Origin of the sequence: Actinoplanes sp. NPDC051861, from assembly GCF_040681145.1 — a bacterium.
Classification (GTDB): domain Bacteria; phylum Actinomycetota; class Actinomycetes; order Mycobacteriales; family Micromonosporaceae; genus Actinoplanes.
Genome location: NZ_JBFAYE010000016.1, coordinates 166,910 through 214,783 on the forward strand (window position 1 = coordinate 166,910; position 47,874 = coordinate 214,783).

The following is a 47,874-nucleotide window of genomic DNA, read 5'->3' on the forward strand; positions in this document are numbered from 1 at the left end:
CCTCGGCGGCGGTACCGGCGATCTTCTTCAGCGAGCCGCCCATCGAGGACGTGCTCTCCGCGACCGTACGCATGTCCGCCGCCACCTCGTCCGCCGCGAGCGCCACCTCGCCCGACTGCCGCGACGTCGCCTTGGCATCCACCATGATCTCGATCGCGGTGGTGGTGAGCGTCTCGCTGGCGTGCGCGACGGTCGACGCCGACTCGCTGATCTCGCGCACGGCGCCGGCGATCTTCTCGACGAACAGGTTGAAGGAGCGGCTGACGTCGGTGAACTGGTCGTGGCCGGTGGTCTCCAGCCGCAGGGTCAGGTCGCCCTCGCCCTCGGCGATGTCCGCGAGCCGTTCCTGCAGCGCGCCCAGCGGCCGGATGATCGAGAGCGCGAGCAGGACCGCGAGCACGATCGCGACGATCAGCGCGAGGCTGCCGACCACGTTGGCGACGCGGCTGGTCCGGTCGGCGGTGTCGTCGGCCAGCCGGTGCGCGACCGCCTCGCGCTGGCGTGCGCTCTCCAGCAGGCGGTCGACGCCGCCGGCGATCACCGCGTACAGCTCCAGGCCCGGCCCGGCCACCAGGTCGTTCGCCTTGTCGGCCTGCGCCCGGGCGCCCGCTCGGTAGGCGGCGATGACCTCGTCGTCCATCTCCTGGAACTGCTGGAACGCGGTGCGGATCGTCGCCACGTCGGCCTTCTCCGGCCCGGTCAGCGCCAGCGCCGCCATCGCGTCCAGCTCGGTGACGAAGCTGGCCGTCGCGGCGAGGAACGCGGCCCGCTCGGGCGCCGTGTCCTCGGTGGCACCCGGGGCGCCCCGCACGATGTTGAACGCGTATCCGGCCTGCCAGCCGCTGACGTCGGTCACCCGGTACTTGAGTTGCTGTGCGGCGTCCAGCTGTGCCTGCGAGCGGGCCAGGGCCTGAGCGGTGTCGCGGGTGCTGTCGGCCGACCAGACGGCGGCCATCCAGATCGCGACCACGCACAGCGCCAGAAGGAGGAATCCGGCCACCAGGCGCGTGGTCACCCGCAATTGCCGAAGCAGTTTCACGTAGACCCCTCCGCAGCCATGTTATCCAGGAACTTTGGGCAGCGCGGCGAGGTCCTGGCGACTTACCCGTACCCGTACGCTTCAAGCGCCCGCAACCGACGTCCTGGCCGGCGGCAGATCCTCGGCCTGGCGCTGCTCCTCGGCCGGGGCCTCGTCGCCGGTCGGCTCGGTCCCCGGAGGCTGACGGTTCGGCGTCGGCTCACCCTGCGGATGATCGATCAGGTAGCGGATCGCGGTGTTGAGAACGGCCAGCAGCGGCACCGCGATCAGGCCGCCGACGATGCCCGCCAGGACGATGCCGGCCGCGATCGCCAGGATCACGGCGAGCGGATGCAGCGCCACCGCCCGGCCCATGATCAGCGGCTGCAGGACGTGCCCCTCGAGCTGCTGGACGCCGATCACGATCGCCAGCACGATCAGCGCGCTCACCGGCCCGTTCGCGACCAGCGCCACCAGCACGGCGGCCGCCCCGGCGACGGTGGCGCCGATAACCGGGATGAACGCGCCCAGGAACACCAGCGCGGCCAGCGGCAGCACGAGCGGCACGCCGACGATCATCAGCCCGATGCCGATGCCGAGCGCGTCCACGAACGCGACCAGCACCGTGGCGTGCACATAGGAGACGAGCGTGTGCCACGAGTAGTGGCCGGCGCGCGCCGTCGGCAGCCGGGCGTCGCGGGGCAGCAGGCGGCACAGGAACGACCAGATCTGGCCGCCGTCGCGCAGGAAGAAGAAGAGCGTGAACAGCACCAGGAAGAACCCGGTCACCACCTCACCGACGGTGGCCGCGGTGCTGAGCGCGCCGGAGGTCAGCGAACCCTGGTTCTCGGTGATCGCCGCCCGCGCCTGGTCGAGGTACTGGTCGAGCTGCCGGTCGGTGACGTGCAGCGGGCTGCGCGCGAGCCACGTCTGTATCTCCCGGATGCCGTCGCTGACCTGTGTCGACAGGTCGCCGAGCTGCGCGATGAAGGTCCGGACGATCAGCCCGAGCCCGCCGAAGACCAGCACCAGCGCGGCGAACAGGACCAGACCGGCCGAGAACGAGCGGTTCACACCGCGCCGGACGAGCGCCGCGCTGGCCGGCTGGAAGAGAGCGGCCAGCAGAATCGCCACCACCACCGGGATGATCACTACGCGGAGCAGGGCGACGACCCGGAGAAAAAGGTACGCGGCAAGCACGAACAGGATGAACCGCCAGGCCCAGGCGCCGGCCGTACGCACCGCGCGCGGCAGCACCTCGCTGTCCGACTTGTGGCCCACCACCACGACCGGCGGGGGAGTGTCGCCGCCCATGTCCGGCCCCGCGACGAACGGCGGTGGCGCGTTCCGGCTCTGCGCCTCGGAGATCCTGGCCCGGGCGCGCTCCCGAACCGTCCGTGTCCATGCCATGCCGCCGGGATGCCCTGCGCGGCGCCGGTTCAATCCCACCCGCCTCAGGGGGCGGTCAGCTCGTTGTAGGCGGCCACCCCGTCACTGTCGGCATAGGCGCCCGGGGGCAGCGCCGAGGTGCCCAGGTACCAGTTGTCGTGCTGCCAGTAGCTGATGATCGTGAACCCGTGTGTCGCCAGCCAGGTGCGGGAGGCGCGGATCGCCGGGCCGCGCGACGCGCGTACTCCCTGATCGTCGTCGATGCCCCACTCGGCGAGCGCGAGCGGGCGGCCCAGCGCACCGAAGGCGTTGTGCCACCGGATCATCCGAGGATCAAGACCGATACTGTACGGGTCGTCAGGCTCGCTGCCACGCGTGCTCGCCTGCCAGTACAGGTCGAAGCCGTAGGCGTCCGCGTACGCCACCGGCACGATCCAGTCCTGGATCTCCCGGTCGCCGCCGGTGCCGTTGTTCGTGACCTTCGTCGAGCCGGAGCGCCACTGGTACGACATGTGCACCGGCACCACGCTGATCCCGGCGTTGGCCAGTTTGGCCTTCTGGTACACCCGGGTGAACGCCGCGACGAACTGAACGCCCGTCATGTCGTCCTCGGGCTCGTGGTAGTACGTGAGGTACCCACCCGCGGGCATCGCCGTCGCGATCGCCTGGATCTCGGCGTCGCACAGCCCGGCCGCGACGCCGGCCGGTGTGCACGTCGTCTTGAACGAGTACCAGAGCTTGCCGCCCTGCACCACATGACAGTTGACGGCGTCCGCGTTCGGCGGTGAGCCGTTCGCGGTGAACACCCGGCGGATGGCGAGCGGCCCGAGGTGGGTCCGCTCGTCGAGGAAGCCGGCACACGTGTTCCCGCTGCCGACGGTGTCGCCGGCCGACGTGGTGGCCCCCACGACGAACGGCGCCACGGCGGCGGCCGGGCCGGGCACCACCACGGCCAGGCCGCAGAGGAGGAGAATCGCGGCTAGTCTGCGTCCACCCATGACATCGACGCTACGACCGATGTCGATGGAAACCGCGTGCGATGAGGTGAGTGAACTGGAAGCCCTGGAGCGGCGGTGGGCGCGCTGCTGGGCGCCCGGCGAGGTCGCGCGGCGGCTGGCCGGTGCCGAGGTGCCCTGGTACGTCGCGGCGGGATGGGCTCTGGATCTGTTCCGGGGCGGGCAGAGCCGCACGCACCACGACATCGAGGTCGGTGTGCCGGCCGGCCGGTTCGCCGAGATCCGGTCCCGCTTTCCGGGCCTGGTCTTCGACGCGGTCGGCGACGGCCGGATCCGGGAGGCGGCGTCCGCGGAGGACCTGGCCGAGACACATCAGACCTGGCTGCGCGACCCCGCGACCGGCGACTACCTGCTCGACGTCTTCCGCGAACCCCACGACGGCCCGACGTGGATCTGCCGCCGGGACCCGTCGCTCCGGCTGCCGTACGCCTCGATCATCCACCACACCCCGGACGGGATCCCGTATCTGATCCCGGAACTCGTGCTGCTCTTCAAGGCCAAGGCCACCCGCCCCAAGGACCAGGCCGACTTCGAGGGTGTCCTGCCGCTGCTGTCCGCAGCCCAGCGCTCGGCACTGGCCGGCTGGCTGACCCGCGTCCATCCCGCCCACGCCTGGCTGGCCGCGCTGGATTCCTAGGCCCATTACGCGTTCACCTGCGTCAATGCGTCGGCCTAAAAATGGGCGCGCTCCCATCTTAAGGAAACCTTTACTTTCATCGATGAGGGTCATAGATTCGTCGCATCCGACGGAACTTTTGACTTTTCCGAGAAAAGTCTCGTTCACGCATGAGATTCCGCCTGCACCGCATCCCAGGCCGGAGGACGCGCATGGAAGACAACGTTGTCAACGGGGATCCGGTACGCCGGAGATCGCTGCTCGCCGCCGCGGGAGCGCTCGGGCTGACCGGTGGCGCGGTCGCGCTGACCAGGGGTGAACCGGCGCGGGCCGCGGCGGGGGCCACCAAGAAGGTCACCATCTACGCCGAGGCGCTGCCGGGCGGCCTGATCGGTTACGGGCTGAGCCGCGGCGGCGCCACCGTGCCGGGGCCGGTGCTGGAGATGTACGAGGGGGACACGCTCGAGATCACGCTGGTCAACACGACCACGCAGCGGCTCTCCATCCATCCGCACGGCGTCGACTACAGCACCGACTCGGACGGCTCGCCCTTCAACGACAGCTTCAACCAGCCCGGCGAGACGCGTACGTACGTCTGGCGCTCGCACGAGATGACGGCGGCCGCCGGGCGCCGGTTCATGCCGGGCAGCGCCGGCTACTGGCACTACCACGACCACGCCCTCGGAACCGAACACGGCTCGGGCGGGCTCGCGAAAGGACTGTACGGCGCGCTGATCGTCCGGCGGCGCGGCGACATCCTGCCGGACAGACAGTTCACGGTCGTGTTCAACGACATGCTCGTCAACAACCGGAGCGCGCCGGACACGCCGATGTTCGAGGCGAATCTCGGCCAGCGGGTGGAATGGATCGCCATCGGGCACGGCAGCCTGTTCCACACCTTTCACCTGCACGCGCACCGGTGGGCCGACAACCGCACCGGAATGCTCGAGGGGCCGTCCGACCCCAGCCAGGTGATCGACAACAAGGACCTCAATCCGGGCAGCTCGTTCGGGTTCCAGGTGCTTGCCGGTGAGGGGGTCGGGGCGGGGGCGTGGATGTACCACTGCCACGTCCAGATGCACTCGGACACCGGTATGGCCGGGATCTTTCTGGTGCGCAACGCCGACGGGAGCATGCCGGTGGGTGCTCAGGAGGCGATCGACCGGTTCCACGGCCACCAGCACCGGGCGGCTGCGGCGCGGGAGACGGCGGCGGCTGCGGCTGCGGCGGCGGCGGCGCGGGAGACGGCACAACCGCACGTACACGGAGGGAATGGATCATGAGGCTCCGAGGTCCCGGCGTTGTCCACAGTCGCTCGTCGTCCACAGGGCGTGCTCCGAAGATCCGCAATTCCGGCCACAATGATCGGCGGGGGTTCCCCCTGGGAAGGGCGGGGTCGGCGGTTTTGGCGGCGATCTTGGCGGTTGGTGTCGTGCCGCCCGGGGAGGCCACGGCGGCCCCCGGCAACCAGCCCGGCATCCTCGTCTTCTCCGGCACCGCCACCGCCCAACAGGACCCGGTGACCCGAGCCGCCGCCACCATCAAAGACCTCGCCACCGCCCAGGGCCTCACCACAACCACCACCACCGACCCCTCCGTCTTCACCCCGAGCAGCCTGGCCCCGTACCGATCAATCGTCTTTCTCTCCGCCGACGGCGTCACCCTGACCTCAACCCAGGAATCCGCCCTCAAATCACACCTCAACGCCGGCAACGGCTTCCTCGGCATCGGCGACGCCGCCCGCGCCCAACTCGACTCCGCCTGGTTCACCGGCCTGATCGGCACCCGCCCGGCCGGCGCGATCCCGCCCGCGCAGCCGGTCGCCACGGTAACCGCGAGCGGCGAGAACCCTCCGAATGAGACGCGCGCCAAGCTCACCGACGGCGACGCCAACACCAAGTGGCTGGTGCGCACGCCGACCGCATGGATCGGCTACGAGCTGGCGACAAACATAAAGATCACGGGGTACGCGCTGACGTCAGCCAACGACTCGCCCGGCCGTGACCCGAAGGACTGGACGCTGCAGGGGTCGGCGGACGGCCAGACGTGGTCCGACCTGGACCGCCGCACCGCGCAGACGTTCCCGGACCGGTTCCAGCTGCGCCGCTTCACCGTGGCGGCTCCGGCGGACGTCAAGTTCTACCGGCTGTCCATCACGGCGAACGCCGGTGAGCCGCTGACCCAGCTGGCCGACCTGCGCCTGTACACCGGCACCACCGAGACGCCCGCGCCGCCCGCCGTGAAACAGGGTGTGGTCGACATTCTCGACCGGCAGCACCCGGCCACGAAGGGTCTGCCGCTGACTGTCGCGCGGGAGGACCGCTGGTACGGCTGGGATCCGAGCCCGATCGGCACGGTGCACACGCTCGCGCAGGTCGAGGGCCAGGCGAGCCCGTTCCACCCGGTCTCCTGGTGCCGCGACTACGACGGCGGCCGCTCCTTCTACACCGGGATGGGGCACACCGAGGCAGGGTACGAGGAGGAGGCGTTCCGGAAGCACCTGACCGGCGCGATCGGCTGGACGAGCGGCATCGTGCGCGGCGACTGCCAGGCCACGATCGCCGCCAACTACAGGGTGGAGCGGCTGACCGCGGCGAACAAGACCGGTGAGCTGGACCAGATCGGTGAGCCGCACGGCCTGACGATCGCGCCCGACGGCACGGTTTTCTACGTCGGCAAGGCTGCCTGCCCGACCGGGCCGGTGGTCAGCTGGGACGACCCGAACGTCGGCCTGGGCTGCGGCACGATCCACGCCTGGGATCCGGGCAGCAGGACGGTCAAGCTGCTCACCACGCTGCCGGTGATGGGCAACCGGGGCAGCGGCACCGAGCTCGTGAAGAACGAGGAGGGCCTGCTCGGCATCGTCCCGGACCCGGGGTTCGCCACCAACGGGTGGCTCTACGTCTACTGGATGCCGCACGCCTCGATCGATCGGGAGAAGCGCATCGGTCAGCGTACGATCTCGCGATTCACGTACGACCGGACGGCGCGCACGATCGACCAGAGCACCCGCAAGGACCTGCTGCAGTGGCCGGTGCAGATCCACAGCTGCTGCCACGCGGGCGGTGGCATGACGTTCGACGACGACGGCAACCTGTACGTCGGCTCGGGTGACAGCAACTCGTCGCAGGGTTCGAGTGGGTACTCCGGCAACAACTGGACCGCGGAGTACGCGGGTACCTCGTTCCAGGACGCGCGGCGCACCGCGGGGAACACGAACGACCTCAACGGCAAGATCATCCGCATTCATCCGGAGGCGGACGGCACGTACACGGTCCCGCCGGGCAACCTGTTCCCGCCGGGTACCGCGAAGACACGGCCGGAGATCTACGTGATGGGCGTGCGCAACATCTCCCGCCTGCAGATCGACCCGAAGACGCAGTGGCTGACCGCGGCCTGGGTGGGCCCGGACGCGGCGGCGCCGAGCCCGGAGCTGGGACCGGCCAAGTACGAGACCGCCACGATCATCACCGAGGCCGGCAACCACGGCTGGCCGTACTGCATGGGCAACCGGCAGCCGTACCGCGACCGCAGTACGACCGACGCCACGGTGCTCACCGGCTGGTACGACTGCGACAACCCGAAGAACGAGTCGCCGCGCAACACCGGCCTGGTCGACCTGCCGCCGATCAGGGACAACATGATCTGGTACTCGCCGGACGGCGGTGGCCCGGTCTTCCCCAAGCGGCCGGACAGCAACATCCCGACCTACAAGGCCGCCGACGCCACGTACACCCAGCCGTATCTGCGTGGCGGTGGGCAGGCCGTGATGTCCGGGCCGACCTACCACCGCGATCTGGCCGACCCGGCGAGCACGGTGGCGTGGCCGTCGTACTGGAACGACAAATGGTTCATCGGCGACCAGTCGAACGCGGCGAACCGGGTCGCGGTCACGGTCGACCAGCCGGGCCGGCCGCCGGCCTTCGCCGAGTCGCTGCGCACGATCATCCCGGCGGGCGGCGGCGCCACCCAGCTGCAGTCCTGGATGGACGCCAAGTTCGGGCCGGACGGCGCGCTCTACCTGCTCGACTACGGCGGCGGCTTCTTCACCCTGCACGCGAACCAGAAGCTGATCCGGATCACCTACCAGGGCGGGGCGCCGACACCGGCTCCGGCCGCGCGGGCGGTGGCGGTTCAGGACAAACCGTTGACGTACGCCTTCAACGGTTCCCGCTCCGGCGGCGTGTCGTGGCAGTGGAATTTCGGCGACGGCGCGACGTCGACCGAGGCGGATCCGCGTCACACCTATGCCAAGGTGGGCAGCTACAACGCCACGCTGACGGTGACCTATGCCGACGGGACGACCACGGTCACCCGCACGACGGTCACGGCAGGCTGCGTCGTGGCTGATCCGGCGAATACCGTACGCCTGGACGCGTCCGAGACCGGCGTGGCCAACCGGGTCGTGGGGCACGGGTGCACCGTCGACGACCTGATCGACGACGAGAGCACGTGGGACACCCACGACGCGTTCGTCCGGCACGTCGACCTCGTGGCGGGCCGGCTGCGGGCCGACGGCGTGCTCAGCGGCCGGGAGGCGGGGACGCTGACCCGTGCCGCCGCGTCCTCGCCGATCGGGCGGCCCGGCCACACCGGATACGAGTCGCTGTTCAACGGCACCCCCGAGTCGCTGCTCGGCTGGGCGCAGGCGCCGAGCGGGCAGTTCACGATCCAGCCGGACGGGTCACTGCGGCCCAGCGGGGGACTGGGCATGCTCTACCACACCAAGCCGGTCAGGGACTTCTCGCTGACACTCCAGTTCCGCGACGTCGCGCCGGGCACCACGCGGGGCAACAGCGGGGTCTTCACCCGCTTCCCCGATCCGCGGATCCCGCTCGACCAGCGGCCCGAGGGGTGCAGCACGACCGGCTCGGCCCGCACCTCGCAGGCCTGGGTGGCGATCTACTGCGGGCACGAGATCCAGATCTACGACGGTGAGACCGGCGAGCCGCAGAAGACCGGATCGATCTACAACTTCGACCCCAACCCGCTGAGCGCGGCCCGCGTCACGGACAAGAACGTCTGGAACACGTACGAGATCAGGGTCGTCGGCCAGCACTACACGATCATCCGCAACGGCACGGTCATCAACGAGTTCGACAACACCCCCGGCAAACAGTCCTCCCGCGCCGGGGACCCGCCCACCGACCTGCGGCAGTTCGCCGAGGGCCTGATCGGCCTGCAGAACCACGGCGACGCCGACCTGGTCGAGTTCCGCGACATCAGGGTGCGTGCACTATGAGGAAACTACTGCTGCTCCTGGCCGTACTGGTGCTGCTCACGCCGGCGGCACCGGCGAACGCGGCACAGACTCTCACCTGGACCGCCGACGGTGATGTGACCCGCTACAGGTCGGCGCCGGCCACGGCAGTCGCCGGTGTCACCACGATCGTGTTCGAGAACAGCGAGGCGACCGGCAACACCACCGGCATGCCGCACACGCTGACGTTCGACACGTCGGCCGAGGGGTACAACCACGACGTCACGCTGAACATCCTGGCCAACCCGTTCGACACCAGCGGCGGCCGGCACGAGGCCACGGTCACCCTCACCCCGGGCAGGTACCGCTACTTCTGCGCCATCCCGGGCCACGGCACGATGGTCGGCGAGCTCGTCGTCACCGGTGGCGGCGGGGAGGACACCACCCCGCCCACCGTCACCGCCGCGGTGACCGGCGACGGCACGGCCACGGCGACGGTCACGGTGACGTCGTCCGAGGCCGGGGTCATCGAGTACGCGCTGGACGACGGCGCCTTCGCTGCCTACTCCGCGCCGGTCGTGGTGACGGCCGTCGGTGAGCACACGGTCCGCTATCGGGCTACCGACAACGCCGGCAACACCTCCACGGTGGGCTCGGTGGCCTTCGAGGTGGTCGACTCCGGGCCGCCGGAGGACACCACGCCGCCGACGGTGCAGGTCCAGCTCGCCGGGACGCGGAACAGCGAGGGGGCGTACGTCGGGACGGTCACCGCCACCCTCACCGCCGGCGACACCGGGTCCGGAGTGGCGCGTACCGAGTATCAGCTCGACGGTGGAGCCTGGTCCGCGTACACAAGTCCGGTTTTGATCGAAAGCCCCGGCGCGCACATGCTGCACTATCGGGCGACCGACAACGCGGGCAACACCTCCGCCGAGCAGATGTCGCACTTCACCGTGGTCGCGCGGGACACCTCGCCGCCCGTCACCGCCGCATCGGTCACCGGTTCGGACACCGCCACGGCGACGGTCACGGTGACCTCCTCGGAGCCCGGCGTCATCGAGTACGCCCTGGACGGTGGCGGCTGGATCCGCTACACCGCACCCGTCGTGGTGACCGCCGCCGGTGCGCACACGCTCAGGTACCGGGCGGCCGACGCCGCCGGAAACGTCGCGCCGGAGAAGTCGGTGTCGTTCACGGTGGCCGGCTCCGGAGAGGACGCCTGCCCCGGGTCGGACCTCCGCGAGACGGTGGTCGTCGACGGCTACGACACCGGTGTCCCCAACGAGGACACCGGCGACGGCTGCACCGTCAACGACCTGGTGGCCGAGAACGGCGAATACGCCGACCACGCCGCGTTCGTCCGGCACGTCGAGTCCGTCACCGCCGCGCTCGTCGCCCGCGGGTTGCTCACCAAACGGCAGCAGGGCGCGATCGTCCGCGCGGCCGCCCGATCGTCACTTTAGGGAGTACCGCCATGCTCAACCGAACCGCGATTCTGGCCACCCTCTCCCTCGCCGGCCTGTTCGTCGCGGCCCCGGCCGCCAGCGCCGCGCTCGTCACCCATTGCGTCGGCACCGGCGGCGCGGTGACCGTGCCCAACGACCTCTACGTCCCGGCGGGCGAGTCGTGCGAGCTCACCGGCACCATCGTCACCGGCAACGTCAGCGTCGCGGCCGGCGGCAACCTGGTCGTCACCGGCGGCACGTTCTCCGGCGACGTCCGGATCGCCGGCAACGGATACTTCGACGCCTCGAACACCGACATCACCGGCCCGGTCGTGCTGGCCGCCGGGGGATACGGCGTGTTCCTGTCGGACGCCACGAGCGGCGCGCTGACGGTACGCCCCAAGGGCACCACGACGATCGACAGTTTCCTGTACACCGAGGACAGCACGATCACCGGCACGGTCAACGTCCAGGCCGGCGAGGTGCAGGTCGACCGCACGTCGATCGAGGGCAACCTGAGCAGCACCGGCACGTACTACACCGACGTGCACGACTCCTTCGTCGACGGCACACTGTCGGTGCTCAACAGCGCCACCGGCAGCGTCGTCTGCGGCAGCTCGGTACACGGCAAGGCCACCTTCGCCGGCAACGTGGGCGGCATCCAACTCGGCCCGAACGGCGCCCTCGACTCCTGCGCGTCCGGCGGCTTCTGGGGCCGCGACCTCAGCGTCACCAGCACCACCGGCGCCGTCACCATCGACGACAACATCGTCGACGGCGTCCTGACCGCCACCGGCAACTCCCCGGCCGCCCAGATCGCCCCCAACAACCGAGTCCGCCGAGGCATCGTCACCGACCCGGCCCCGGCCAACGCCCGCGCTGCGACCGCCGCCCGCGCCGCGGCGCCCGCCAGCCGCGAGGAGAACACTGCCAAGGCCGGCGCCCGTCGCACCGAGGCAGTGCAGGAGGCCAGGGTCGCCGGTCCCGCCGACCTCTGACCTCCGCGCACCCGGCCCGCCGTTCCCGCGGCGGGCCGGGTGTCATTCCTGGCCCGGCCCGGGTTGAAAGGCGTTGCTCTGCCCGTTGTGATTGCCGATCTGAACGCCCCGCGCGTTGATGAACGTCACGTGGTACCGGTCCATTGCCACCTCGATGCGGCCGTCACCACCCGGCTTCGGAATCCCCGGATCCGCGCCGTGAAGAAGAAAATCGGCGACCCATTGACCTGCCTCACGGGTGCCGAGTTGCACGAGAAACGCTCCGAGCCGGTAGGCCATCTCGTCGTCGCTGAACATCAACTCCATGACCAGAGCCTCCGCGACGGCCTGGACGGTGTTGAGATGGCGCGGCAGGCCGGGCACCTGGGCGCGCAACCCGGCAAGGTAGCGACCGGCGAATTCCGGCGCCGGGGAGGACGCGCGCAACGCCGAACGCAGTGCGGTGTAAGCGTACGGGTCGAACGGGCCCAGAGAGATCAGCCGGTCCAGCCCGGGGACGTGCCGGGCCAATTCGGGGACCGGCACCATCATTCCGATCCGGTGGTCCCGCGCAGCTGCCTTGATCATACCGATGACCCGGCCGGTGCTCACGTGGACGGCGGCGGCACCGGCGAAGCCCTGCTGCAGCCACACCCCGACGTTGTCCTTGGCGTCCACCTGAACGTTGCGCCCCAGCATGCGCACCGGGCTCGCGGTGAACGTGGCGCTGACGCCGATCTGTTCGAAGCCCGGCGGGAATCCGTATGCGGTCAGCTCCTGTCCCGCATAGAGATCCACCGACGAGTACGGCCCGAAACGCGCGGGCTCGACGGTCACCGGCTCGGCCAGTTCGAGGACGGCGACGTCGGCTGCGTCCGCTGTGCTCGTCCACCATGGGCCGCTCGTCAGCAGACGAGCCTGGCGCGGGGTCGGTGTGTCACCCAGGAACACCATGGCAAAGGGGTCGTGATGGACCACGTGGGCGCAGGTCAGCACGTGACGGTCGCTCACCAGGGTGCCGCTGCCCCGCCGCCCTGACCCCGGGACCTCGACGCGAGCATGCCAGAGGCCGTTCCTCATCGTTCGAGTAGAGCAGAACCGTCTCGACGTCGGTAGCCGCCTCTCCGGTGCGCTGAATTCGTATGCGTGCACGGCGTTCGCGCGGTGCTACGCTCGCTGCGATGCCGACTTCCGCGCGGGGTGACCGAGCAGAGCCACCGGGCGGACCTCAGCGTCCGGCCGGGCGTTCGGTCGTCACGATGCGGGACATCGCGGCGGCGTCGGGGGTTTCGCAGAGCACGGTTTCGCGGGTGCTCAACAACGCGCCGACGCGGGTGCCGATCGCTCCGGAGACCCGGGAGCGGGTGATCCAGGCGGCCCGTGACCTCGGTTACCGGCCCAATCCGCTGGCGCGTGGACTGCGCGGTGCGTCGACCAACCTGATCGGGGCGGTTGTTCGGGACTTCAGCGACGTCTTCTACGCCGGTGTCATCGAGGCGCTGGTGCTGGAGTCGATGGCGCACGGATACAACGTCGTGCTCGGGCACGTGCACGGGCGGCTGGCCGAGGGGACGCCGCTCACCACGGTGCTGGAGACGCGGCACACCGACGCGATCATCCTGCTCGGCGACATGATGGCCTATCCGGAGCTGCTCGCTGACCTGCGCGGATCGACCGTGCCGGTGGTGGGGCTGTGGCAGGGTGTGAGCCCGGTGGAGTTCCCGACGGCCAACCCCGACGACCGCGCGGGCATCCAGGCGGGGCTCGAACATCTGGCCGCGCTCGGGCACCGCCGGATCGGGTTCCTGAGCGCCGAGCTGCCGAATGAGTATCGGATTCGCGAGGAGGCCTACGCCGACTTCATGCGGGACCGGTTCGACGGGGTGCCCGCCGGATATCTGCGGCGGTGTGCCGGCACTCTGGACGGTGGTGCCGCGGCGCTGGCCGATCTGATGAGCCTGCCGGAGCCGCCGACAGCGGTCGCGGCGTCCACCGACCTGGTCGGGGTGGGCGCGCTGCACGCCGCGCACGGGCTCGGCATCCCGGTGCCCGGCCGGCTCTCGGTGGTCGGCTTCGACGACATCCTCATCGCCTCGCACACCGTGCCCGCGCTCACCACGCTGCGGATGCCGATCGGCGAGATCGTCAGCTTCGGTGTCGCCCAGGCGGTGTCGCTGGCCCGCGACCCGTCGGAGGCCCGCGAGCCCGGCGTCACCGTTTTCAAACTGCCACTGATCGTGCGGGACTCCACCGCCCCGCCGCCGTGAACAACGGAGATCAGAGCGGGATCCACACGCGCATGCCGCCAACGCCGCGGTTGGCCCACGCGAAGTACGGAACGGCCCCGGCGGTCAGCCCGCCCCTCATCGGCACGTCCACACCGACGAGCGACTCGGCGACGTCGGGCCGCGTCACCACGGTCAGGTGCCGGTCCGGATCCCAGCGGAGCTCCTCGATCTCGACGCGCTCCGGTGCGTCCGCCGCCTCGATGCAGTAGACGAGTGGCCCCCTCTCCACCGCTGCACACCCGCGGACCGCGTCGACGCGCGGATCCGGTTCGGTGATCCGGACCGGCAGGTCCAGGTTCAGTTCGACCAGGTCGCCGGGATGCCAGCGCTGGTGTCTTTTGACCACGCCGGCGCCCGACGACAGGGTCTCCGTGCCGCCCGGCCCGGTCACGGCGGCCGAGCGGCACCAGCGTGGCACCCGCAACGACAGCGTCCACGGCCGTGGCGGTGTCGCGACGAAGTGGACGGCGATGCGGCCCTGCCACGGATAGCCGGTCTCGACCCGCAGCTGGACCGGGCCCGCCGGCAGCTCGGTGGCGATCTCCGCCGAGGCGTACTGGTGCAGCTGGACACCGCCGTCGTCCCAGGTGGCCAGGTACTGCTGCCAGGAGCCGAGCATGCGCATCAGGTTCGGCGGGCAGCACGCGCACGGGTACCACGGTTGCCGCTGCCCGGTGCTGCCCGGCGCCCGGTGGGTGCGGCGCTGCAGCGGGTTGGTGTAGAAGAACTCGGTGCCGGACAGCGATAGGCCGGGCAGTACACCGTTGTACATGGTCCGCTCGATCGCGTCGGCGTACCCGGGTTCGCCGGTGGCCAGCAGCAGGCGCCAGGCGAGCATCACACCTGCGATGGCCGCGCAGGTCTCGGCGTACGCGCGGTCGGGCGGCAGCTCGTACGGATCCCCGAACGCCTCGTCCCGGTGCCGGCTGCCCATCCCGCCCGTGAGGTAGGTGCGGGTACGCATCAGGTCGTCCCACCGGCGCCGCACCGCACCGAGCAGCCGGTCGTCGCCGAGTTCCACGGCCACGTCCACGGCCCCGCAGTCGAGGTAGAGCTGCCGTACGGCGTGGCCGGCGACGGAGCTCGCGTCGCGTACGCTCTCATGGTCCTGCCAGTAGGCCGCGCCGAAACGGTCCGCACCGGGCAACGTGCCGTGCCCCCGCATCTCCAGCATGGCGGCCGCCATCGTCAGATGGCGCCGCTCGCCGGTGACCCGCGCGAGTTCGACGAGCGCCATCTCGATGTTGGGATGACCGTCGAGAAGCGGGCCGGGCAGATGATCGGCGGCCCGGACCGCCACCTCCAGCAGCCGGTCGTCGTCACGCGCCCGATGCCAGGCCACGGCGGCCTGGATGAGGTGGCCGAGACAGTACAGCTCGTGGCCCCAGGACAGGTCGCGGTAGGGCTGGCCGGCCCGGACGAAGCTGTTCAGGTAGCCGTCGGGGCGCTGCGCCTCGGCGACCAGGCGGATCACGTCGTCCGCTGAGGAGGCGCCCAGAGCGGACGTGGACCAGCCGACCGCTTCCAGCCACTTGTACACATCGGAGTCCAGGAACGGCAGCTCGGAGTTGTAGGTGCCGGTGGGCCGCAGGTTGTCCAGCGTCCCGGAGTCACGGAGCTGCCGGAGCCCGTGCGGGATGGTGCGCTCCTCGTTGATCCGGGCCCGTTCGGCCCAGAAGCCGCCGGCCAGGGAGACCTGCCGGGCGTCGAACGGGCGCAGCCGGGTCGACGCGGTCCGGGACGGCTGCACTACTGCCACGCTCATTTGACGGCTCCGCTCATCAGGCCGGCCATGTAATACCGCTGGAGCAACAGGTAGACCAGCACACACGGAATGATCGAGATCGTGACGCCGGCCTGGAGCATGCCCCAGTCGGTGCCGCCGAGGCTGGTCTCGGTGCGGGCGGTCGCCAGGATCACGGGAAGGGTGAACTTCGCGCTCGAGCTCATCATCACCAGCGCGCCGAGGAACTCGTTCCAGGACGTGATGAAGGCGAACAGGGTGACGGTGACGACCGCCGGGACGGTGGGCGGGAGGAAGACGCGTACCAGGATCTGCAGCGATCCCGCCCCGTCCATCACCGCGGCCTCCTCGATCTCCCGGGGCACCGCGGCGAACGTGTTGCGCAGGATGTAGAGGCTGAACGGCAACTGGATCGTGGTGTGCAGGACGGCCAGCCCGATCAGCGAGTTGGTCAGGCCGACCCGGGCGAACATCAGGAACATCGGGGTGAGCAGGGCCTGGTAGGGAATGATCAGCGCGAGCAGCAGCACGACGAAGATCAGTTCCCGGCCGGGCACCGGGAAGCGGGACAGGCCGTACCCGGCGGGCACCGTCAGCAGCAGCGTGAAGACGATCGTCAGGACCGCTGTGCCGAAGCTGTTCCCGAGGTAGGTGAGCAGCCCCTCCTGGTACTCCCAGAGCCGCCGGTAGCTGTCGAGACTCACCCCGTGCGGGAGGTAGGTCGGCGGCGCGGCGGCCGCCTCGGCGGTCGGTTTGATCGAGGCGAGCACCGAGTAGAGCAGCGGCAGCAGCATGATCGTGCTGATCGCGACGCAGCCGGCCGCCACGAGGTATCCGGTTCGCCCGGTGCGGGCCGGTCCCACGGCGGCCCGCACCGGAGCTCTCTGCAGCGTGGCGGTCACGACTCGCTCCGGCGGGTCAGGACCATCTGCACGACGGTGAAGGCGAGGATCGTCACCGCGAGGATCAGGGAGAGCGCGGCGCCGTACCCGAGCTTCAGGTACGGGAACGAGTTCAGGTAGACGTAGAAGACCGAGGTCGCCGTCTCGTTCTGCGGCTGCCCGGCGGTCATGATGTAGAACTGGTCGAACGCGAGCAGCGAGCCGATCACGCTGACCAGGGTGACCAGCAGGACCGTGCGCATGGTCAGCGGCAGGACGATGCGGCTGACCCGTTGCAGGTAACCGGCACCGTCCACATGGCTCGCCTCGGTGATCTCGGACGGGATGGCCTGGATCGCGCCGACGAACAGGATCATCCCGAAGCCGATGACCTTCCACACGACCGACGTGCTGATCGCGAAGTTCGACGTGCCGGCGTCCACACCGAGCCACAGCACCGGCTCGTCGACGATGCCGAGATCGAGCAGGATGCGGTTGATGACGCCGAAGTCGGTGCTGAACAGCCAATACCAGAGAAGGCTCGACACGCCGAGGCCGATAACTACAGGGACAAAGATTATGGTACGGGTGAAAGCACGCATTTTCGACACGGGTGCGGTGAGCAGCGCCAGCAGGTAGCCACCCACGATCAGCACCGGCGTGATCAGGAGCGTGTACTGGCACGTGAACAGGAACGACGCCAAGAACTGGCGGTCGCTGAACGCCTGGCGGAAGTTGTCCGCCCCGATGAAGCTCGGTTCGGCGATCAGCGACCACTCGTGCAGCGACATCCAGATCATCCGCCCGAGCGGGTACACCGTGAACACCAGCACGAACGCCAGCGCCGGAGCCACGTAGGCCAGGCCGGTCAACCGGTTGGACCGGGTGCGCTGCATGACCGCCTCCTTCGTCAGGACTTCGCGGCGATCTCCTTCATCGCCTTCTTCGCGTCGGCGATGACCGTGTCCAGGTCGTCGTCGCTGTAGTAGGCGCGCTGCAGCATCTTCAGCCACGGCCCCTGCGGCGAGTTGATCTGCTCGAAGAACGTCAGCGTGTACGGCGTCCGGCCCACGGTCAGCGCCTTCGCCACGTCCTGGACGAGGGGCTCGGCCTGGAAGTACTTGTTGTCGACCATGTCGCTGCGGGTGGTCAGGTTGAGCGCTTTCGCGTACACCTCGACCTGGACCTCGTCGGAGAGCAGGAACTTCATGAAGTTGACCGCGTCGTTGACCCGCTTGCTGCCCTTCGGCACGACCACGAGGTCACCGCCGATGAACGAGGCGCTGGAGCCGGGCTGGACGCCGGGCAGCAGGGCGATGCCGAAGTCCATCTTGGGGTTCTGCTGGCGGGCGAGGGTGATGTTGAAGTTGCCGGTGCCCATCATCCCGACCTTGCCGGAGCCGAACTGCAGGTGGAACGTCTCGCCGTTCTCCGTCCGGTCGCCCTCGTGGACGTTGCCGGCCTTGACCATGTCCCGCTCGAACTGCAGCACCTGCTTGATCCCGTCGCCGACGAGCGGCTCGTCACCCGGCCCGGCCGCCTCGATCTTGGCGTCCGAGGCCCACATCAGCGGCCCGACCGTGAAGATGTTGCAGCCGGCGCAGTTGCCGGGCAGGTAGTAGCCCTTGACGTCCCCGCCCAGCGCGGTGATCCGGTCCGCGTACGACCGCAGCTCGGCGAGACTGGCCGGTGGTTTGGCCGGGTCGAGGCCGGCCCGCTTGAACAGGTCCTTGTTGTAGAAGAGCGCGGAGACGTCGGCGTACAGCGGGACGCCGTAGAGCTTCTCCTCATAGGTCGCGACGGTCATGTGCCCCTTGCTGGCGTTCACCAGCTCGGGCCAGTCCTTGATGCGGCTCGTGAGGTCGACCAGCTGGCCCGCCTTCTCGAACTGCGGTGCGTAGATCAGGTCCATCCCCATGAGATCGGGGACCTGGCCGGAGGCGATGCCCTGGGCGATCTTCCCGACCATCTCGGTGTGCGGAATGTATGTCAGTGCGACCTTGCAGTCGGGATTCTTCGTGTTCCAGGCCGCGACCAGCATGTCCACCATGTCCTTGTTGCCGCCCGAGCGCTCCCACATGGTGAGCTCGCCCTTGGTGGCGCAACTGGTCGTGGCCGGCACGGCCTGCTCGGCCGCGGACTCCGGTGTTTCGGTCCCCTGGGAACAGCCGGCGACCCCGAGAAGGGCCGCGACCGTCAGGAGGGACAACCGCTGGGTCCTCATCCCACGCGCCTCCTGCCTCAGCCCGGCCCGGTTGCCGGGTAGTCGGGACCGTACTCGCACCGCATACGTTTGCGTACATACGTTTGCTCAGTCTGTCGCGACGTGTGTGACCCGACATAGCCGGGCTATCCACCTGAATTGGGTAGGACATCGACTCTGATCGACTTGTAGGGTGGCGGGGTGAGTCACGGGGTCCTACAAACACGTCTATTTACCGACAACGACGGTCCCGTCACCGCCCGGCCGGGCCTCGCACGCGCGGCCGTGGGGCTGGTGGTCGCGGCGGCGGCGGTGGTCTACGCCTGGGGCATCACCAGCGTCCAGATGCACGTCTACTACGCGCCCGCCGTGCGCAGCATGTCGTCCAGCTGGCGGGCGCTGCTGTTCGGCGGCTTCGACCCGGACGCCTCGATCACCCTCGACAAGCTGCCCGGCGCGTTCCAGGTGCAGGCGCTGTCGGCGCGCGTCTTCGGCTTCCACGTGTGGTCGCTGATGCTGCCGCAGGTCGTCGCCGCGCTGGTCTCGGTCGTGGTGCTCCACCTGGTCGTGCGCCGCTGGCTCGGACCGGTCGCCGGCGTGCTGGCGGCGGTCCTGCTCGCCACGACGCCGGTGCTGGCCGCCCTCGCCCACTCCCAGATCGCCGACGCGCTGCTGGTCATGCTGCTGCTCCTCGCCGCCGACGCCGCGCAGCGTTCGGCGCTCACCGGCCGGCTGTGGTTGCTCCTGCTCGCCGGTGCGTGGCTCGGGCTGGCGTTCCAGGTCAAGATGTTGCAGGCCTGGCTGGTGCTGCCGGCCCTGGTGGTGGGGTACGCCCTCGGGGCGCCCGGTCCGGCCCGTCGCCGCTGGGGCCACCTGGGCCTGGCCGGTCTGGTGATGCTGGCCGTCTCGTCCTGGCAGATCGTGCTGTTCGCGGTGACGGGTTCGCGGCCCTATGTGGACGCCTCCACGGACGACTCGCTGCTGTCGATGATCCTCGGCTACAACCTGTTCGGCCGTTTCGGGGTCTCGGGTGGCGGCACGGTCAGCACCGGCGCCGGCGCGGCCGGGCCGCCGGCCGGGCTGTTGCACACGGTTGTCCATGACGTCGCGCCGCAGGTCACCTGGAGTCTGCCGCTGGCGATCGCGGGCCTGGTCCTGGGAGTCTCGGCCTGGCGGCGCAGCCGCGACGTGGGCTGTCTCGTCTGGGGGCTGTGGCTGGTCGCCCACATGGCCGCGTTCAGCACCGGTCAGGTCTCCCACTCCTATTACGTGGTCGCCGCCGCGCCGGCCCTGGCCGCCCTGGGTGCCGCGGGCATCGTCCGCCTCTGGCGCGGGCGGGCTTCCCGGCCCTGGCTCCTGCCCGCGATCCTCGCCCTGACCGTTGTCTGGGATCTGTACCTCATATACCAGTTTCCCGGCTTTCATCCCTGGCTCGGCCCGGTCGTGGCGATCACCGGGCTGGCGGCGGTGGTGCTCCTGACGGTGCGCGCGGCGACCGCCCGGGCCGGGCTTGCGACCGGGCTGGTCGCCGTGCTGCTCGCGCCGGTGGTCTGGTCGGTGTCGACCGGCGACGCGCGGTTCCGGGGTACGTCGGCGGGCCCGCACGCCGGTCCGCCGGCCGCCTCCACCGAGCCGGTGCCGGACGGTCAGGCGGCGCGGCGGATCGGCGACTGGACGACGGCCGAGACCGATGCGCTGCGCACGTTCCTGCGCGGGCAGCACGCCGGCGAGAAGTATCTGGTCGCCGTCCAGGGCTCGGTCAACGCCGGTCCGCTCGTGCTGGCCGGCGAGTCCGTGCTGCCGATGGGTGGCTTCACCGGCAGCACGCCGTTCCCCGGACAGGCCGGGCTCGCCGAGATGGTCCAGCGGGGCGACGTGCGATATGTGCTGTTCGTTCCGGGCCGGCGCGAGACCACCCTCAACCCGGCGATCAGCACCTGGGTGGCGTCGGCCTGCCACCCGGCCGGTGAACCACAGTGGGGCCTGTCCGACTGCCGGCCGGCGGCGGGAGCCTGATGCGGGTCAGCGCGCTGGTCACCGCGTACTTCCCGGACGAGCGCCTGCATGCGGTGGTGGAGACCGCCGCGGCGTCCTGCACCCAGGTCATCGTCGTGGACAACACTCCGGCGGACGCCTTCTCGGCCAGCGCGCGCCTGGCCGCCCGGCCCGGTGTCGTGGTGCTGCGCCCGGGCGACAACCGCGGTCTGGCAGGTGGCCTGAACACCGCGGCCCGGAGCCTGGACCGGGACGCGGAGGCGGTGCTCCTGCTCGACCAGGACTCGGTACTCGGCCACGACCACGTCGGCGGCCTGGCCCCGCACCTGGCCGACCCGGCGGTAGCCGTCGCCGCACCGGTCCCGGTCGACGCCCGCTCCGGTGAGTCGTTGGAGCCGCCGCGCCGCCGCCGGCCGCCGGCGCCGGCCCTCCACGCGCTCCGGCGGCTCGCCCGCACGGACAGACGGCGACCCGGCGCGCCGGTGCGGGACCGGGACACCGTCATCACGTCGGGCATGCTCGTGCGGCGGAGTGTGTTCGAGCGTTTTCAGCCGTTCCGCGAGGAGTTCTTCGTCGATTTCGTCGATGCTGACTTCTGCCTTCGGGTGCGCCGGGGTGGCCATCGCATCGTCCAGGACACCCGGGTCACGCTGCGGCACAGCCTGGGCGAACGCCGCCGGTACCGCTTCCTCGGCCTCTCCCTCGCCGCCTCCGTGCACCCGGCGTGGCGGCTGTACTGGATCGCCCGCAACGGCACGGTGCTCGTCCGCGAGAACTGGCTGCGCAAACCGTGGTGGTCGGCGCGGACGGCCTCGTTCCTGTACCGCTGGTTCCTGCTGCGGGTCCTGTTCGAGCCGCCCCGCCTGCACCGGCCCGGCTGGATGCTGCGCGGCTTCGCCGACGGCTGGCGAGGCCGCCGCGCGAACTCGGGGCCGTAGGGGGTCAGGTGGGGTCGGTGGTGAAGTCGCGGGTGGTGCGGGTCAGTTCGGTGAAGCCGGTGGCGGTCAGGAAGGCGCGGTAGGGCTCCTCGTCGGCGCCGGCGTAGTCGAGGAGGCGCTCGGTGCCGCCGAGTTCCAGCCAGGTGGCGGCCTGGCCGACGAGCCACGTGCCGATGCCCTGGCGGCGGTGAGCGGGGTCGACCCACAGGTTGCCGATGTCGGCCCATGCGCCCATCCGGGACATGCGCGGGCCCGCGTCGAGGTTCGTGTCGACCTCGATCCAGCCGAGCGCGGCGGTGCCGGAGACGCCGGTGAGCCGGGTGCCGTTGATGCCGGCCGTGCGGCGTGTGGTCAGGCCGGGAACCGGTGCGGGTGGGCGGGGCAGCCGGTCCACCCGGGCGAGCAGGATCACCTCGATCGGGCCGGCGCTGTGGAAGCCGGCCCGCTCGTAGAGCGATCGGATGTGCGGCCACTGCTCGGGTATGCCGTACACGCCGGGGGCGGGCATCGCTCCGTCGGCGTAGCGGCGGGTCACGCCCCACCGCTGGAACTGGGCGTGGCAGGCCAGGGCCAGGGCGTCGCCGGCCTGTGCGGCGTCGGGCCAGTAGGGTGCGTCCGGCCAGCAGGCCAGCCAGCGGATCTCGCCGGCGTTCCGGTAGCGCTCGCCGGTGGCGGCGTCGTCCGCATAGCGCAGGAGATGGGCGGCGGCCACGACGCGTCCACGTTGCTCGGCGACCAGGGTGAGGCGCTCGCGGACCCACCGGTCGACGATGAACTCGCCGGGCTCGCGTTCGAGGTGACTCATCAGGGCCTGTACCGAGACCGACGCGCCGGGCACGACCGCGGCGACGTGGGCGTTGACGAGCGAGGTGACCTGTTCGCGGTCACCGCGGGCGAACTGGCGGATCAACATGGGCGGACCTTCCTCGCGGGGCGCGACACGCGCATTCCACTGGACGACCCGCTACCGAGCGGTACCCGGCCACGATAACAACCGGGGGCGACGAGCCTCTCAGCCCGCCGCCCCCGGTCGTCGATGTGCGGATCGGTCAGATGCGGCCGAAGTCCTGGGTCCAGTACGTGGTGCCGTCCGCCTTGATCACCAGGCCGACGCCCACCGCGATGCTCCTGCAGTTGAGGATGTTGGCGCGGTGGCCGGAGCTGTTCATCCAGCCGGTCACGACGGCCTGCGGGGTGCGGTAACCCTTGGCGATGTTCTCCGCCGACGCTCCGGTGTATCCGGTCCGCTTGATCCGGGTGACGAAGTCGCTGCCGTCGGAGCCGGTGTGGCTGAAGAAGTTCTTCGCCGCCATGTCCGCGCTGTGTGCGCGGGCCGCGGTCGTGAGCCGGTCGTCGGCACGCAGGGCCCCACAGCCGTTGGCGGTCCGCTGCGCGTTGGTCAGCGCGATCACCTCGGCCTCGTAGCTCGCCACGGTGCCGGACGGAGCGCTCGTGGTGGGAGCGACCGTCGGCGCCTTGGTCGGCGCGCTCGTGGTCGGGGCGGTCGTCGGAGCGGTGGTGGGAGCCGTGGTGGGAGCGGTGGTCGGCGCGCTCGTGGTGGGAGCGGTCGTCGGCGCCTTGGTCGGGGCGGTCGTGGGCGCGGTGGTGGGCGCGGTCGTCGAGCCGGGTGCGACCGACGCCAGCGCGGCCACCGGGTCGACGCGGCCGTTGCCGTAGTCGTTGTCGAAGCCCTTGTTGCCCAGGTCGACCGCGGTCTTCTCCATGGCGGCCTCGATCTGGTCCGGCGTCAGCGCCGGGTTCGCCGCCTTCAGCAGCGCGACCACGGCCGCGATGTGCGGCGAGGCCATCGAGGTGCCGCTCATCGTCTTGTACGAGGTGCCGAGGGCCGTCGGGTACGTGCTGAGGATGTTGCTGCCCGGCGCGGCGACGTCGACGTAGCTGCCGGCGCTCGAGTAGCTGCCGTAGCGGTCGTTCGCGTCGGTGGCGGCCACCGCGATGACACCGGCGTCGGCCGCCGGGTACGAGGTCGGGCTGCCCGACGTACGGCTGTTGCCCGCCGCCGCGACGACGGTCACGCCCTTGCCGCGGGCGTAGTTGATCGCGTTGGTGACCGCGGCGACCTTGGACGTCGAGCCCAGCGACATGTTGATGACCTGAGCGCCGTGGTCGGCGGCCCAGATGATGCCCTCGGCGGCGTCGGACATGTTGCCGCTGCCGTTCGAGCCGAGCGCCTTGATCGGCAGGATCTTGGCGTCCGGCGCGACCGCCGAGATGCCGACCTCGTTGCCGGTGAGCGCGGCGATCGTGCCGGCCACGTGCGTGCCGTGCCCGTTCCCGTCGGTCACCACGCCGGCCTTGTTGGTGAGCGCGTCGTAGCCGCTGAGCACCTTGCCGGCCAGGTCCGGGTGCTTCGAGTCGACACCGGTGTCGATCACCGCGACGGTGACGCCCTCACCGGTCGACCTCGTCCAGGCCTCGGCGACCTTCAGCTTCGCGAAGTCCCACTGCTTGCTGCGGCTCGGGTCCGATCCGGACGGTACGCCGAGCGCGTACATCGGCGCGTCGGCCTCAACGCTCACCGCGTCGGTCGTCTTCTGCCCCTGCTTGACCAGCTCGGCCGCGGAGGCCTTGTCGGTGGCCTCCCGCACCGAGATGACCGGCTTGCCGTCCGCGCCGATCGTGGTCGTGACGACCCGGGCGGGCTTCTCGGCGGAGACCGTGGCCGGGAGCAGCTGCTCCGGGCTGGCGGTCAAGCCGTAGGTGACGGGCTCCCAGCCGGCCGAGCCGGTCGGAAGTGCGACGGCGCCGACAGCGGCGAGAGCCCCGGCGGCGAGAGCCCCGGTGGCGACGGCGGTAACGGCATACCTACGGAACTGAACCTTCATGAACAACGTCCCCTCGTGTTGTCTACGCCAATCAGATTCGGAGGCGACGGTTGTCATTCGAGATGTCGGACTGTTGCGCTTCGGGTGTAGGCCCGAGTCCTCCACGGTGGACCGCGCTCTGTGGAAGGGTGGGGGCATGCCTCTTGACGCCTATCCCGTGCGCACCTCGGTCGCGGTGTCCGACATCCAGCGGGCGGTCGCGTTCTACGAGGGGAGACTCGGCCTCACGGCGCTGTGGTCCGGTCCCAGCGCCCGGATCACCGGCGGTGGCCGGGTCTACGGTTCCGGCGGTGGTCCCGCGCTGAACGTCTACCAGTCGGTCACGGCGGGCAAGAGCGAGGCGACGCTGGCGACCTGGTACGTCGCCGACCTCGACCAGCTCGTCGACGAGCTGACGGCGGCCGGTGTCGAGTTCGCCCGCTACGAGGGGCTGGAGCACGACGCCCGTGGCATCACTGAACGGGCCGGCGGCGGGCGGATCGCCTGGTTCCGCGACCCGGACGGCAACACGTTCGCGCTGGAGGCGGACGTCTGATCAGGCCAGCAGTTCCGTCAGCCGGTCCAGTCCGCTTCTGATCAGCCGCCCGTAGTCGTCGTCGCCGAGCGCGCCGATGCCGTCCCGCGCCTGTTCGAGGTGCTCGCGGGCGCGGGGGAGATCACCGAGCTTGCGGTAGCAGTCCGCCATGTTGAGATGCAGGGACGGATAGAGGGCGGCCCTGGTGAGCGGTACCCCGGTTTCGGCCACGCGGTCGTCGGTGAGGAGATCGGCCGCCGCGAGTGCCCGCTGGTCCCAGAGGAGTTCCTTGCGAGCGTCGTCCTGCACGTCGGCCATCGAGTGCGCCAGCACACACACGTGCAGTGGATCGCCCTGGTCTCCGCCGATCTCGTCCCACACGCGCGCGAAGAGCTCCCGGGCGGCGTCGCGCTGTCCCCGGCCGTGGTGCAGCTGAACGCCCTCGGCTATGCGGGCCATCGTCGGATCGGTGGTCACGGGCGTCATTCTGCTCTCACATGACGGCCGGATCTCATAGGCCGGCGCCGGGCGACGGCCTTGGGGATCGCCTCGCCGGCCCGCTCATGTGGCGGCAGGACGCGTAGCGCGTACCCGATGATGGTTTTGAATTTAAGAAGTCCCCCCATATGCCGATAAGGCGCAAGACTTCGGAATCGGGGGAAGATGCTGCTGCTGGGTGGTGCCGTGTGCGCGGCGCTGGCGGTGACCGCGACGCTGGTGCTGCCGGCGGCGATGGCGGATCCGCTGGTCGTGGCCGTGGACCTGACGCTGATCACGGCGCTGGCGCACGTCTTCTTCCGGACCGCGCGGGTGCCCGGACTTGCCCGGCCGACCGCCCGGTTCTGGACGAGCCTGGTGTACGCGCTGCTGGCCTACGCGACCGGCATGGCCGTCGACCTCGGCGCGCTGCTGATCACCGCGGGCACCGGGCGCGACATGCCGATGTACGGTGCCCAGCTGATCTATCCGATGGCCGGCCTGCTCACCCTCGCCGCCGTGTTCCGCTATCCGACGACGGTGCGGCGCGGCGCCGAACGGCTGCAGATGGGGCTCGACGCGGCGATCGTGCTGCTCGGCGCGGCGTCGTTCATCTGGTACTTCACGGTGAGTCACCGATGGACGCCGTCGGACGGCTGGCTGGCGCTGTCCGAGGCGCTGGCGCTGCCGGTGATGGTGCTGGTGGCCGGATTCGGTGTGGTGCGTGTCGCGCTGGCCGGGGCGAAGCTGATCGTCCGGCCGACGCTGATCTGTTTCGCGGTCTGCATCGGGCTGTCCGGGTTCGCCACCACGCTGCCGGACGACGCGGGTCCGGGTGCCGCGGCCCTGCTGCTGCTGGCCCAGCTGTTCTCGCTGGGCGGCGGGCTGGTGCAGTACCGGGCGACGGAGTCCGGGACGGCGGGGGCGGCGGGGGAGCGGCGGCCGTTCAGCGTGCTGCCCTACGGTGCCTCGGCGGCCGCGTTCGGCCTGCTCGTAGTCGTGGTCGGGCCGGGGCTGGACCGGCAGCGCTGGGGTGTCGTGATCGGCGTCGGGATCCTGCTGTGCCTGGTGACGGTCCGTCAGCTGGTGGCGCTGCGGGAGAACGGGCGGCTGCTCGCCGAGAACCGGGTGCTGACCGGGCAGCTGCAGCATCAGGCGTGGCACGACGAGCTGACCGGGCTGGCCAATCGCGCGTACTTCGCGCGGCACCTCGCGGACGCCGTGACCCGGTACGAGAAGACCGGCGCCGACACGGCCGTGATGCTGCTCGACCTGGACGGCTTCAAGGCGGTCAACGACACGCTCGGTCACCAGGCCGGTGATCAGCTGCTGCGCGAGATCGCCGCGCGGCTGACCGGCGTGGCGGGCGGTGACGTGGTCTGCCGGCTCGGCGGTGACGAGTTCGTGGTGCTGACCTCGCGGCCGGCGCAGGAGCTGGCCGAGCGGCTCGTCGCGGCGGTCGCCGAGCCGATGATCATCGGCGGGCGTCCGGCCGGTGTGGGCGCGAGCATCGGTGTCGCCCTCGTCAGCGACGCGCCGGGGGACCCGGCCGAGCTGCTGCGCCGGGCGGACACGGCGATGTACGCGGTCAAGCGTGGGCGCCGGTCCGAGCCGGCGCCCGTCGCTCTCAGCCAGTAGTGCAGGGCAGGCCGTTGAGGGTGAACGCGGCCGGTGCGGGTGCACTCGCGGTCCACGTGCCCTGCAGGCCGACGGTGCGGCTGGCGCCCGGGGCCAGCGAGCCGTTCCAATGCGCGTTGCGCAGAGTGACGGCCGGGCCGTCCTGCGTGTGGACGGCGTTCCAGGCGGAGAGGATCCGCTGGTCACCGCCGTACGTGAAGGCCACGGTCCAGCCGTCCACCGGGACCGTGCCGGTGTTGGTGACGGTCAGCGAGGCCACGAAGCCGCGGTCCCACTGCGCGGTGTTGGTGTAGCTCACCTTGCACGCCGGGGGCGGCGGTGGCGGTGAGCTGGACGGCGGGGGACTGGTCGGCGAGGTCGTCTCGACCGTGACGGTGTTCGAGGCGATCGACACGTTGTTCGCGGCGTCGCGGGCGCGGATGTAGTAGACGTTGCGGGTGGCGTACATCGGGGCGGTGTACGACGTACCGGTGACCGTGGCGACCAGCCGGGACGAGAACCAGCCGTCGAACCAGTACACGTTGTAGCCGGTCACGCCCACGTCGTCGGTGGACGGCGACCAGCTCAGGGTGGGGCCGGCCGGCGTCTGGGCGGTGACGGTGAGCTGGGACGGCGCCTGCGGCGGGACGGTGTCGGTGCCGTTGTCGGAGCGCGGGGTCACGACGGTCACCGGCTCGGAGGCGAGCGAGCTGTGGTTGGCGTCGTCGTACGCGGTGACCCGGAACGTGTACTGCTGCGCGGGGTAGATGCCCGCCGTGATCGTGACGCTGGTGGCGTTACCGGCCTGCGCGAGCCGGTAGACGTCGTCGAAGGCCTGGGCGTACGTGACGTTGTAGCCCGCGACGCCGCAGCAGCCGGGCTTGGAGGCGGTCCAGGACAGGGTCACCGAGGTGGACGTGACCGTGGCCGTGACACCGGTCGGTGCCGCCGGTGGCATCGGCGACTTGGACGGGCTCGGCGGGGTGACACCCGGCGAGGCGGAGGCGGACGACGCCGGGCTGCCCTGCGCGCTGGTGACAGTCACCGCGAGCAGGGCCGCGAGGGTCGCGACGGCGGTGGCGGTGACTGCCGCCAGCGTCCGTCTGGTTGCGGAGCGTGAATTCATGACCCCAGGGTGCATGTGCCATTCACGAGCGTCAATGCACCACGGCTGCTCCCCGCCGACAATCGCCGGGCACCCCGGGGTCGGCACCGTCAGCGGTATGAACAGCAGCTATGTCGTCGCCGGCTTCACGGACGCGTTCGGGATCCACCGTGCCGTCCCCGGCCACACCCGGGACGCCCTCACCGCGCGATTCGACCGGACGGCGGCGCTGAACAGCGACGTCGTCATCGCGACGCCCGGACGATGGCATCCGCTGCTGTTCGGCAAGGTGGAGCTGGAGGACGGCACGGTCGTCCGGGCCGAGGGGACCGTGGATCGCCCCGGATACCACCGGCTCACCACCGACGACGGCTCGACCCACCTGCTGCTGGCCGCTCCCGAGCACCTGCCGCAGCCGCCCCGCACGTCCGGCCTCGCGGTGCAGCTGTACGCGGCCCGCAGCCGCGACTCCTGGGGGATCGGCGACTTCCGTGACCTGGCCCTGATCGCGCGCTCGCTCACCGCCCGCCGCGCCGGTGTGATCATGGTGAGCCCGGTGCACGCCATGGCGCCGGTCGTGCCGGCGATGAACTCGCCGTACAGCCCGGCCAGCCGGATGTGGCTGAACGTCCTGCACATCGCGCCCGGCGACGCCCCCGGCGCGGAGCGGGTGGACCTCTCCGACCTCGCCGAGGCCGGCCGCCGCCTGAACGCCGACCGGCGCATCGACCGGGACGCCGTCGCCCGGCTCAAGTCGGCGGCCCTGGAACGGATCTGGGCCGCGATCCGCCACGACCAGCCGGCCGAGTTCCGGCGGTGGGCCGCTGAGCGCGGTGCCGCCTTGACCACGTTCGCCACCTGGTCCGTGCTCGCCGAGATCCACGGCGCGGACTGGCGGAAGTGGCCTTCGCGGTACGCGCACCCGGCCAACCCGGCCGTCGCGGTGTTCACCGGGGAGCACGCCGACCGGGTCCGCTACCACGAGTGGTGCCAGTGGGTGGCCGACCGTCAGCTGGCCACCGCGTGCCGCAGCGGGGCGACGGTGTGCCTCGACGTGGCCGTGGGATTCGACTTCGCGTCCGCCGACGCGTGGCAGCACCAGGACCTGCTCGCCCTCGACTTCGAGGTGGGCTGCCCCGCCGACCCGTGGAACCGGGAGGGCCAGCGCTGGTCGCTGCCGCCGTTCGACCCGTGTGCCCTGGTGAACGCGGACTTCGCGCCGTTCGTGGCGCTGGTGCGCTCCGGCCTGCGGCACGCCGGAGCGCTGCGCATCGACCACGTCATGCAGCTGTGGCAGCTGTTCTGGGTGCCGGTCGCGGGTTCCGTCGCGGACGGCGCGTATGTGCGCTATCCCGTCGACGAGATGCTGGCGGTGCTGCGGATCGAGGCGGCGCGGGCCGGTGCGTGGATCGTCGGCGAGGACATCGGGACGGTGGCCCCGGAGGTGCGGGAGACGATGGCGTCGATCGGGATGCTCGGCTACCGCACCGAGATGGGCGCGCGCTCCGGTGCGAACCCGGAAGGCTCGATGGGCGCCGCGGGCACGCACGACCAGGCGACGATCGCGGGCATCCTGACCGGATCGGACCGGGCCGCGATGGAGCTGATCGGCAAGGCGTTCGACCCGGAGTTCGTCGAGGACACCCGGCGGGAGTTGTGCGCGCGGGGAGGGATCGACCCGTCGGGGCCGATCAGGACCGATGATGTACGCGCTGCCGTCATAGCCGAGTACCGGGCCCTCGCCGCCTGCCCGTCCAGGGTGGTCGTGGCCACCCTGGACGACGCCGCCGGTGTCGCCGAGCGCCCCAACATGCCCGGCACGATCGACGAGTACCCGAACTGGCGGATCGGCCTGCCGGAACCCGTCGAGGACCTGCTCGCCGCGCCGCTGGCCGGTGACGTGCTGGCGACGCTCGCCGAGGGCCGCACCGTCTGACACCTTCGGAGGCGCCGGCATCGAGCCGGCGCCTCTCGGATTGACAATTGTCAACTTCCCGTTACCGTCGATTGGGAGCGCTCCCACCATCCCCGTTGGGTTCCCGGCCCAAGGAGCTTCCATGAGACGTGCCTTCCGTTCCCTCCTGGCCGTCGCGCTGTTCGGCGCCACGGCCCTGACCGGCTTCGTGCTCGCCCAGCCCGCCCAGGCCGACACGCTGATCTGTGAGCAGTACGGCGCCACCACCATCGGCGGCCGCTACATCGCGATGAACAACCGCTGGGGCGGCAGCAACGAGCAGTGCATCAATGTCACCGACACCGGCTTCCGGATCAACAGCCAGCAGAACGTCGGCAACACGAGCGGCGCCCCCGTTTCCTACCCGGCGGTCTACCTCGGCTGCCACTACACGCGGTGCTCGCCGGGCACGAACCTGCCGATGCGGGTCAGCTCGATCGGCAGTGCCACCAGCAGCATCTCGTACACGTACGTGTCCGGCGCCACCTACAACGCGTCGTTCGACATCTGGCTCGACCCGTCGCCGCGTACCGACGGTGTCAACGCCCAGGAGATCATGATCTGGTTCAACCGGCAGGGCTCGATCCAGCCGATCGGATCGGCTGTCGGCACGGCCAACGTCGGCGGCCGGACCTGGGAGGTCTGGCGCGGCAGCAACGGCTCCAACGCGGTGGTCTCCTATGTGGCGCCGTCGCCGATCAACAGCTGGAGCTTCAGCGTCCTGGACTTCGTCAACGACGTGAAGAACCGCGGGGCGATCACCGACTCGTGGTACCTGACGAGCATCCAGGCCGGCTTCGAGCCGTGGATCGGGGGAGTCGGGCTGGCGGTCAACAGCTTCAGCGCGTCGGTGAACGGCGGTGGCCCGACCAACCCGACGTCGCCGTCACCGTCGCCGTCCAATCCGAACCCCGGGACCGCGTCGTGCCGGGTGACGTACGCGACCAACGTCTGGAACAGCGGGTTCACCGCCAACGTGACGGTCGCCAACACCGGCAGCTCGGCGATCAACGGATGGGCCCTCGGCTTCACCCTGCCCAGCGGGCAGTCGATCACCGGCTCCTGGGGTACCACGCTGAGCGGGACGTCCGGGGCGGTCACGGCGCGTAACGTCAGTTACAACGGCGCGATCGCCGCCGGGGCAAGTGCGAGTTTCGGGTTCCAGGCCACGTACAGCGGCAGTTTCGCGTCGCCGCCGGCCTTCACGCTCAACGGCGCGACCTGCACCAGGGCCTGACAGCCGTTCCGGCCATACTCAACCTATATCGCACGGCGGGGCTTGCCGCAAGACCCGGGTGAGGGCGCACGATAGCCGTCCACCTGCGCAAACCCGGGGGACACATGACTGACGTGATCATCGTTGGCGGCGGGCCGACGGGCATGATGCTCGCCGCGGAACTACGGCTGCACGGCGTCGAGGTGACGGTTCTGGAGAGGGAACCGCACCCGGCGCCGTTCGTCCGCTCGCTCGGCCTGCACGTGCGCAGCATCGAGGTGATGGACCAGCGCGGCCTGCTGGACGTCTTCCTCGCGAACGGGACGAAGCACCCGATGGGCGCCTGGTTCGCGAGCCTGCCCGGTGCGGTGCCGCGGCTGGACACCACGCACGGTTACATCCTCGCCATCCCGCAGACCGTCACGGACCGGCTGTTGGCCGCGCACGCCGTCGCCGCCGGCGCCTCCCTTCGCCGAGGCGTTGCGGTGACCGGCCTGAGCCAGGACGACGACGGGGTCACTGCCGTGCTGGAGGACGGCACGACGGTTCGTGGGCGGTACCTCGTCGGCTGCGACGGCGGCCGCAGCACGGTCCGCAAACTCGCGGGCATCGACTTTCCCGGCGAACCGGCTCAGACGATGACACTGCTCGGCGAGATGGAGGCGACCGAGTCACCCGAGACGATCGCGGCCGTCGTCGCTTCGGTGCGCCGGACCCATCTCCGCTTCGGCGTCGGCCCGGTCGGTGGAGGTGGATACCGGGTCGTCGTCCCGGCGGCCGGGCTGGATCGGACGCCGCCGACCCTCGACGATTTCCGGCAACAGCTCAAGGAGTACGCGGGAACCGACTTCGGCGTCCACTCACCGCGCTGGCTGTCCCGCTTCGGCGACGCGACCCGCCTCGCCACCCGCTACCGCGTGGACCGGGTCCTCCTGGCGGGCGACGCGGCACACATCCACCCGCCGACCGGTGGCCAGGGGCTGAACCTCGGTATCCAGGACGCCTTCAACCTGGGCTGGAAACTGGCGGCCTCGATCAGCGGCTGGGCACCGGACGGCCTGCTCGACTCCTACGAGGCTGAGCGGCGCCCGGTAGCGGCGGACGTGCTGGACAACTCCCGCGCGCAGATGCAGCTGATGTCGGAGTCACCGGTCCGGCGCCTCTTCGCCCAGCTGATGGAGATCGAGGAGGTCAGCCGCTTCCTGACCGAGAAGGTGACGGCGCTCTCGGTCCGTTACGACTTCGGGCCGGGCCATCCGCTGCTGGGCCGCCGGATGCGGGACGTGCGGCTTTCGCGGGGCCGGCTCTACGAGTTGATGCGAGGCGGTCAAGGGCTGCTGCTGGACCGGACGGGGCTGTTGTCGGTCCAGGGATGGGCGGACCGGGTCGATCACGTCGTGGACGCCGAGGCGGAACTCGACGGCGACGTGCCGGCGGTTCTGCTGCGCCCCGACGGGCATGTCGCCTGGGTCGGCGCCGACCAGGAGGACCTGGCGGCACACCTGCCACGCTGGTTCGGTGCTCACCTCCCCCGCCGGCACGGCTGAGCAAGGCCGTGCCGGCGGGTTTCCCTCACGCGGCTGACGTTCGGGCGGCGCGGACGGTCTCCGCCCGTCGTGCGAGGGCACGCACCGCGACCACGATGATGGGGACGAGGGTCAGGTGGCAGAGGGCGAGCGTCACCGTGCTCGTCGTGTCGAAGTCGGCGGGCACGGTCATGCCGAGGATCGTGCCCACCGCCAGTGCCGGACCGGCGATCAGCGCGGCCCGGGTGACCCACGAGGCGAACGGCGCCAGCAACGCCACCACCGTGAGCCCGATCAGCAGCGGCACCGCGCTGAAACCGGTGACCGTGATCGCGTCCACCTCGGCCGGCCCGGTCGCGGCGGTGAACCGGAAGGTGCCGCCGGCTGCCCGGCCGATGCCGTGGACGACGAGGTTGACGACCACCGCTGCAGCGACGGCCGCCGCGACGACGGCGGCGCGGGAGCGGTCAGGCATCGGCGTACCTGACCAGGAACGCCTCGATGCGGGCGAACGCGCCGGCCCACACCTCGCCGACGAAGAAGTCGCGGATCTCCGGCACCGGGAAACCGCTCTGCACGACCGTCATCAGCGTGCCGTCGTCGTTCTTCTCGAACGTGATCTCGATGCGCGTCGTCATCGTCATGCCGTCCGGGCTGGAACCCGTGGACTCGGTGACCAGCCGGTGCGGCCGGTCGATCTCGATGAACGTCTGCGTCTCGCGGAACAGCGTGTCGCGGTTCGGCCCCCACACCGCCGTCTGTGTCCCGCCGACGCGCAGATCGACCTCGATCTCCACGATGCCGGGCTCCTCGTCGAGGATGCTGAACCAGATCTTCTGCTTCTCCGCGTCCGTGTACGCGTCGAAGACCTCCTCCGGTGTGGCCGGCAGCTGCCGCGTCATCCGCATGTCGAGCGTCATCGGGATCCTTTCGGGTCACGGAGCGTGAAGTAGGCGTCCAGGCCGTCCAGCCGTCGGGCCCAGAGGCGCTGGTAGAAGCTGATCCATGCCATCGCCTCGTCGAGGGGCGCGCTGCCGAGGCGGCACTCGCGTGCCCGGCCGACCTTTTCCGTGACGATCAGCCCGGCGTCCTCGAGGATCCGGACGTGCTTCTTCATGCCGGTCAGGGTCATGCCGGTGGGCTCCGCCAGCTCGCCGACGGTGGCCGGGCCCTCCCCGAGCCGGACGAGGATGCCGCGGCGGGTCGGGTCGGCGAGCGACGCGAACACCCGATCCAGAACCTCTTGCTGAACCATGTGGTTCACTTTATTACATTGAACCGATCGGTTCAATGTCGTACGTCAGGCGCGTGCGTGGGTGTGGCAGAAGGCGTCGATCACCCGGCTGAGTTCCGCGGCGTGGGTCAGGGGCATCAGGTGGCCGGCGCCGGCGATCGTCGCGACCGAGGCGCCGGGGATCAGGCCGGCCAGGCGGGCCACCAGGCGGTGCACCGGCGGCGGGCTGTCGGTTCCGAGAACAAGCAGCACGCGTACGCGAACCCGCGCGAGATCCACGTCCCACGCCCCCACGGCCGGCATCTCACCGGTGAAGAAATACGCGGACGGGGAGACGACGTCCACGCCGAGCACCGACTCCATCACACGACGGTGATCCGGCCCGCAGACCGGGGTCATGAACGCCTCGAAGGCCGCGGCCACGTCCCCGCGAGCGACCGCCGCCATGGCCGCACCGATGGCCGGCCCTAGCACGGCGTGGAGCTGAGCGAGGTCCTCCGGAGCGACCAGAGCGTCCAGCAGCGGTGGTTCGCAGAGGCTGAGCGTGCGGACCAGCTCGGGATGGTCGACGGCCAGCTGCAGTGCGACCGCGCTGCCCGACGAGTGCGCGACGACGTGGGCGGGCCCGGTGCCCAGCTGCCGGAGCACCGCCGCCGCGTGGTCGCCGAAGTCCCCGACGGTGAGCCCGCCGGGCACGGGTGCACCGGTGTACCCGGCACGCACCATGCGGATCACGCGGTGCCGTTTCAGCGCCGGCTCGGCCGCCATCGGCGTGAACCAGTCCGCCAGCCCGCCGCCGTGTATCAGCAGCAGGGGATCACCGTCGCCGCCGGAGTCGGTCCAGGCGAGTTCGGTGTCGCCGGACCAGAACCGGGTTTCGATCATGATGGTTCTCCGTTCTCGTAGTGGGAGGTCAGTCCGCGTACAGGCGGATCTCGATGCCGTCCGGGTCGTGCAGGCCGACCAGCACGGAGCCGCCCCGGTGCCCGGTCACGACGCCGCCGTGCGGCTGGCCGAGCTCGTCGAGCCGTCGCAGCCATGCCTGCACGGTGTCCCGGGCGGGCACGGCGAGGGCGACGAGGTCGAAGCCCGCCAGCGCCGCCGCGCGCTCCGGGTCGTGGCGCAGTGCCAGGCTCAGCGAACCGTCCGGATCGCTGAGGGCAAGGCCTCGCACGACGCCGTCCTCGGTGAACTCGATGTCCACGCCGAGTCCGAGGACCGACGTGTACCAGTCGCGGCTGCGGTCCAGGTCGGTCACCGGCAGTTTGACGTGATGGACGCCGGAGAGCTGGGGCATCGCGTACGCCTTTCGCTAGAAGTGCCTCTAGTGAGTTACTAGAGTAGGCTCTAGCGAATGACGAACCCTGTCAAGCGGACGACGAAAGGCGACAGTGCCGGGCGCCGGCTCACCCGGGCCGAGCAGGCTCGCGCCACCCGGCGGCGGATCGTCGAGGTGGCCGCCGAGCAGTTCGTCGCGCGCGGTTACGGCGCGACGCTGCTCGAACAGGTGGCCGACCGGGCCGGCGTGGCCGTGCAGACGGTGTACTTCCACTTCGGCAACAAGCGCACGCTGCTCAAACACGTCATGGACGTCGCCGCGACCGGTGACGACGAGCCCGTGCCGCTGCTCGACCGCCCGTGGCTCCGGGAGATCCAGGAGGAGCCCGACCCGCGGCGGATCCTCGAGTTGTGGCTGGCCGGCAGCCGGGAGATCCTCCGCCGGGTGGCGCCGCTGATGCGGGTGATGCGGGGCGCCATCGGCACCGACCCCGAACTCGCCGCCCAGTGGGAGACCAACCAGCAGCAGACCCGCACCGCGTTCGGCGTCCTCGCCGGGCTGCTCGCCGACCGCGCCGCCCTCCGGCCGGAGCTGGACCCGGATCAGGCCCGCGACATCGCCTTCACCCTCACCAACGCGGAGACGTATCTGCAGTTCACCGACGTGTGCGGCTGGACGCCGGACGAGTGGCAGGAGCGGACGGCCGCAATACTCGGTGCCGCTCTCCTGCGCAACAGTGATAGACAGGGCGAGTGCGAATGACCTTGGACTTTCCCGACCTGCTCCAGCTGATCGACGAGCGCTCGGCCGCGTTCCGCGCCGCCGTCGCCGCCGCGCCCAGCCTGGACGCCCGCGTGCCGAGCTGTCCCGAGTGGACGCTGCTGGACCTGGTGCGGCACCTGGGGGAGGGACGCCGCAAGTGGGCCGCCATCATCGCCGCGGGCCCGGCCGAAACGCTGCCGGACCCGTCGGTGTGGGCGAGCGAGATGCCGCCCGCCGACGACCGCGAGGCGCTGAACGCCTGGCTGGCCGAGTCGGCGGGGCAGCTGATCGGCGCGCTGCGCGAGGCCGGGCCGGATCGCGGCTGCTGGGCGTGGTGGCGCCGGTCGCAGTCGCCGCGGACCGCAGGTGCCGCCGCGCGCCATCAGCTGCAGGAGATCGCCGTTCATACGTACGATGCTCAGCTCACCGCCGGCGCCCCGCAGCCCCTGCCGGAGGAGGTGGCTCTGGACGGTGTCGAGGACTTCCAGTTCACCTGCTGCGCGACGACCACGCCCTGGCCGCACGAGCCGGTCGTCGTCGAGTACCACGCCACCGAGGGCCGTTCCTGGCGGCTGGACCTCTCCGAGGAGGGCGCGCGGGTGGCACGGCAGGCCGGACCCGCAGCCGGCCCGGCGGCCGGGATCTCCGTGACGGGGTCCGCGAGTGAGCTGGTCCTGTTCTTCTACAACCGCGTCCAGCTGGACTCCCTCAAGTTCGAGGGCGACCCCGTGCACATCGAGCGCCTGATCGACTGGGATCCCGGAATCTAGGGCGTGACCTGCGCCACATTCGTGGGGCAGAATGCTGCGCCATGGACTCGCCGTTGACCACAGTCGGGCTGCCCGTCGCGCTCGGCATCATCATGCTCGGCCTGGGGCTCGGCCTCACCGTCGCCGACTTCCGCCGCGTCGTGAGCTACCCCAGGCCGGCGCTGATCGCGCTCGTCTGCCAGACCCTGGTGTTGCCCGTGCTCTGCTTCGGGCTCGTCGTGGCGCTGGATCTGCGGCCCGAGCTCGCGGTCGGCATGATGCTGCTCGCGGCGTCACCCGGCGGCACGACGGCCAACCTCTACAGCCACCTCTTCGGCGGGCACGTGGCGCTCAACGTGACCCTGACGGCCGTCAACTCGGTCCTGGCGGTCGTCACGCTGCCGGTCGTGGTGAACCTGTCGGCCGCGTACTTCCTCAGCGACGCCGAATCCCTCGGCCTGCAGTTCGACAAGGTCGTGCAGGTCTTCGCGATCGTGCTCGTGCCGGTAGCGATCGGCATGGCGCTGCGGGCACGCTTCCCGGGCCTCGCCGACCGCCTGGCCCGCCCGGTGAAGATCCTCTCCGTGATCGTGCTGGTCGCGGTGATCGCCGGAACAGTGATCAAGGAACGCGACAACGTCCTCGACTACCTCGCCGCCGTCGGCATCGCTGTCCTGATCTTCAACGTGGCGAGCCTGGCCATCGGGTACGGCGCACCGAGGCTGGCCGGCGTCGGCAGGCGCGAGTCCATCGCGGCCGGCATGGAGATCGGCATCCACAACAGCACGCTGGCGATCACCATCGCGATCAGCCCGGCCCTGCTGAACAGCAGCGAGATGGCGATACCGGCAGCCGTGTACGGCATCGTCATGTTCTTCACCGCCGCCGCGTTCGGCCTCCTGGTAACCCGCGGGTCGCGAGCGGAGCAAGCGCACTCAGAACCCGTTCGCACCGAACCGGGTCAACCGTGAGGCCGTGCTCCAGACCCCAGAGCCAGTAGTCGGCGCAGCGGGCCACCACCCAGCCGTACGCGATCTCCGCGTCCAGCCGCCCGGCCTCGACGACGGTGCGGAGCAGGTGCCGCACGTCCGCGTCCGCACGCAGGTCGTCGGCGCGGGTCCACATCAGCTCCGGTACGGAGTACTCCGGCGCCCCGTGCACCGCGCGCGGGTCGACGGCCAGCCACGGCTCGCGTACCGCGGCGAGGACGTTGCCGTAGTGCAGGTCGGCGTGGACGAGGACCCGCTCCCCGGCCGGTCCCAGCTCGGCGGCGTACCGGTGCGCCGCCTCCACCCAGCGCCGCGGAATCGGGCTGCCCAGGGCGCGGTCGCGCCGGATCAGCCGCTCGGAGATCCCGGCCGCGATCGCGCACAGGCTGTTGACACCGGCCGGTGCGGGCACGGCGAGCGTACGGATGAGCGCCCCGGCGACCTCCGCGGCCTCCTCGATCGGCAGCGTGTGCAGGGAGCGGTCGTGGTCCAGGCGCTCCAGTAGCAGCGCGCCGGTCTCCGGGTCGGCGTCGTGCAGCGCCATCACCCCGTGGCCGTCCCACGCGCGCAACGCGGCGATCTCACCCACGGTGGTCTCCTCGGGCCAGCCGATCCGGAGCACCAGCGGCTGCCCGCCGCGACGGACCAGGACCACGAGGCTCAGAGCTCCGTACCGCACCGCCGCGTCGTCCACGGTGAGCTGCCACCGGACCGCGAGCCGTTCCACCAGCTCCGGCAGCGACTCCACCCACCTGCGACCGGCCTCGCCGTTCACGCGGGCACGCCACGCGGCGAAGTCTCCGGGTACCTCGATCACCCCCCGATTCTCCTTTGCGCCCGCCCGGCTCGTCGGGAAGGCTGGGCCCGGTGAGTGATCCGGCACCTGACGTGCGCATCGTCCATCTGAGCAGCGCGGCCTTCCACGCCCTGGCCCGCGGCGACCTGGCCGACACGCCGGTGCCGCTCTCGCCCTACCTGACCGGGTTCGAGTGCCGAGGGCTCTGGCACATGCGCGCCGTCCAGTGCGACCTCGATCCGGCGAGCGCCGCCTGGGTCACCGGCGTCATCTGGGACGAGGCTCGGCAGATGGCCGTCGGCGCCGCCGGCTTCCACGGCCCGCCCGACGACGAGGGCATGGTCGAGATCGGCTACCGCGTCGACCCGCTGCACCGCCGCCGCGGCTACGCCCGCGCCGCCCTGGAGAGCCTGCTCGCCCGAGCCGCCCGCGAGCCGGACGTCCACCGCGTCCGCGTCAGCATCCGCCCCGAAAACCTGCCCTCCTCCCAGCTGGCCCTGCAGTACGGCTTCGAGCAGGTCGGCGAGCAGTGGGACGAGGAGGACGGCCTGGAGCTCGTCTACGAGACCTCCGTACCCGGGCAGGCCCGCTGAGCCGGGAGCAGTTCCTGGACCGCCCTGGCTATCGTCGAGCTGTGCGATCTCCCTCCAGGCGCGACCGCCGGATGCAGGACGGCGTACGTGACCTACGACGAGCGGTCCGGCGACGTTCGCCACACAGCTGAGTTCCCGCCCGTCTATTACGGGCAGACCTACGCCTTCTACCTGACCAACGGCGAGAACCGGGTGAACTACGGCCGGATCACCGTCGCGGGCAGAGCCGCCCTGAGCCAACAGGTGGACCGGTTCCTTCGCGGTGTTCCTGACGTCCCGGCGACTGGACGCAGAGCGCTGGGGCAACGCCGGTGTCGCGTTCGCCGGTGCGGCGTTCGGCCTGGCGGTGGGTGTTCTTCCGGGCGCCTTCGAGACCACCGGACGGTGGCTGCGCAAGCGGCGCCGCCGGTCGTTTCTCCGCACGCCCAAGGAGCGCGATTGACCGTCCGATACGGTCTCTTGACTGATCGACGGGGAGGCGGGGGATGGCGGCGGGGAACGGGCGCGGGCCGGGTGTGGTTCACGGGCTGGTGTGTGCGGACGAGACCGTGATGGCCTGGGCGGACGGTGAGCGCGAGCACTGGCTCTCCCGGGCGGCCGCTATTGATCACGGCCGGGAGGAGGCGGGCTGGGGGAAGGCGGCCACCGGCGCCGACCGGCTCTCCGATCTGAGCCCGATGCAGATCTCCTGGCTGTTCGTGAAGGGGCCGGAGGCGTCCGCGCGGGCGCTGCTGCAGAAGCCCAGGGTGCTGCGGCACCGTCAGCGGATCGACGTCGGCCGGGTGGCGGTCGCGCGGTTCGAGCGGGACGCGCTGGTCTTCGTGCTCGAGGAGGTGGGTGAGGACGCCGACGGGCTGGGCCTGCTGATGCTGCCGTTCCGCGGTCCGGAGCCGGCCAGGGTGATCGCGGGCTGGCTGCGGCACCTCGGTTCCGCGCGGCTGTGGGCGCGGCTGTGGCTGCAGCGGCACCCGGAGGCGGCGGCACGGGCGCTGATCCCGGCCGCTGTCGGCAAGCCGAGCCGGGTGCGGCAGAACGCCGAGGAAGCGTTGCGCCATCTGGCTGCCATCGGTCACGGTCCGATTTTGATCAAAACCGCCAGAGGGTACGGAGAAAGCGCACTCGCCGCGGTCGGAGCACTGTTCGGCGTGCCGCCCGGGGAAGAGCTCACGCCGGAATCTGTGCTTTCACTCGTACCCTCGAAGAAAGCGAAAGCATCGCAATGGTCTCCTCCGGCGATGTTGCCGGAGCTTCGCCTGGCCGGCGGTGGGCCGATGGCGGAGAGCGACGTCGCGCGGCTGATCGACGGGCTGATGCGGCTGCGCCTGGAGGATCCGCCGGAACCGGCACCGGGTGATCTCCACCCGCCCGGCAGTGACCTTCCGCTCGCCGTCCCGTCGGCGGAGGCCGCGCAGCCGCTGGTGGCACCCCTGGATCCGGAGACCGAGAAGCTGATCGCGCGGTCCGATCCGGCGAGCCGCGCGGAGTACGGGCGCGCGCTTCTGGACGCCTGGCTGTCCGCTGACATGCCGGCGGCGGAGGCGTGGGTGGTGCTGGCGCAGGCCTACCTCGGTGACGACGCCACCATGGACAGGTTCGAGCCGCTGCTGCGATCGTGGCCGGCGAAGAGCCGGTACGCGCGGGCGATCGACGGGTACGCGATGCTGTCCACGGTGGCCTCCGACGTGGCGCTGCGGCATCTGCTCGCGATCGAGGAACGCATGTCGGGCGGCGCGACCAACGACCGGGTCCTCGACTACCTCACGCGGGCGTCGGCGCGGCGCGGCCGGACCGTCACCGAGCTGGCGGACCGGCTGGCGATCACGCACGGTCTGGACGCCGGGCTGACGCTGGACTACGGGCCGCGGCGGTTCGCGGTCGGCACCGACGACCACCTCACCCCGCACGTGGTCGGCGCCGACGGGCGGATCCTGGCACGGCCGCCCCGGCCCGGTGTGCGGGACACGAATCCGGGCGCCTACCAGTGGTTCCTTCAGCTCAAGAAGGATCTGCGGGCGACCGCGGCGGCGCAGATCGCGCGGTTCGAACGGGAGATGCTCGCGCACCGCCTCCGCCCGGCCTGGCACCTCGCGGAGGTCGTGCTGCCGCACCCGATCCTCGGGCGGATCACGCGGCGGCTGCTGTGGGGTGAGTACGACGGTTCCGGCAACCTGATCCGGGCGCTGCGGATCGCGGAGGACGGCACGTTCGCCGACATCGACGACGCGGTCGCGGTCGTGGACGGCGCCGCCCAGCTCGGGATCGTGCACCCGGCGTTGCTCGGCGCGGACCTGCCCGAGTGGGCGCAGATCTTCGGTGACTACGAGATCCTGCAGCCGTTCCCGCAGGTGCACCGGCCGGCGGTGGTGCTGACCGAGGCGGAGCGGGCGGCGACGAGCCTGCCGGGATTCGGGCCGGTCACACCCGACCAGCTCGCGCAGCCCAGGAACCGCGGGTGGGAGGGCAACGGTTATCACGACTCGTCGTACGTGCACACCCAGCTGACGTACCGGCTGGGCGACACCACGGTGATCGCCGAGCTGGAGCCGGGGCTGCCGACGTCGACGTACAACGTCACGCTCACCGACCAGCGGATCAGCGAGATCTGGGTGGACGACTCGCGCTCCGACCACTGGCAGCGCGCACGGGTCACCCCGATGGGCGCGTGCGACCCGGCCGCGCTGTCGGAGGCGCTGGTGGAGTTGTACGCGATCCGGGGGTGAGGCTCTTCGGTGCGCGGCTGAGGCTTTCCGGTGCGCGGCTGAGGCTTTTCGGTGCTCGGCGTGCCCAGGCGTCGGTCGCCAGCTCGCGCAGGATATCCGGGTCGATCGTCGCGAACCGCACGTCGGCGGAGCTGAGCCGCTGCCCGAAGCTCCTCACCGAGCACCACTGCGGCCACTCCGCGGCGGCCTCGCGGATGCCGTCCTCACCGAGCATCAGGTGCACGCTGTCCTGGCTGAGCATGCTGGCGAACCGCTTGCCGCGCACCCGGAAGGCGGGCAGGCCGCCGTGCTCGTACTCCTCGGCCTCGGGCAGCTCCAGAAAGATCCGGCGCACGTCATCCGCGTCCATGCGCCGGACCCTACCGTCTCAGGGCGTCTGTCAGGGTGCCTGGAAGCCCGCCTCGGTGAGCACCTTCGCGCCGTCGGGGGAGAGCACGTAGTCGATGAACGCCTGCCCGCCAGCCGCGTTCTTCGCGTTCTTCAGCACCACGATCGGGTACTCGTTGATCGCCTTCGCCGACTCCGGGAACTCCACCGCGTCGACGTCGGCCGCGGCGGCCTTGGCGTCGGTGCGGTAGACCAGAGCCGCGTCCACCTCGCCGAGCTTCACCTTGGACAGCGCCGCCTTGACGTCCTGCTCCAGTGTCACCGGCGTGATCTTCACACCGGCCGCCTCGACGGCGGTCCTCGCGGCCGCGCCGCACGGCACGGCCTCGGCGCACAGGGCCACCTTGAGGTCCGGCTTCGCCAGGGCGGCCAGCCCGGTGATCCCCTTCGGATTGCCCTTGGCCGTCGCGATGACCAGCTGGTTCTTCACGAACGTGACCGGTGTCCCGCCGCCGTTGCCGGCATCGGTGACAGCCGCCATGTTCTTCGGCGCGGCCGAGGCGAACACGTCCGCCGGAGCGCCCTCGTTGATCTGCGTGGCCAGCGCCGAACTGCCCGCGAAGTTGAAGGTCACGGTGGTGCCCGGATGGGCCTGCTCGAACTGCTTGCCGAGCGCGGTGAACGACTCGGTGAGCGAGGCCGCCGCGAACACGGTCACCGCACCGCCGGTCCCGCCGCTGGGAGCACCCGAGCCCGCGCCGGTGTCCGTGCCGTCGTCGCCGCAACCGGCCGCTCCCAGGGCGAGCGCGGCGGCGAGCGCCATCGCCGCCAGGCGAAATGTCCGCAAAGTGTCCTCCCTCACGCTGCTACGACGACACTCTATCGCCCGGCGATTGCAAGAGGATAGATCGACTGTGCCTGGCAGTCGCGACCTGCATCACTGTTTGCAGCCAGCAGGTGCTGTCAGGACGCACACCGCGGGGCGCTGCCCCCTGGTTGCCCGTAGGCGGCAGCCATGATTACCGTCGCCGGGGATCCGCAGCCCGTGGAGGAGAAGCAACCGATGACCACCACCGGCCCGGCGTCGCAGCGTGATGTCGTTCCGTTCCGCCAGGCCGTGCGCGCCTGGTTCGCCATCTCGTTGCAGACGTTCGGCGGGCCGGCCGGTCAGATCGCCGTCATGCAGCGGCACCTGGTCGACGAGCGCCGGTGGATCGGGCAGCGCCGGTTCCTGCACGCGCTCAACTACTGCATGCTGCTGCCCGGACCGGAGGCGCAGCAGCTGGCCATCTACGTCGGGTGGCTGCTCAACGGCCTGCGCGGCGGGCTGGTCGCCGGCACGCTGTTCGTGCTGCCCGGCATGGTCGCGCTGCTCGCCCTGTCCGCGATCTATGCGGGTTACGGCGACACGACCGTCGTCACCGCCCTCTTCGCCGGACTGGCACCCGCTGTCGTGGCGATCGTCGCGCAGGCCGTGTGGCGGCTCGGCAGCCGTGCCCTGACCAGTCGCCTGCTCGTCGGTTTCGCCGTGACCGCCTTCCTGGCCCTCGCCGTGTTCGGCGTGCCGTTCCCGATCGTGGTCGCCCTCGCCGGTCTGGCCGGATGGGTGCTGCTCCGCAGACAGCCGCCACCCGCAGCGCACGGCAGCGGCGACGACGGGCCCGCGCCGCTGATCTCCGACGACGCCCTCCACGACGACCGCCCCTCGGCCCGGCGCACCGCGACCATCCTGACCGTGGGGCTCGTGCTCTGGTTCCTGCCGGTCGTGCTCGTCGCCGTCACCACCGGCACCGGCAGCGTCTTCACCCAGCAGGGCCTGTTCTTCTCCGGCGCCGCCGTCGTCACGTTCGGCGGCGCGTACGCCGTGCTGGCCTTCGTAGCCCAGCGCGCCGTCGAGTACTACGGCTGGCTCTCCGCCGGCGACATGGTCCGCGGCCTCGCCCTCGCCGAGACCACCCCCGGCCCCCTGATCATGGTGGTCCAGTTCGTCGCGTTCCTCGGCGCGTACCACCACCCCGGCACCCTCGACCCGTGGGTGGCCGGCGTCGTCGCGTCGCTGCTGACCACCTGGGTGACGTTCGTGCCCTGCTTCCTGTTCATCCTGCTCGGCGCCCCGTACGTCGAACGTCTGCGCGGAAACGTCGCCCTCTCCGCCGCCCTGACCGGCATCACGGCCGCGGTCGTCGGCGTCATCGCGAACCTCGGCCTCTACTTCGCCGTGCACACCCTCTTCGCCACCGTCACCACCGGCCCGCTGAGCCTGCAGGTGCCCGACCCGGCGAGCATCCGCTGGGTGCCGGTGGGCATCGCCGCGGTGGCCGCCGTCCTGATCTTCACACTGAAGTGGCCGGTCCTGCGGGTGCTCGGCGTGTGCGCGGTGCTCGGCCTGATCGCCGGCCTGACCCTCCCACCCCACCTCGTGGGGTGAGCCGGGCACGCCACGGCCCGTTCCCGCGTGTGGAGTTGGGGTGCGCTGCGGGGCTGTACTCCACACGTTCTGTTGAGGGCCCGTTCCCAGTGTGTGGAGTTGGGGCGTGCTGTGGGGCTGTATTCCACACGTTCTGTTGAGGGCCCGTTCTCAGCGTGTGGAGTTGGGGTGCGCTGCGGGGCTGTACTCCACACGCTGGGTTGCGACGTGTGGGTCTCGGCGTCCTGACCTACGGCTGGACGTCGAGGAGGCGCAGGGCCCGGTGCACGTGGCCGTCGGTGGCGGCCAGGGCCTGGGCCGCCGCCTCCGCCGTGGCGCCCGCGATCAGCGTCACCACCGCCACCTTCGCGTCGCCGCCGGTCTCGTGCAGGGCCTCGCGGCACTCGTCCACGTCGGCGCCGGTCGCCTCGGCCAGGATGCGTAGCTGGCGGTCGCGGAGTTTGGTGTTGCTCGCCAGCATGTCGGTCATCAGGTTGGAGTAGGTGCGGCCCAGCCGGACCATCGTCGCGGTGGAGAAGGCGTTGAGGACCAGCTTCTGGGCGGTGCCGGCTTTCATCCGGGTGGAGCCGGTGAGGACCTCGGGGCCGGTGTCGGGCGCCACGTGGACGTCGACGCCGGGTGCGATCGGGGACGCGGGGTTGGCGGAGATCAGGACCGTGTGGGCGCCGCGCGCACGTGCGGTGGTCAAGGCGGCTTTGACGTACGGCGTACGCCCGCTTGCCGTGACCCCGACCACGACGTCGCCGGCGCTGACGTCCGCGACCGCCGCCGACCCCGCCCCCTCGTCGTCCTCCGCCGCCTCCGACGGTCGCGTCAGCGCCGGAGTCCCGCCCGCTATGTGCGCGACGACCCGGCCCGGCTCCAGGCCGAACGTCGGGATGAGCTCGGCCGCGTCGAGAACCGCGATGCGCCCGGACGTGCCCGCGCCGACATAGACCACCCGGTGCCCGGCGGCCAGCGCCGCCACCGCCAGTTCGACGGCGTCGGCCAGAAAGGGCAGTACGTCCGCGACCGCCAGCGGCACCTGACTGTCCTCGGCGTTGATCAGGCGGAGCAGGTCGAGGGTGCTCATCCGGTCGATCGACGTGCTGCGGGGGTTGCGTTGCTCGGTGCGCGCCAGCGGCGCCTCGTCCACGGGCCTCACCCGCGGCCCCCGTCGATACCGCGGCCGCCGTCGGCGCCGTCCCCGATGCCGCGCCCCCCGTCCCCGATGCCGCGCCCGCCGTCCCCGATGCCGCGCCCGCCGTCCCCGATGCCGCGCCCCCCGCCGCCGAGGCGGCGCCCCTTGATCGCGGTGTATGTGGCGTCCAGCGCCGTCCGCGTCTCCACGAACGTCCGCTGCGCGACCCCGACGAACACGCAGTCGATGACGGTCAGCTGAGCCAGCCGGCTGGCCGTGGCCCCCGAGCGGAACGTCGTCTCGCGGGCCGCCGTCGTCAGCACCAGATCCGCGTGCTTCGTGATCGGGGAGCGGGGGAAGTTGGTCAGCGCGACGGTACGCGCACCGTGCCGCCCCGCCTCGGTGAACGCGTCGATCGTGTCGCTGGTCGCGCCGGTGTGTGAGATCCCGAACGCCACGTCCCGGTCGTCCAGCAGGGCCGCGCTGGTCAGGGCCAGGTGGGTGTCGCTCCACGCGTACGCGGTCCGCCCGATCCGGTGCAACTTGAGCTGGAAGTCCAGGGCCACGAACGCGCTCGCCCCGACACCGTAGATGTCCACCCGCCGCGCCCCGGCGACCAGCGCGACGACCTGTTCGAGGACCGCGATGTCGATCTGCGAGGCGGTCTCCTCGACGGCCTTGGCGTCGGCGAACGCGATCTTCTTGACCACCTGGGACAGGTCGTCGCTCTCACTGATGTCGCTGCCGATCGGCTCGTCGGTGACCTCGTACGCCCGGCCGGACTCGGCAGCCAGGGTGAGCCGCAGCTGGGAGTAGCCGGCGAACCCCATCGCCCGGCAGAACCGGATCACCGTGGCCTCGCTGGCGCCGGCCCGCTCGGCCAGCCCGGTGATCGTGAGGCGCGAGGCCGCACCCGCCTCGTCGATGATCACCTGTGCGACCCGCTGTTCCGCCGGGGACAGCGACGGCAGCAGGCCCCGCGCTCGCACTGCTGTGTCGGTCATGAACACATGCTTCCTCTGCTCGACGGTACGGTCACCGGATGACGTTCGTTGTCGGCGTGGACGCGGGTGCCACGACCACGAGATGTGTGGTCGCCACTCTCGACGGCGCCGTGGTGGGCCGGGGTGTGGCCGGCGGCGCGAACCGCAACAGCAGCGGCGGCGAGGTGAGCGCGAGCCTGTGTGCGGCGCTGACCGAGGCGCTGGGCACGGTCGATCGTACGCGGGTGCGCCTCGGTGTCCTCGGCGCGGCGGGCTCGGCCGGCGCGGGCCGAGCGGCTTTCCGGGCCGCCGCGGACCAGGCCTGGAGTCACGCCGGGCTGACCGGCGAGGTGGTCACGGTGACCGATCTGGAGGTGGCGTTCGCGGCCGGCGCCCCGGACCCCGACGGGGTGCTCCTGCTCGCCGGCACCGGCGCCCTGGCCGCCCGGTTCCGCGACGGTGTGCTGGAGCACCGGTGCGACGGGTACGGCTGGCTGCTCGGTGACGAGGGTTCCGCGGTCTGGATCGGCGTCCGTGCGCTGCGGGCGTGCCTGGCCGCTCTCGACGGCCGCGGCGAGCCGACGGCGCTGGTCGACGCCGCGCGCCACCATTTCATGATAAAAGCCGACAAAAGAGAGGACAGTGCCCAAGCGCTGCTCGCGGCGGCCTTCGCCGTGCCGCCGGCGGCTCTCGGGCGGTTCGCCTCCGCGGTCAGCGCCGCCGCCGAGGGCGGTGACCCGGTCGCCGCGCGGATCTGCGCGTCCGCCGCCGAGCGGCTGCTGCACACGTTCGACAGCGTCCAGCCGCCACCCGGCGCCGTCGTGGTCCTGGCCGGATCGTGTGTTCTGCACCGGGTACGCCGGCACGCGCGCCTCCTCGGCGGCGAGCTCACGGATGAGCGTGTTGAGGATCCCGCGCGCGTGCCGCCC

The 47,874-nt window shown here is 71.0% G+C and carries 44 protein-coding genes and 1 pseudogene (1 of these 45 running past the window's edge); 22 read left to right on the top strand and 23 right to left on the bottom strand.

Features of this window, described 5'->3' with window-relative positions; all coding sequences use genetic code 11:
- From AB0M02_RS32965 to AB0M02_RS32975, 3 genes are all read right to left on the bottom strand, one after another.
- Window positions 1–1,039, bottom strand: partial view of a methyl-accepting chemotaxis protein gene (locus tag AB0M02_RS32965; RefSeq protein WP_364234020.1) — the 5' portion only. The gene continues 578 nt to the left of window position 1, outside the view; 1,039 of the gene's 1,617 nt are visible here — the first part of the coding sequence; it begins with the start codon at window positions 1,037–1,039; the stop codon falls past the left edge of the window.
- Between the two features lie 81 nt (window positions 1,040–1,120).
- Window positions 1,121–2,428, bottom strand: coding sequence for an AI-2E family transporter (locus tag AB0M02_RS32970; protein ID WP_364234022.1), 1,308 nt, complete (start codon window positions 2,426–2,428; stop codon window positions 1,121–1,123).
- 44 nt (window positions 2,429–2,472) lie between these two features.
- A complete protein-coding gene (locus AB0M02_RS32975) occupies window positions 2,473–3,405 on the bottom strand; it encodes a hypothetical protein (protein ID WP_364234025.1) in 933 nt (310 codons plus the stop codon).
- Between the two features lie 19 nt (window positions 3,406–3,424).
- On the opposite strand from AB0M02_RS32975, the gene AB0M02_RS32980 reads away from it, so the two are divergent.
- The 5 genes from AB0M02_RS32980 to AB0M02_RS33000 all read left to right on the top strand — a co-directional run bounded on the left by AB0M02_RS32980 (window position 3,425) and on the right by AB0M02_RS33000 (window position 11,682).
- Window positions 3,425–4,060, top strand: coding sequence for a hypothetical protein (locus tag AB0M02_RS32980; RefSeq protein WP_364234028.1), 636 nt, complete (start codon window positions 3,425–3,427; stop codon window positions 4,058–4,060).
- 191 nt (window positions 4,061–4,251) lie between these two features.
- Window positions 4,252–5,322: a multicopper oxidase domain-containing protein gene (locus tag AB0M02_RS32985; RefSeq protein ID WP_364234030.1), complete on the top strand. Its 1,071-nt coding sequence runs from the start codon at window positions 4,252–4,254 to the stop codon at window positions 5,320–5,322.
- A 149-nt stretch (window positions 5,323–5,471) separates the two neighbouring features.
- On the top strand, window positions 5,472–9,281 hold the full coding sequence (locus tag AB0M02_RS32990; RefSeq protein ID WP_364234033.1) for a ThuA domain-containing protein: 3,810 nt from the start codon (window positions 5,472–5,474) through the stop codon (window positions 9,279–9,281).
- Window positions 9,278–10,702, top strand: a complete 1,425-nt coding sequence (locus tag AB0M02_RS32995) for a plastocyanin/azurin family copper-binding protein (RefSeq protein WP_364234036.1) — start codon at window positions 9,278–9,280, stop codon at window positions 10,700–10,702. Before AB0M02_RS32990 ends, AB0M02_RS32995 begins: the two co-directional genes overlap by 4 nt.
- Before the next feature lie 11 nt (window positions 10,703–10,713).
- Window positions 10,714–11,682 carry a hypothetical protein gene (locus AB0M02_RS33000; RefSeq protein ID WP_364234039.1) on the top strand — a complete coding sequence of 323 codons (969 nt, stop codon included), beginning with the start codon at window positions 10,714–10,716 and terminating at the stop codon, window positions 11,680–11,682.
- A 42-nt stretch (window positions 11,683–11,724) separates the two neighbouring features.
- Here AB0M02_RS33000 and AB0M02_RS33005 read toward each other — a convergent pair whose 3' ends face one another.
- Window positions 11,725–12,741, bottom strand: a complete 1,017-nt coding sequence (locus AB0M02_RS33005; protein ID WP_364234042.1) for a serine protease — start codon at window positions 12,739–12,741, stop codon at window positions 11,725–11,727.
- A gap of 179 nt (window positions 12,742–12,920) precedes the next feature.
- On the opposite strand from AB0M02_RS33005, the gene AB0M02_RS33010 reads away from it, so the two are divergent.
- A complete protein-coding gene (locus AB0M02_RS33010; RefSeq protein WP_364234044.1) occupies window positions 12,921–13,928 on the top strand; it encodes a LacI family DNA-binding transcriptional regulator in 1,008 nt (335 codons plus the stop codon).
- A gap of 10 nt (window positions 13,929–13,938) precedes the next feature.
- On the opposite strand, the gene AB0M02_RS33015 is transcribed toward AB0M02_RS33010, so the two are convergent.
- Genes AB0M02_RS33015 through AB0M02_RS33030 form a run of 4 tightly spaced genes read right to left on the bottom strand, consistent with a single transcriptional unit; the run spans window position 13,939 to window position 18,783 of the window.
- The gene (locus AB0M02_RS33015; RefSeq protein ID WP_364234046.1) at window positions 13,939–15,714 is read right to left on the bottom strand and encodes a beta-L-arabinofuranosidase domain-containing protein; all 1,776 of its coding nucleotides are present in this window, start codon (window positions 15,712–15,714) and stop codon (window positions 13,939–13,941) included.
- Window positions 15,711–16,595 (bottom strand): carbohydrate ABC transporter permease, encoded by an 885-nt coding sequence (locus AB0M02_RS33020; protein ID WP_364234049.1) that lies wholly within the window; start codon window positions 16,593–16,595, stop codon window positions 15,711–15,713. Before AB0M02_RS33020 ends, AB0M02_RS33015 begins: the two co-directional genes overlap by 4 nt.
- A complete protein-coding gene (locus AB0M02_RS33025) occupies window positions 16,592–17,470 on the bottom strand; it encodes a sugar ABC transporter permease (protein ID WP_364234052.1) in 879 nt (292 codons plus the stop codon). Before AB0M02_RS33025 ends, AB0M02_RS33020 begins: the two co-directional genes overlap by 4 nt.
- 14 nt (window positions 17,471–17,484) lie before the next feature.
- Window positions 17,485–18,783 carry a sugar ABC transporter substrate-binding protein gene (locus AB0M02_RS33030; RefSeq protein ID WP_364234053.1) on the bottom strand — a complete coding sequence of 433 codons (1,299 nt, stop codon included), beginning with the start codon at window positions 18,781–18,783 and terminating at the stop codon, window positions 17,485–17,487.
- Window positions 18,784–18,978: 195 nt separating this feature from the next.
- Between AB0M02_RS33030 and AB0M02_RS33035 the strand changes: the two genes are divergently transcribed.
- Both AB0M02_RS33035 and AB0M02_RS33040 read left to right on the top strand, forming a co-directional pair.
- Entirely contained in the window at window positions 18,979–20,793 is a 1,815-nt protein-coding gene (locus tag AB0M02_RS33035) for a glycosyltransferase family 39 protein (protein WP_364234055.1), read from the top strand.
- Complete coding sequence (locus AB0M02_RS33040; RefSeq protein WP_364234057.1) at window positions 20,793–21,710, top strand: glycosyltransferase; 918 nt, start codon at window positions 20,793–20,795, stop codon at window positions 21,708–21,710. Before AB0M02_RS33035 ends, AB0M02_RS33040 begins: the two co-directional genes overlap by 1 nt.
- A 4-nt stretch (window positions 21,711–21,714) precedes the next feature.
- On the opposite strand, the gene AB0M02_RS33045 is transcribed toward AB0M02_RS33040, so the two are convergent.
- Complete coding sequence (locus tag AB0M02_RS33045; RefSeq protein ID WP_364234059.1) at window positions 21,715–22,623, bottom strand: GNAT family N-acetyltransferase; 909 nt, start codon at window positions 22,621–22,623, stop codon at window positions 21,715–21,717.
- A gap of 136 nt (window positions 22,624–22,759) precedes the next feature.
- Window positions 22,760–23,143 carry a CAP domain-containing protein gene (locus AB0M02_RS33050; protein ID WP_364234126.1) on the bottom strand — a complete coding sequence of 128 codons (384 nt, stop codon included), beginning with the start codon at window positions 23,141–23,143 and terminating at the stop codon, window positions 22,760–22,762.
- Between the two features lie 58 nt (window positions 23,144–23,201).
- Here AB0M02_RS33050 and AB0M02_RS33055 point away from each other — a divergent pair, with 58 nt between their 5' ends.
- On the top strand, window positions 23,202–23,387 hold the full coding sequence (locus AB0M02_RS33055) for a glycine zipper domain-containing protein (RefSeq protein ID WP_364234128.1): 186 nt from the start codon (window positions 23,202–23,204) through the stop codon (window positions 23,385–23,387).
- Here the strand turns inward: AB0M02_RS33055 and AB0M02_RS33060 are convergent.
- Window positions 23,387–24,694, bottom strand: a pseudogene (locus tag AB0M02_RS33060) (S8 family peptidase); the annotation flags it as partial. The gene AB0M02_RS33055 and the pseudogene AB0M02_RS33060 overlap by 1 nt on opposite strands.
- On the opposite strand from AB0M02_RS33060, the gene AB0M02_RS33065 reads away from it, so the two are divergent.
- Window positions 24,693–25,091 carry a VOC family protein gene (locus AB0M02_RS33065; protein WP_364234062.1) on the top strand — a complete coding sequence of 133 codons (399 nt, stop codon included), beginning with the start codon at window positions 24,693–24,695 and terminating at the stop codon, window positions 25,089–25,091. The pseudogene AB0M02_RS33060 and the gene AB0M02_RS33065 overlap by 2 nt on opposite strands.
- Here the strand turns inward: AB0M02_RS33065 and AB0M02_RS33070 are convergent, their stop codons facing one another.
- Window positions 25,092–25,556, bottom strand: a complete 465-nt coding sequence (locus tag AB0M02_RS33070) for a hypothetical protein (RefSeq protein WP_364234063.1) — start codon at window positions 25,554–25,556, stop codon at window positions 25,092–25,094.
- Between the two features lie 177 nt (window positions 25,557–25,733).
- Between AB0M02_RS33070 and AB0M02_RS33075 the strand changes: the two genes are divergently transcribed.
- Window positions 25,734–27,185: a GGDEF domain-containing protein gene (locus tag AB0M02_RS33075; RefSeq protein ID WP_364234065.1), complete on the top strand. Its 1,452-nt coding sequence runs from the start codon at window positions 25,734–25,736 to the stop codon at window positions 27,183–27,185.
- Here AB0M02_RS33075 and AB0M02_RS33080 read toward each other — a convergent pair.
- Window positions 27,175–28,290: a cellulose binding domain-containing protein gene (locus AB0M02_RS33080; protein WP_364234067.1), complete on the bottom strand. Its 1,116-nt coding sequence runs from the start codon at window positions 28,288–28,290 to the stop codon at window positions 27,175–27,177. The two genes, AB0M02_RS33075 and AB0M02_RS33080, sit on opposite strands and share 11 nt — an antisense overlap.
- Before the next feature lie 97 nt (window positions 28,291–28,387).
- Here AB0M02_RS33080 and malQ point away from each other — a divergent pair, with 97 nt between their 5' ends.
- From malQ to rox, 3 genes are all read left to right on the top strand, one after another.
- Window positions 28,388–30,205, top strand: a complete 1,818-nt coding sequence (malQ, locus tag AB0M02_RS33085) for a 4-alpha-glucanotransferase (RefSeq protein ID WP_364234069.1) — start codon at window positions 28,388–28,390, stop codon at window positions 30,203–30,205.
- A 121-nt stretch (window positions 30,206–30,326) separates the two neighbouring features.
- A complete protein-coding gene (locus tag AB0M02_RS33090) occupies window positions 30,327–31,460 on the top strand; it encodes a cellulose binding domain-containing protein (RefSeq protein WP_364234072.1) in 1,134 nt (377 codons plus the stop codon).
- A 104-nt stretch (window positions 31,461–31,564) separates the two neighbouring features.
- Complete coding sequence (gene rox, locus AB0M02_RS33095; protein WP_364234075.1) at window positions 31,565–32,986, top strand: rifampin monooxygenase; 1,422 nt, start codon at window positions 31,565–31,567, stop codon at window positions 32,984–32,986.
- A gap of 25 nt (window positions 32,987–33,011) precedes the next feature.
- On the opposite strand, the gene AB0M02_RS33100 is transcribed toward rox, so the two are convergent.
- From AB0M02_RS33100 to AB0M02_RS33120, 5 genes are read right to left on the bottom strand one after another with little or no spacing between them, the layout of a single operon-like run.
- A complete protein-coding gene (locus tag AB0M02_RS33100; protein ID WP_364234077.1) occupies window positions 33,012–33,440 on the bottom strand; it encodes a DUF6069 family protein in 429 nt (142 codons plus the stop codon).
- Complete coding sequence (locus tag AB0M02_RS33105; protein WP_364234080.1) at window positions 33,433–33,885, bottom strand: SRPBCC domain-containing protein; 453 nt, start codon at window positions 33,883–33,885, stop codon at window positions 33,433–33,435. Before AB0M02_RS33105 ends, AB0M02_RS33100 begins: the two co-directional genes overlap by 8 nt.
- Complete coding sequence (locus AB0M02_RS33110; protein WP_364234082.1) at window positions 33,882–34,220, bottom strand: metalloregulator ArsR/SmtB family transcription factor; 339 nt, start codon at window positions 34,218–34,220, stop codon at window positions 33,882–33,884. Before AB0M02_RS33110 ends, AB0M02_RS33105 begins: the two co-directional genes overlap by 4 nt.
- Before the next feature lie 45 nt (window positions 34,221–34,265).
- Window positions 34,266–35,084, bottom strand: coding sequence for an alpha/beta hydrolase (locus tag AB0M02_RS33115; protein ID WP_364234084.1), 819 nt, complete (start codon window positions 35,082–35,084; stop codon window positions 34,266–34,268).
- Window positions 35,085–35,112: 28 nt separating this feature from the next.
- Complete coding sequence (locus tag AB0M02_RS33120; RefSeq protein ID WP_364234086.1) at window positions 35,113–35,496, bottom strand: VOC family protein; 384 nt, start codon at window positions 35,494–35,496, stop codon at window positions 35,113–35,115.
- 57 nt (window positions 35,497–35,553) lie between these two features.
- On the opposite strand from AB0M02_RS33120, the gene AB0M02_RS33125 reads away from it, so the two are divergent.
- From AB0M02_RS33125 to AB0M02_RS33135, 3 genes are read left to right on the top strand one after another with little or no spacing between them, the layout of a single operon-like run.
- Window positions 35,554–36,240, top strand: coding sequence for a helix-turn-helix domain-containing protein (locus AB0M02_RS33125; RefSeq protein WP_364234088.1), 687 nt, complete (start codon window positions 35,554–35,556; stop codon window positions 36,238–36,240).
- A complete protein-coding gene (locus AB0M02_RS33130; protein ID WP_364234090.1) occupies window positions 36,237–37,010 on the top strand; it encodes a maleylpyruvate isomerase N-terminal domain-containing protein in 774 nt (257 codons plus the stop codon). The genes AB0M02_RS33125 and AB0M02_RS33130 overlap by 4 nt, the downstream gene beginning before the upstream one ends.
- A 41-nt stretch (window positions 37,011–37,051) precedes the next feature.
- Window positions 37,052–37,960 (top strand): bile acid:sodium symporter family protein, encoded by a 909-nt coding sequence (locus AB0M02_RS33135; RefSeq protein WP_364234092.1) that lies wholly within the window; start codon window positions 37,052–37,054, stop codon window positions 37,958–37,960.
- On the opposite strand, the gene AB0M02_RS33140 is transcribed toward AB0M02_RS33135, so the two are convergent.
- Window positions 37,866–38,795: an aminoglycoside phosphotransferase family protein gene (locus tag AB0M02_RS33140; protein WP_364234094.1), complete on the bottom strand. Its 930-nt coding sequence runs from the start codon at window positions 38,793–38,795 to the stop codon at window positions 37,866–37,868. The two genes, AB0M02_RS33135 and AB0M02_RS33140, sit on opposite strands and share 95 nt — an antisense overlap.
- A 50-nt stretch (window positions 38,796–38,845) precedes the next feature.
- Between AB0M02_RS33140 and AB0M02_RS33145 the strand changes: the two genes are divergently transcribed.
- The 3 genes from AB0M02_RS33145 to AB0M02_RS33155 all read left to right on the top strand — a co-directional run bounded on the left by AB0M02_RS33145 (window position 38,846) and on the right by AB0M02_RS33155 (window position 42,087).
- Window positions 38,846–39,367, top strand: coding sequence for a GNAT family N-acetyltransferase (locus AB0M02_RS33145; RefSeq protein WP_364234097.1), 522 nt, complete (start codon window positions 38,846–38,848; stop codon window positions 39,365–39,367).
- 262 nt (window positions 39,368–39,629) lie between these two features.
- Entirely contained in the window at window positions 39,630–39,809 is a 180-nt protein-coding gene (locus tag AB0M02_RS33150) for a hypothetical protein (protein ID WP_364234099.1), read from the top strand.
- Window positions 39,810–39,852: 43 nt separating this feature from the next.
- Entirely contained in the window at window positions 39,853–42,087 is a 2,235-nt protein-coding gene (locus AB0M02_RS33155) for a DUF4132 domain-containing protein (protein ID WP_364234100.1), read from the top strand.
- On the opposite strand, the gene AB0M02_RS33160 is transcribed toward AB0M02_RS33155, so the two are convergent.
- Window positions 42,014–42,436, bottom strand: a complete 423-nt coding sequence (locus AB0M02_RS33160) for a hypothetical protein (protein WP_364234103.1) — start codon at window positions 42,434–42,436, stop codon at window positions 42,014–42,016. The two genes, AB0M02_RS33155 and AB0M02_RS33160, sit on opposite strands and share 74 nt — an antisense overlap.
- Before the next feature lie 30 nt (window positions 42,437–42,466).
- Window positions 42,467–43,237: a molybdate ABC transporter substrate-binding protein gene (gene modA / locus AB0M02_RS33165; RefSeq protein WP_364234131.1), complete on the bottom strand. Its 771-nt coding sequence runs from the start codon at window positions 43,235–43,237 to the stop codon at window positions 42,467–42,469.
- A 192-nt stretch (window positions 43,238–43,429) separates the two neighbouring features.
- Here modA and chrA point away from each other — a divergent pair, with 192 nt between their 5' ends.
- A complete protein-coding gene (gene chrA, locus AB0M02_RS33170) occupies window positions 43,430–44,842 on the top strand; it encodes a chromate efflux transporter (protein WP_364234105.1) in 1,413 nt (470 codons plus the stop codon).
- A 229-nt stretch (window positions 44,843–45,071) separates the two neighbouring features.
- On the opposite strand, the gene murQ is transcribed toward chrA, so the two are convergent.
- Together murQ and AB0M02_RS33180 are read right to left on the bottom strand one after the other, a co-directional pair.
- Window positions 45,072–45,977 carry an N-acetylmuramic acid 6-phosphate etherase gene (murQ, locus tag AB0M02_RS33175; protein WP_364234107.1) on the bottom strand — a complete coding sequence of 302 codons (906 nt, stop codon included), beginning with the start codon at window positions 45,975–45,977 and terminating at the stop codon, window positions 45,072–45,074.
- Window positions 45,978–45,982: 5 nt separating this feature from the next.
- Complete coding sequence (locus AB0M02_RS33180; protein ID WP_364234110.1) at window positions 45,983–46,966, bottom strand: MurR/RpiR family transcriptional regulator; 984 nt, start codon at window positions 46,964–46,966, stop codon at window positions 45,983–45,985.
- Window positions 46,967–47,004: 38 nt separating this feature from the next.
- Between AB0M02_RS33180 and AB0M02_RS33185 the strand changes: the two genes are divergently transcribed.
- Window positions 47,005–47,874, top strand: an 870-nt coding sequence (locus tag AB0M02_RS33185) for a BadF/BadG/BcrA/BcrD ATPase family protein (RefSeq protein ID WP_364234113.1), incomplete at its 3' end; no start/stop codon positions are given.

Bases quoted from the DNA above. Each gene is read 5' to 3' on its own strand.
- AB0M02_RS32970 (WP_364234022.1), bottom strand. From the start codon at position 2,428: ATGGCATGGACACGGACGGTTCGGGAGCGCGCCCGGGCCAGGATCTCC.
- AB0M02_RS32975 (WP_364234025.1), bottom strand. From the start codon at position 3,405: ATGGGTGGACGCAGACTAGCCGCGATTCTCCTCCTCTGCGGCCTGGCC.
- AB0M02_RS32980 (WP_364234028.1), top strand. From the start codon at position 3,425: ATGTCGATGGAAACCGCGTGCGATGAGGTGAGTGAACTGGAAGCCCTG.
- AB0M02_RS32985 (WP_364234030.1), top strand. From the start codon at position 4,252: ATGGAAGACAACGTTGTCAACGGGGATCCGGTACGCCGGAGATCGCTG.
- AB0M02_RS32995 (WP_364234036.1), top strand. From the start codon at position 9,278: ATGAGGAAACTACTGCTGCTCCTGGCCGTACTGGTGCTGCTCACGCCG.
- AB0M02_RS33000 (WP_364234039.1), top strand. From the start codon at position 10,714: ATGCTCAACCGAACCGCGATTCTGGCCACCCTCTCCCTCGCCGGCCTG.
- AB0M02_RS33005 (WP_364234042.1), bottom strand. From the start codon at position 12,741: ATGAGGAACGGCCTCTGGCATGCTCGCGTCGAGGTCCCGGGGTCAGGG.
- AB0M02_RS33010 (WP_364234044.1), top strand. From the start codon at position 12,921: ATGCGGGACATCGCGGCGGCGTCGGGGGTTTCGCAGAGCACGGTTTCG.
- AB0M02_RS33015 (WP_364234046.1), bottom strand. From the start codon at position 15,714: ATGAGCGTGGCAGTAGTGCAGCCGTCCCGGACCGCGTCGACCCGGCTG.
- AB0M02_RS33025 (WP_364234052.1), bottom strand. From the start codon at position 17,470: ATGCAGCGCACCCGGTCCAACCGGTTGACCGGCCTGGCCTACGTGGCT.
- AB0M02_RS33040 (WP_364234057.1), top strand. From the start codon at position 20,793: ATGCGGGTCAGCGCGCTGGTCACCGCGTACTTCCCGGACGAGCGCCTG.
- AB0M02_RS33045 (WP_364234059.1), bottom strand. From the start codon at position 22,623: ATGTTGATCCGCCAGTTCGCCCGCGGTGACCGCGAACAGGTCACCTCG.
- AB0M02_RS33065 (WP_364234062.1), top strand. From the start codon at position 24,693: ATGCCTCTTGACGCCTATCCCGTGCGCACCTCGGTCGCGGTGTCCGAC.
- AB0M02_RS33070 (WP_364234063.1), bottom strand. From the start codon at position 25,556: ATGACGCCCGTGACCACCGATCCGACGATGGCCCGCATAGCCGAGGGC.
- AB0M02_RS33075 (WP_364234065.1), top strand. From the start codon at position 25,734: ATGCTGCTGCTGGGTGGTGCCGTGTGCGCGGCGCTGGCGGTGACCGCG.
- AB0M02_RS33080 (WP_364234067.1), bottom strand. From the start codon at position 28,290: ATGAATTCACGCTCCGCAACCAGACGGACGCTGGCGGCAGTCACCGCC.
- malQ (WP_364234069.1), top strand. From the start codon at position 28,388: ATGAACAGCAGCTATGTCGTCGCCGGCTTCACGGACGCGTTCGGGATC.
- AB0M02_RS33090 (WP_364234072.1), top strand. From the start codon at position 30,327: ATGAGACGTGCCTTCCGTTCCCTCCTGGCCGTCGCGCTGTTCGGCGCC.
- rox (WP_364234075.1), top strand. From the start codon at position 31,565: ATGACTGACGTGATCATCGTTGGCGGCGGGCCGACGGGCATGATGCTC.
- AB0M02_RS33100 (WP_364234077.1), bottom strand. From the start codon at position 33,440: ATGCCTGACCGCTCCCGCGCCGCCGTCGTCGCGGCGGCCGTCGCTGCA.
- AB0M02_RS33105 (WP_364234080.1), bottom strand. From the start codon at position 33,885: ATGACGCTCGACATGCGGATGACGCGGCAGCTGCCGGCCACACCGGAG.
- AB0M02_RS33110 (WP_364234082.1), bottom strand. From the start codon at position 34,220: ATGGTTCAGCAAGAGGTTCTGGATCGGGTGTTCGCGTCGCTCGCCGAC.
- AB0M02_RS33115 (WP_364234084.1), bottom strand. From the start codon at position 35,084: ATGATCGAAACCCGGTTCTGGTCCGGCGACACCGAACTCGCCTGGACC.
- AB0M02_RS33120 (WP_364234086.1), bottom strand. From the start codon at position 35,496: ATGCCCCAGCTCTCCGGCGTCCATCACGTCAAACTGCCGGTGACCGAC.
- AB0M02_RS33125 (WP_364234088.1), top strand. From the start codon at position 35,554: ATGACGAACCCTGTCAAGCGGACGACGAAAGGCGACAGTGCCGGGCGC.
- AB0M02_RS33130 (WP_364234090.1), top strand. From the start codon at position 36,237: ATGACCTTGGACTTTCCCGACCTGCTCCAGCTGATCGACGAGCGCTCG.
- AB0M02_RS33135 (WP_364234092.1), top strand. From the start codon at position 37,052: ATGGACTCGCCGTTGACCACAGTCGGGCTGCCCGTCGCGCTCGGCATC.
- AB0M02_RS33155 (WP_364234100.1), top strand. From the start codon at position 39,853: ATGGCGGCGGGGAACGGGCGCGGGCCGGGTGTGGTTCACGGGCTGGTG.
- AB0M02_RS33160 (WP_364234103.1), bottom strand. From the start codon at position 42,436: ATGGACGCGGATGACGTGCGCCGGATCTTTCTGGAGCTGCCCGAGGCC.
- modA (WP_364234131.1), bottom strand. From the start codon at position 43,237: ATGGCGCTCGCCGCCGCGCTCGCCCTGGGAGCGGCCGGTTGCGGCGAC.
- chrA (WP_364234105.1), top strand. From the start codon at position 43,430: ATGATTACCGTCGCCGGGGATCCGCAGCCCGTGGAGGAGAAGCAACCG.
- AB0M02_RS33180 (WP_364234110.1), bottom strand. From the start codon at position 46,966: ATGACCGACACAGCAGTGCGAGCGCGGGGCCTGCTGCCGTCGCTGTCC.